Source organism: Amycolatopsis sp. NPDC049159 (assembly GCF_040648295.1).
Taxonomy (GTDB): domain Bacteria; phylum Actinomycetota; class Actinomycetes; order Mycobacteriales; family Pseudonocardiaceae; genus Amycolatopsis; species Amycolatopsis pretoriensis_A.
Map to the genome: position 1 here is coordinate 39,849 of NZ_JBEZDL010000020.1, position 56,001 is coordinate 95,849.

Annotated in this window: 54 protein-coding genes and 2 pseudogenes (1 of these 56 cut by a window edge); 27 read left to right on the forward strand and 29 right to left on the reverse strand. The window is 73.5% G+C overall.

Going from position 1 to position 56,001, the window contains the following annotated elements; all coding sequences use genetic code 11:
- Positions 1–294: 294 nt before the first annotated feature.
- From AB0B33_RS32725 to AB0B33_RS32760, 8 genes are all read right to left on the reverse strand, one after another.
- Entirely contained in the window at positions 295–1,248 is a 954-nt protein-coding gene (locus AB0B33_RS32725; protein ID WP_360778834.1) for a helix-turn-helix domain-containing protein, read from the reverse strand.
- A gap of 22 nt (positions 1,249–1,270) precedes the next feature.
- Positions 1,271–1,837: a TetR/AcrR family transcriptional regulator gene (locus AB0B33_RS32730; RefSeq protein WP_360778837.1), complete on the reverse strand. Its 567-nt coding sequence runs from the start codon at positions 1,835–1,837 to the stop codon at positions 1,271–1,273.
- A gap of 60 nt (positions 1,838–1,897) precedes the next feature.
- Positions 1,898–3,211 carry an ABC transporter substrate-binding protein gene (locus AB0B33_RS32735; protein WP_360778840.1) on the reverse strand — a complete coding sequence of 438 codons (1,314 nt, stop codon included), beginning with the start codon at positions 3,209–3,211 and terminating at the stop codon, positions 1,898–1,900.
- Positions 3,198–4,274 (reverse strand): branched-chain amino acid ABC transporter permease, encoded by a 1,077-nt coding sequence (locus AB0B33_RS32740; protein WP_360778843.1) that lies wholly within the window; start codon positions 4,272–4,274, stop codon positions 3,198–3,200. Before AB0B33_RS32740 ends, AB0B33_RS32735 begins: the two co-directional genes overlap by 14 nt.
- Entirely contained in the window at positions 4,271–5,122 is an 852-nt protein-coding gene (locus AB0B33_RS32745) for a branched-chain amino acid ABC transporter permease (RefSeq protein ID WP_247014088.1), read from the reverse strand. Before AB0B33_RS32745 ends, AB0B33_RS32740 begins: the two co-directional genes overlap by 4 nt.
- 29 nt (positions 5,123–5,151) lie before the next feature.
- Positions 5,152–5,859 carry an ABC transporter ATP-binding protein gene (locus AB0B33_RS32750; RefSeq protein ID WP_360778847.1) on the reverse strand — a complete coding sequence of 236 codons (708 nt, stop codon included), beginning with the start codon at positions 5,857–5,859 and terminating at the stop codon, positions 5,152–5,154.
- A complete protein-coding gene (locus tag AB0B33_RS32755) occupies positions 5,852–6,673 on the reverse strand; it encodes an ABC transporter ATP-binding protein (RefSeq protein WP_360778850.1) in 822 nt (273 codons plus the stop codon). The genes AB0B33_RS32750 and AB0B33_RS32755 overlap by 8 nt, the downstream gene beginning before the upstream one ends.
- 577 nt (positions 6,674–7,250) lie before the next feature.
- Positions 7,251–8,231, reverse strand: a complete 981-nt coding sequence (locus tag AB0B33_RS32760; protein WP_360779249.1) for an ABC transporter substrate-binding protein — start codon at positions 8,229–8,231, stop codon at positions 7,251–7,253.
- A gap of 300 nt (positions 8,232–8,531) precedes the next feature.
- On the opposite strand from AB0B33_RS32760, the gene AB0B33_RS32765 reads away from it, so the two are divergent.
- Complete coding sequence (locus AB0B33_RS32765; protein WP_360778853.1) at positions 8,532–9,446, forward strand: hypothetical protein; 915 nt, start codon at positions 8,532–8,534, stop codon at positions 9,444–9,446.
- On the opposite strand, the gene AB0B33_RS32770 is transcribed toward AB0B33_RS32765, so the two are convergent.
- Positions 9,409–10,659, reverse strand: a complete 1,251-nt coding sequence (locus tag AB0B33_RS32770) for an MFS transporter (protein ID WP_360778856.1) — start codon at positions 10,657–10,659, stop codon at positions 9,409–9,411. The two genes, AB0B33_RS32765 and AB0B33_RS32770, sit on opposite strands and share 38 nt — an antisense overlap.
- A 109-nt stretch (positions 10,660–10,768) precedes the next feature.
- Between AB0B33_RS32770 and AB0B33_RS32775 the strand changes: the two genes are divergently transcribed.
- On the forward strand, positions 10,769–11,197 hold the full coding sequence (locus tag AB0B33_RS32775) for a hypothetical protein (protein WP_360778859.1): 429 nt from the start codon (positions 10,769–10,771) through the stop codon (positions 11,195–11,197).
- Here the strand turns inward: AB0B33_RS32775 and AB0B33_RS32780 are convergent.
- On the reverse strand, positions 11,134–11,760 hold the full coding sequence (locus tag AB0B33_RS32780; protein ID WP_360778862.1) for a thioesterase domain-containing protein: 627 nt from the start codon (positions 11,758–11,760) through the stop codon (positions 11,134–11,136). The genes AB0B33_RS32775 and AB0B33_RS32780 overlap by 64 nt on opposite strands.
- Positions 11,761–11,947: 187 nt before the next feature.
- Here AB0B33_RS32780 and AB0B33_RS32785 point away from each other — a divergent pair, with 187 nt between their 5' ends.
- Complete coding sequence (locus AB0B33_RS32785) at positions 11,948–15,037, forward strand: BTAD domain-containing putative transcriptional regulator (RefSeq protein ID WP_360778865.1); 3,090 nt, start codon at positions 11,948–11,950, stop codon at positions 15,035–15,037.
- 48 nt (positions 15,038–15,085) lie between these two features.
- Positions 15,086–15,856 (forward strand): GntR family transcriptional regulator, encoded by a 771-nt coding sequence (locus AB0B33_RS32790; protein WP_360778868.1) that lies wholly within the window; start codon positions 15,086–15,088, stop codon positions 15,854–15,856.
- 9 nt (positions 15,857–15,865) lie between these two features.
- Here the strand turns inward: AB0B33_RS32790 and AB0B33_RS32795 are convergent, their stop codons facing one another.
- The 4 genes from AB0B33_RS32795 to AB0B33_RS32810 are packed head-to-tail and all read right to left on the reverse strand — an operon-like array spanning position 15,866 to position 19,666.
- The gene (locus tag AB0B33_RS32795; protein WP_360778871.1) at positions 15,866–17,173 is read right to left on the reverse strand and encodes a hypothetical protein; all 1,308 of its coding nucleotides are present in this window, start codon (positions 17,171–17,173) and stop codon (positions 15,866–15,868) included.
- On the reverse strand, positions 17,170–17,559 hold the full coding sequence (locus AB0B33_RS32800) for a PTS mannose transporter subunit IIAB (protein ID WP_360778873.1): 390 nt from the start codon (positions 17,557–17,559) through the stop codon (positions 17,170–17,172). Before AB0B33_RS32800 ends, AB0B33_RS32795 begins: the two co-directional genes overlap by 4 nt.
- A 10-nt stretch (positions 17,560–17,569) precedes the next feature.
- Positions 17,570–19,186 carry a PTS system mannose/fructose/sorbose family transporter subunit IID gene (locus AB0B33_RS32805; RefSeq protein WP_360778876.1) on the reverse strand — a complete coding sequence of 539 codons (1,617 nt, stop codon included), beginning with the start codon at positions 19,184–19,186 and terminating at the stop codon, positions 17,570–17,572.
- Positions 19,187–19,192: 6 nt separating this feature from the next.
- Positions 19,193–19,666: a PTS sugar transporter subunit IIB gene (locus AB0B33_RS32810; protein WP_247014116.1), complete on the reverse strand. Its 474-nt coding sequence runs from the start codon at positions 19,664–19,666 to the stop codon at positions 19,193–19,195.
- A gap of 374 nt (positions 19,667–20,040) precedes the next feature.
- On the opposite strand from AB0B33_RS32810, the gene AB0B33_RS32815 reads away from it, so the two are divergent.
- Positions 20,041–21,297, forward strand: coding sequence for a ricin-type beta-trefoil lectin domain protein (locus tag AB0B33_RS32815; RefSeq protein WP_360778879.1), 1,257 nt, complete (start codon positions 20,041–20,043; stop codon positions 21,295–21,297).
- Positions 21,298–21,371: 74 nt separating this feature from the next.
- Positions 21,372–22,316 carry an MBL fold metallo-hydrolase gene (locus tag AB0B33_RS32820; protein ID WP_360778882.1) on the forward strand — a complete coding sequence of 315 codons (945 nt, stop codon included), beginning with the start codon at positions 21,372–21,374 and terminating at the stop codon, positions 22,314–22,316.
- A gap of 100 nt (positions 22,317–22,416) precedes the next feature.
- Here the strand turns inward: AB0B33_RS32820 and AB0B33_RS32825 are convergent, their stop codons facing one another.
- A complete protein-coding gene (locus AB0B33_RS32825; protein ID WP_360778885.1) occupies positions 22,417–22,914 on the reverse strand; it encodes a MarR family transcriptional regulator in 498 nt (165 codons plus the stop codon).
- 75 nt (positions 22,915–22,989) lie between these two features.
- On the opposite strand from AB0B33_RS32825, the gene AB0B33_RS32830 reads away from it, so the two are divergent.
- Positions 22,990–23,871, forward strand: a complete 882-nt coding sequence (locus tag AB0B33_RS32830; protein WP_360778888.1) for an EamA family transporter — start codon at positions 22,990–22,992, stop codon at positions 23,869–23,871.
- Between the two features lie 64 nt (positions 23,872–23,935).
- The gene (locus AB0B33_RS32835) at positions 23,936–24,208 is read left to right on the forward strand and encodes a hypothetical protein (protein WP_360778891.1); all 273 of its coding nucleotides are present in this window, start codon (positions 23,936–23,938) and stop codon (positions 24,206–24,208) included.
- Here AB0B33_RS32835 and AB0B33_RS32840 read toward each other — a convergent pair.
- Entirely contained in the window at positions 24,178–24,393 is a 216-nt protein-coding gene (locus AB0B33_RS32840; protein ID WP_360778894.1) for a hypothetical protein, read from the reverse strand. The genes AB0B33_RS32835 and AB0B33_RS32840 overlap by 31 nt on opposite strands.
- Positions 24,394–24,556: 163 nt before the next feature.
- Between AB0B33_RS32840 and AB0B33_RS32845 the strand changes: the two genes are divergently transcribed.
- Both AB0B33_RS32845 and AB0B33_RS32850 read left to right on the forward strand, forming a co-directional pair.
- The gene (locus AB0B33_RS32845; protein ID WP_360778896.1) at positions 24,557–25,117 is read left to right on the forward strand and encodes a sigma-70 family RNA polymerase sigma factor; all 561 of its coding nucleotides are present in this window, start codon (positions 24,557–24,559) and stop codon (positions 25,115–25,117) included.
- A complete protein-coding gene (locus tag AB0B33_RS32850) occupies positions 25,114–25,557 on the forward strand; it encodes a hypothetical protein (protein ID WP_360778899.1) in 444 nt (147 codons plus the stop codon). The genes AB0B33_RS32845 and AB0B33_RS32850 overlap by 4 nt, the downstream gene beginning before the upstream one ends.
- Here AB0B33_RS32850 and AB0B33_RS32855 read toward each other — a convergent pair.
- Positions 25,554–26,588 (reverse strand): S8/S53 family peptidase, encoded by a 1,035-nt coding sequence (locus AB0B33_RS32855; protein WP_360778902.1) that lies wholly within the window; start codon positions 26,586–26,588, stop codon positions 25,554–25,556. The genes AB0B33_RS32850 and AB0B33_RS32855 overlap by 4 nt on opposite strands.
- A gap of 72 nt (positions 26,589–26,660) precedes the next feature.
- On the opposite strand from AB0B33_RS32855, the gene AB0B33_RS32860 reads away from it, so the two are divergent.
- From AB0B33_RS32860 to AB0B33_RS32870, 3 genes are read left to right on the forward strand one after another with little or no spacing between them, the layout of a single operon-like run.
- Positions 26,661–26,798: a hypothetical protein gene (locus AB0B33_RS32860; protein WP_247014139.1), complete on the forward strand. Its 138-nt coding sequence runs from the start codon at positions 26,661–26,663 to the stop codon at positions 26,796–26,798.
- The gene (locus AB0B33_RS32865; RefSeq protein ID WP_360778905.1) at positions 26,795–29,374 is read left to right on the forward strand and encodes a CHAT domain-containing protein; all 2,580 of its coding nucleotides are present in this window, start codon (positions 26,795–26,797) and stop codon (positions 29,372–29,374) included. The genes AB0B33_RS32860 and AB0B33_RS32865 overlap by 4 nt, the downstream gene beginning before the upstream one ends.
- Before the next feature lie 18 nt (positions 29,375–29,392).
- Positions 29,393–30,199 (forward strand): lipase, encoded by an 807-nt coding sequence (locus AB0B33_RS32870; protein WP_360778908.1) that lies wholly within the window; start codon positions 29,393–29,395, stop codon positions 30,197–30,199.
- Here the strand turns inward: AB0B33_RS32870 and AB0B33_RS32875 are convergent.
- From AB0B33_RS32875 to AB0B33_RS32885, 3 genes are read right to left on the reverse strand one after another with little or no spacing between them, the layout of a single operon-like run.
- Entirely contained in the window at positions 30,189–31,031 is an 843-nt protein-coding gene (locus tag AB0B33_RS32875) for an ABC transporter permease (protein ID WP_247014145.1), read from the reverse strand. The genes AB0B33_RS32870 and AB0B33_RS32875 overlap by 11 nt on opposite strands.
- Entirely contained in the window at positions 31,028–31,939 is a 912-nt protein-coding gene (locus AB0B33_RS32880) for an ABC transporter ATP-binding protein (RefSeq protein ID WP_360778912.1), read from the reverse strand. The genes AB0B33_RS32875 and AB0B33_RS32880 overlap by 4 nt, the downstream gene beginning before the upstream one ends.
- Entirely contained in the window at positions 31,936–33,063 is a 1,128-nt protein-coding gene (locus tag AB0B33_RS32885) for a hypothetical protein (protein WP_360778915.1), read from the reverse strand. The genes AB0B33_RS32880 and AB0B33_RS32885 overlap by 4 nt, the downstream gene beginning before the upstream one ends.
- 166 nt (positions 33,064–33,229) lie before the next feature.
- Between AB0B33_RS32885 and AB0B33_RS32890 the strand changes: the two genes are divergently transcribed.
- Entirely contained in the window at positions 33,230–34,315 is a 1,086-nt protein-coding gene (locus AB0B33_RS32890; protein WP_360778918.1) for a class I SAM-dependent methyltransferase, read from the forward strand.
- Here the strand turns inward: AB0B33_RS32890 and folP are convergent.
- Entirely contained in the window at positions 34,302–35,177 is an 876-nt protein-coding gene (folP, locus tag AB0B33_RS32895) for a dihydropteroate synthase (protein ID WP_360778921.1), read from the reverse strand. The two genes, AB0B33_RS32890 and folP, sit on opposite strands and share 14 nt — an antisense overlap.
- Positions 35,178–35,270: 93 nt before the next feature.
- Here folP and AB0B33_RS32900 point away from each other — a divergent pair, with 93 nt between their 5' ends.
- Positions 35,271–35,927: a rhomboid family intramembrane serine protease gene (locus AB0B33_RS32900; RefSeq protein WP_247014154.1), complete on the forward strand. Its 657-nt coding sequence runs from the start codon at positions 35,271–35,273 to the stop codon at positions 35,925–35,927.
- Here the strand turns inward: AB0B33_RS32900 and AB0B33_RS32905 are convergent.
- Positions 35,920–36,414 carry a YceI family protein gene (locus AB0B33_RS32905; protein ID WP_360778924.1) on the reverse strand — a complete coding sequence of 165 codons (495 nt, stop codon included), beginning with the start codon at positions 36,412–36,414 and terminating at the stop codon, positions 35,920–35,922. The two genes, AB0B33_RS32900 and AB0B33_RS32905, sit on opposite strands and share 8 nt — an antisense overlap.
- Positions 36,411–36,968, reverse strand: a complete 558-nt coding sequence (locus tag AB0B33_RS32910) for a hypothetical protein (protein WP_360778928.1) — start codon at positions 36,966–36,968, stop codon at positions 36,411–36,413. Before AB0B33_RS32910 ends, AB0B33_RS32905 begins: the two co-directional genes overlap by 4 nt.
- Positions 36,969–37,088: 120 nt before the next feature.
- Here AB0B33_RS32910 and AB0B33_RS32915 point away from each other — a divergent pair, with 120 nt between their 5' ends.
- Both AB0B33_RS32915 and AB0B33_RS32920 read left to right on the forward strand, forming a co-directional pair.
- Entirely contained in the window at positions 37,089–39,827 is a 2,739-nt protein-coding gene (locus tag AB0B33_RS32915; protein ID WP_360778931.1) for an AAA family ATPase, read from the forward strand.
- 467 nt (positions 39,828–40,294) lie between these two features.
- Positions 40,295–41,038: a serine protease gene (locus AB0B33_RS32920; protein ID WP_360778932.1), complete on the forward strand. Its 744-nt coding sequence runs from the start codon at positions 40,295–40,297 to the stop codon at positions 41,036–41,038.
- Positions 41,039–41,101: 63 nt separating this feature from the next.
- On the opposite strand, the gene AB0B33_RS32925 is transcribed toward AB0B33_RS32920, so the two are convergent.
- Positions 41,102–41,929: a hypothetical protein gene (locus AB0B33_RS32925; RefSeq protein ID WP_360779251.1), complete on the reverse strand. Its 828-nt coding sequence runs from the start codon at positions 41,927–41,929 to the stop codon at positions 41,102–41,104.
- A gap of 197 nt (positions 41,930–42,126) precedes the next feature.
- Positions 42,127–42,753, reverse strand: a complete 627-nt coding sequence (locus tag AB0B33_RS32930) for a TetR/AcrR family transcriptional regulator (RefSeq protein WP_247014163.1) — start codon at positions 42,751–42,753, stop codon at positions 42,127–42,129.
- An 87-nt stretch (positions 42,754–42,840) separates the two neighbouring features.
- On the opposite strand from AB0B33_RS32930, the gene AB0B33_RS32935 reads away from it, so the two are divergent.
- The 3 genes and pseudogenes from AB0B33_RS32935 to AB0B33_RS32945 form a co-directional block, all read left to right on the forward strand.
- Positions 42,841–44,538, forward strand: coding sequence for an alpha/beta fold hydrolase (locus AB0B33_RS32935; protein WP_360778936.1), 1,698 nt, complete (start codon positions 42,841–42,843; stop codon positions 44,536–44,538).
- 979 nt (positions 44,539–45,517) lie between these two features.
- Complete coding sequence (locus tag AB0B33_RS32940; RefSeq protein ID WP_360778938.1) at positions 45,518–46,102, forward strand: TetR/AcrR family transcriptional regulator; 585 nt, start codon at positions 45,518–45,520, stop codon at positions 46,100–46,102.
- A gap of 70 nt (positions 46,103–46,172) precedes the next feature.
- Positions 46,173–46,304, forward strand: a pseudogene (locus AB0B33_RS32945) (glutamate dehydrogenase); the annotation flags it as partial.
- Between the two features lie 65 nt (positions 46,305–46,369).
- Here AB0B33_RS32945 and AB0B33_RS32950 read toward each other — a convergent pair.
- Positions 46,370–46,609 carry a hypothetical protein gene (locus AB0B33_RS32950; protein WP_360779279.1) on the reverse strand — a complete coding sequence of 80 codons (240 nt, stop codon included), beginning with the start codon at positions 46,607–46,609 and terminating at the stop codon, positions 46,370–46,372.
- Here AB0B33_RS32950 and AB0B33_RS32955 point away from each other — a divergent pair.
- A pseudogene (locus AB0B33_RS32955) lies at positions 46,598–46,963 on the forward strand (glutamate dehydrogenase); the annotation flags it as partial. The gene AB0B33_RS32950 and the pseudogene AB0B33_RS32955 overlap by 12 nt on opposite strands.
- A gap of 228 nt (positions 46,964–47,191) precedes the next feature.
- Positions 47,192–48,220 (forward strand): LLM class flavin-dependent oxidoreductase, encoded by a 1,029-nt coding sequence (locus AB0B33_RS32960; protein WP_360779254.1) that lies wholly within the window; start codon positions 47,192–47,194, stop codon positions 48,218–48,220.
- Here the strand turns inward: AB0B33_RS32960 and kstD are convergent.
- On the reverse strand, positions 48,217–49,947 hold the full coding sequence (gene kstD / locus AB0B33_RS32965) for a 3-oxosteroid 1-dehydrogenase (RefSeq protein WP_360778942.1): 1,731 nt from the start codon (positions 49,945–49,947) through the stop codon (positions 48,217–48,219). The two genes, AB0B33_RS32960 and kstD, sit on opposite strands and share 4 nt — an antisense overlap.
- 223 nt (positions 49,948–50,170) lie before the next feature.
- On the opposite strand from kstD, the gene AB0B33_RS32970 reads away from it, so the two are divergent.
- Positions 50,171–50,875 carry an SDR family NAD(P)-dependent oxidoreductase gene (locus tag AB0B33_RS32970; RefSeq protein WP_360779257.1) on the forward strand — a complete coding sequence of 235 codons (705 nt, stop codon included), beginning with the start codon at positions 50,171–50,173 and terminating at the stop codon, positions 50,873–50,875.
- Here the strand turns inward: AB0B33_RS32970 and AB0B33_RS32975 are convergent.
- Complete coding sequence (locus AB0B33_RS32975) at positions 50,872–52,152, reverse strand: 6-phospho-beta-glucosidase (protein WP_360778944.1); 1,281 nt, start codon at positions 52,150–52,152, stop codon at positions 50,872–50,874. The genes AB0B33_RS32970 and AB0B33_RS32975 overlap by 4 nt on opposite strands.
- Positions 52,149–52,895, reverse strand: coding sequence for a DeoR/GlpR family DNA-binding transcription regulator (locus AB0B33_RS32980; RefSeq protein WP_360778946.1), 747 nt, complete (start codon positions 52,893–52,895; stop codon positions 52,149–52,151). The genes AB0B33_RS32975 and AB0B33_RS32980 overlap by 4 nt, the downstream gene beginning before the upstream one ends.
- 119 nt (positions 52,896–53,014) lie before the next feature.
- On the opposite strand from AB0B33_RS32980, the gene AB0B33_RS32985 reads away from it, so the two are divergent.
- The 4 genes from AB0B33_RS32985 to AB0B33_RS33000 all read left to right on the forward strand — a co-directional run.
- Positions 53,015–54,040 carry a PfkB family carbohydrate kinase gene (locus AB0B33_RS32985; protein WP_360778949.1) on the forward strand — a complete coding sequence of 342 codons (1,026 nt, stop codon included), beginning with the start codon at positions 53,015–53,017 and terminating at the stop codon, positions 54,038–54,040.
- A 91-nt stretch (positions 54,041–54,131) separates the two neighbouring features.
- Positions 54,132–54,932, forward strand: coding sequence for a heavy metal-binding domain-containing protein (locus tag AB0B33_RS32990; RefSeq protein ID WP_247014180.1), 801 nt, complete (start codon positions 54,132–54,134; stop codon positions 54,930–54,932).
- Positions 54,933–54,942: 10 nt separating this feature from the next.
- Positions 54,943–55,761, forward strand: a complete 819-nt coding sequence (locus AB0B33_RS32995; protein ID WP_360778952.1) for a heavy metal-binding domain-containing protein — start codon at positions 54,943–54,945, stop codon at positions 55,759–55,761.
- Positions 55,761–56,001, forward strand: partial view of a hypothetical protein gene (locus tag AB0B33_RS33000; protein ID WP_247014182.1) — the 5' portion only. The gene runs 161 nt beyond the window's last position; only the first 241 of its 402 coding nucleotides appear in the window; the start codon lies at positions 55,761–55,763; its stop codon lies off the right edge, out of view. The genes AB0B33_RS32995 and AB0B33_RS33000 overlap by 1 nt, the downstream gene beginning before the upstream one ends.

Below are 56,001 nucleotides of genomic sequence, written 5' to 3' on the forward strand. Positions count from 1 at the left end.
CCCCACCGGCCGCAGCCGGCACGCCACCACCCGAAGTCACCCGCCGCCGCCCGAAAACTCACCCCGAACACCTACGGACTCCACCCCACCGGCCGCAGCCGGCACGCCACCACCCGAAGTCACCCACCGCCGCCCGAAAACTCACCCCGAACACCTACGGACTCCACCCCACCGGCCGCTCGAACCGCAGCCGGCACGCCGCCACCCGAAGTCAGCCGCCGCCCGAACGCCCGTCCCCGAACGCCTGCGGACTCCACCCGCCTGACCGCAGCCGGAACCCGCCGCCACCCGAAATCAGCCGCCCGCCCCCGCCGCGCGGAAACTCGCCCGGTACGCCTGCGGGCTCCTCCCCACCACCCGCTTGAACCGCTCCCGGAACGCCGTCGGCGACCCGAACCCCACTTGCCCCGCGATCCGGTCCACCGGCTCGCCCGTCGCCTCCAGCAGGTGCTGTGCCCGCCGCACCCGGGCGCGCAGCAGCCACTGCAGCGGGGTCGTGCCCGTCTGCTCGCGGAACCGGCGGTTGAGCGTGCGCGTGCTCATCCCCGCGTGCCCCGCGATGCCCGGCAGCGTCAGCTCCGCCGCGCAGTTCTCCTCCAGCCACGCCAGCAGCGGCTCCAGCTCGGACCCGCGCGGGGCCGGCGGGGTGTCGTGGACGATGAACTGGGCCTGCCCGCCCTCCCGTTCCAGCGGCATCACCGACATCCGGGCCGCGGCGGCCGCCACCGCCGAACCGTGGTCGCGGCGGACCAGGTGGAGGCACAGGTCGAGGCCCGCCGCCGCGCCCGCCGAGCTCAGGATCCGGCCGTTGTCCACGTACAGCACGTCCGGGTCGACCTCGACCGCCGGGTGCAGGCGGGCCAGCTCGGGGGCCGCCGCCCAGTGGGTCGTCGCGCGCAGGCCGTCCAGCAGGCCCGTCTCCGCCAGGATGAACGCGCCCGAGCAGATCGACGCGATCCGCGCGCCCCGCTCGGCCGCCGCGCGCAGCGCCGCTACCACCGGGGCCGGGACCGGCGGGTTCGCCGAGCGGCCCGGGACGATGATCGTGTCCGCGTTCGCCAGCCCGGTCAGGTCCCACGGCGGCCGCAGCGTGAACGCGCCCGCGTCCACCTCCGGTGCCGGGGCGCAGATCCGGACCTCGTAGGCGGGCGAGCCGTCGAGGAGCCGGGTTCGCGAGAAGGTCTCGATGGGGGTCGCCAGGTCGAACGGGACGACCTGGTCCAGCGCGAGGACCGCCACGATGTGCATGGTCCCCACGATAGATCGTCCACTAAGGACGAAGGCTGCCCAGCATCAGGTTCGCGAAGTGCTCGCCCACCTGCTCCCCCGACAGCTCGCCGTCGGCGTGGTACCACATGCCGAGCCGGTGGATGGCGCCGAAGTGGTAGTTGATCACCAGGTCGGCCGGGACGTCGGCGCGGAAGGTACCGGTCCGCTGCCCTTCGGCGACCAGGTCGCGCACGCGCTCGTGGTAGGTGCGCCGCTCGGCGCGCACCTGGACCTGCTTGGACTTCTCCAGCAGGGGGAACGACTGGAAGAACACGGTCGCCGCGTCCAGGTCGGCGATGCTCGTCACGACGACGTCGACGATGATGGCGTGCAGTCGCTCCGGCAGCGGCAGGTCCGACTCCGCGATCGTCACCATCCGCCGCGTCTGCATCCGCAGCATCGCCACGTAGATCTCGAAGAGCAGGTCGTCCTTGGACTCGAAGTAGTGGTAGAGACCACCCTTGGTGACGCCGGCGGCTTCGACGATCTCGCGGACCGTCGTCGCCTCGAAGCCCTTCTCGGCGAACAGCCGGACCGCCGCCCGCACGACCTTCTCCCTGACCGTCATGTCGCCACCCTATGTGAGCGGGGGGCCGGCCCGCGGCACCGCCGCGAACCGGCCCGTTCCTCACTTGCTCAGCAGGTTCACCTGCTCCGGGGTGGCGCGTTCACCGGTGTACGCCGTGATGGCCCCGGTACCCCGGTCGGTGACGGAGGGTGGCTGGATGATCGCCGTCGTGGTGTCCGGGTTGATCTTGAAGACGTACGCGCCGGTGTACCCCGCGTGCGATTCCTTCGAGAACCCGAACGGCGTCAGGCCCGGGCCCTTGAGCGACCCGGAGCTCATCGCGTCGACGAGCTTCTGCCGCGTCGGGTCCGGCCCGGCGGCCTTGAGCGCCTGCCCGAACGTGTAAGCCTGCACCATGCCGAACAGCACGGTGTTCGTGAACGGCTCCTTCGGGATGTACTTGTCGTGGAGGCCCTTGAAGTAGGCGACCCACGGGTCCGACGTCTGGGCGACGTCCGGCAGGTAGCCGGTGCCGATCAGGCCGGCCAGCAGCTGCCCGCTGGAGACGCTGGCGCCGCCGCGCTTGGCGAAGTCCTGCAGCAGCCCGGAAAGCGTCGCCGGGTCCGCGCCGATGCTGCTGACCACGAACTGCGGCCGGTAGCCGATCTTCGCCGCGGCCAGGATCGACAGCGCGGTGAACGCCGGGATGCACGCGCAGACGACGACCTCGGCGCCCGCCGCCTTCAACGCGGAAAGCTGCGGCGTGACATCGGTGTTCGCGCTGTCGTAGCCCTGGCGGACGACGGTCTGCTCCTTGACGAACTGGTCCAGCCCGGCCTGCGTGTCGCGGCCGACGTCGTCGTTCTGCGTGAAGTAGCCGACCTTCTTGCCCGCGAAGGTGTTCTTGATGTACTGGCCCTGGATCTTGCCCTCGCGCGTGTAGTCCACCTGGTACCCGAAGGTCATCGGCGCCTTCTGCGGGTTGTCCCAGGCCAGCGCGCCCGACGACACGAGCAGGTCCGGCACGCCCTCGGCGTTGAGGTAGTCGACGACCTTGGAGTGCGTCGGCGTGCCCAGCCCGCCGACGATCGCGAACACCTTGTCCTGCAGGACGAGCTTCTTCACCACCTCGACGGTCTTCGTCGGGTTGTAGCCGTCGTCCTCGACCTTGTAGTCGATCTTCCGGCCGTTGATCCCGCCGCCGTCGTTGATCGCCTGGTAGACCGCGCGGGCGCCGACGGAGATCTTGCTGTACCCCGGCGCGGCCGGCCCGGTCAGCGGCTGGTGCGTGCCGATCACGACGCTGTCCTTGGTGACGCCGACGGCCGAGTCCGCGGCCTGCTGGCCGCCGCCGTCGCTCTCCCCCGCGCCGCCGCACGCGGTCAGCGCCAAGGCGAGGGCGAGGAAACCCGCGCCGTACCTAGTGGTTCTCATGGTTCTCCTTCTTTTCGGCGGGCTTGCGGAGGAGTGTGCGGAGCCGCTGGAAACCGCCCTGGATGCCGCGCGGGAAGGCGAGCACGACGACGATGAGGATCACGCCGTACACCGCGAGCGGGAGGTTGTTGGCGACGTCGGTGTTCAGGTGCAGCACGTCGGCGAGGTCCTCGGACCAGGCCTGGAAGTACACGAGCGCGACCGCGCCCCACAGCGCGCCCCACAGGGACCCGAGCCCGCCCAGCACCACGGCCGCCAGCAGGCTCAGCGACAACGCGGGCGTGAACGACCCCGGCGCGGCGGTGCCGAGCAGGAACGCCTGCAGGCCACCGGCGAGGCCGCCGCACACCGCGCTGACCAGGAACGCGAGGATCTTGGTGCGCCCGACGGCGATCCCGCTCAGCGACGCGGCGACCTCGTCGTCGCGGACCGCGCGGAAGTCGCGCCCGAGCCGGCCGCGGACGATGTTGACCACCAGCACCAGCGCGATGAGCACGCTGAGCCAGACGATCCAGGTCTGCCAGCGCAGTTCCGGCACCAGACCGACCACTCCGGACGGTCTGCTGTGGACGGTGAAGCTCAACCCGTTGCTGCCGCCCAGGAAGTCCGGGAACTTGCGGGTCAGCGCGGGCAGGCCGACGGCCAGCGCGAGCGTCGCGCCGGCGAGGTACGGCCCGCGCAGCCGGGCCGCGGCGGCCCCGGCCAGCAGCCCGGCGAGCCCGCCGGCCGCGCTGGCCAGCAGCAGGTCGGCCCACAGCGGGAACGACGGCACCTTGTTCACCAGCAGCGCCACCGTGTACGCGCCGATGAACATGAACGCGCCGTGCCCCAGCGAAACCTGGCCGGTGAGGCCGGTCAGCAGCGTCAGCCCGGCCACCGCGATCAGGTAGTAGCCGATCGTCGCGATCCGCAGGTTGGTGAACTCGTCGGTCACCAGCGTCAGCACGACGACGACGGCGAAGGCCGCCAGCGCGAAGAGGACGTGGCGGACCAGCGGCGGCAGCGTGCGCTTCTTCCGCACGGCGGGCGCGGTGGTCCGGGGAAGACTGGTGCGCACGCTCATACCCGCCTCGCCTTCGCCCGGCCGAACAACCCGCTCGGGCGCACGGAAAGCACGATCACCAGGATCGCCAGCGCGGCGATGGTCACCATCTCCGGTCCCAGGTAGCCGGACACATAGGACAGTCCGACGCCGAGGACGAACCCGCCCGCGATGGTGCCCAGCGGATTGTCGAGACCGCCGAGCACCGCCGCGGTGAGCGCGTAGACGAAGACGCCGTCCAGCACGTTCGGGAAGAGGAACGGTGGCGTGGCGAGCAATCCGGCCAGCGAGCCGACCGCCGCCGCCATGCCCCAGCCGACGGTGAGCATCAGCCCGACCCGCACGCCGAGGGTGCGGGCGACGTCCGGCGCGAACGCGGCCGCCCGCATCCGCAACCCCAGCGGCGTGTACTTGAACACGACGAGCACGAGCGCGGCGATGGCGAGCACGATCAGCACGACGAACAGGTCGTTGGCGGAGAACCGGCCGCGGAAGTCGAAGGCGTAGGGGAACGCCAGCGGCTCGTTGGACCAGATCATGCCCGCGATCGCCTGCAGCACCAGCAAAAGCCCGAGCGTGACGATGATCGAGCTCAGCTCGGAGCGGTGCCGCAGCGGCCGGATCAGCAGCCGTTCGGTGGCGACGCCGAGCACGGTCCCGGCGACGATCGCGACGGCGAAGCCGAGCCAGTAGCTGCCCGTCGCCTTGGTCACCGAGTACGCGAGGTACGTCGAAATCAGGGCGAGGGCGGGTTGCGCGAAGTTCACCACCCGGGTGGCCCGGTAGATGATGACCAGTGCGAGCCCGAGCGCCGCGTACACCGCGCCGGCCGAGATCCCGCCGAGGGTCAGATCGAAGAAGTCCTGCATACCGGACCGTTCACCTCCATTGTGGACGCTCAGAAGCCGAGGTAGGCGTGGCGGAGGCCGTCGTCGGCCAGGAGTTCCGCCGCGGTGTCGACGGCCACGACCCGGCCGAGCGCGAGGACGTACCCGCGGTCGGCGATGGACAGCGCGCTGTGCGCGTTCTGCTCGACGAGCACGACGGTCAGCCCGGTCGAGGCCCGCAGGTCCCGCAGGATCCCCATGATCCGCGCGGTGATCAGCGGCGCGAGCCCCAGCGACGGCTCGTCCAGCAGCAGGAGCCCGGGCCTGCTCATCAGCGCGCGGCCGATGGCGAGCATCTGCCGTTCGCCGCCGGACAGCGTCGAGGCGGGTTTCGCCGAACGTTCCCGCAGCGGCGGGAAGAGCTCGTAGACCTCGTCGCGCGCGGCCGCGCGATCGGCGCGGTCCCGCCGCCACAGCGCACCCAGCCGGAGGTTCTCGTCGACGGTCAGCTCGGTGATCACGCCGCCGCCTTCGGGCACGTGCGCGACCCCGCCGCGGGCGATCCGGTCCGGCGCCCGGCCGGTGAGTTCCTCGCCGTTCCAGGAGATCCGGCCGGCGCGGGCGGGCTGCAGTCCGCTGATCGTGCGCAGCAACGTGGTCTTGCCGGCGCCGTTCGCCCCGAGCACGGCGGTGATCCCGCCCCGCTCGACGGTGAGGCCGACGCCGTCGAGCGCGTCGACGGCGCCGTAGGCCACGGAAAGGCCGTCGATCTCAAGCACCGGGCGCCTCCTCGGCGGGGTCGCCGAGGTAGGCCTCGGCCACGCGGGGGTCGGCCTGGATCTCGGCCGGGGTGCCCGCCGCGATCACTTCGCCGAAGTTCAGCACCACGACGCGGTCGCAGACCTGCATGACCAGGTCCATGTGGTGTTCGACGAGCACGACGGCCATGTGCCGCCGCAGCGAGAGGATCAGCGTGGAAAGCTCGACGAGTTCGGCGGCCGAGAGCCCGCTCGCGGGTTCGTCGAGCAGGAGCAGGTCGGGTTCGGCGACGAGCGCCCTGGCGAGTGCGACGCGTTTTCGCACCCCGTAGGGCAGAACGCCGGGAAGCCGGTCGGCGAGGTCGGCGATGCCCAGTTCCCCGAGGGTCGCCCGCGCCCGCCCGGCGAGGCCGGCTTCGTCGCGCGCGGACCGCCCGGCCCCGACGAGCGCGGGGAGCACCCCGGTGCGAGCGTGCCGGCCCGCGCCGGCCATCACGTTCTCCAGCACCGTCAGCCCCGGGAAGAGCCCGAGCCCCTGCAGGGTCCGCACGATCCCGAGGCCCGCCAGGTGTTCCGGGCGGTGCCGGACCAGCGGCTGCCCGCGCCACAGCACGCGCCCCGCCTGCGGCCGCACGAACCCGCAGACGACGTTGAAGAGCGTCGTCTTGCCCGCGCCGTTCGGCCCGATGACCCCGACGACGGTCCCGGCGTCGACACTCAGCCGGACGTCGCGCAACGCGGTGAGCCCGCCGAAGCGCACGGTGAGGCCGTCGACCACGAGGAGGTCCTCGCCGGGCAGCGCCTCGCCGGAACCCGCCTCGCCAAGAAGTGTCATCGATGACTCTCCCGTCTCACCATGTGGACCAGGCCGTACCGCGCGGTCGGTATGAAGAGGGTGGAGGGCAGCGGCGGTGAAGTCAAGGTGCGAATCACCGAAACCGGGCGCTCCGGAAATTTTCACAAAGCGCGCGCTTAGTGGTATTCGGTACCGGGGAGTAACGGGAGCACGGGTGAAGTCGGGGCGGCGCGCGGGTTCGGTCTGAGGTGCCGGGTCGCCGGGGGGCGCGAATGACTCATTCGGGATCACTGAGGCCGCGAATGAGTCACTCGCAGCACCTGTGGCCGCTCCCGCTGGTTCTCCACCACCGGCCGCCCGGCGCCGGAGACTCGCGGCCCCGCCCCGGCCGCCTGAGCGGCCGGGGCCGGTCAGGCGGCCCGCCGCCGGGGCGGTGGCTGGCAGGCGGCTGTCCGCAGGGCACCAGCTGGCAGGCAGGCGGGCGGGCGGGGGCGAGCGCGAAAACTGGCAGGCAGGCAGGCAGGACAGCTAGCGGCGGGCGGCAGCTCGCGGCGGGCGGCGGCACGACGAAGGGCGGGCACGCCTCAGCGCACCCGCCCTCCCAAGCTCGCCGGCCTCAGCCGGTACTGGCCTGCGGAGCGATCATCGAAGAAGCGTCGATCTTCGTCTGCACCACACCCAGCTGCTGCAACAGGTCCGGCACCCGCTGGATGCGCCGGGCGTCCAACGTGGACCCGAACGCCGGCATCACCATCAGGCTCGCGATGTCCTGGTCCACCCGCGCGTTCCGCACCACCAACGGCTCCACCCGCGCCCGGTCCACCGCCGCACGCGTGGCGTTGAGCATCGCCCGCTGGAACGCCGCCAAGGTCTTCGGGTGATCCCTGGCCCACTTGGCCGTAGCGCCGTAACCAGTGAGAGGGAACGCCTGCGTACTTCCGCTCGCCGCGTCGATCACCGGGTATGCGCCGGCCGTCTTGGCGGCCTGCGTCAGGAACGGTTCCGGCTGGTAGGCGGCGTCGACGCGGCCCTGGGCCAGTGCCGCGCCCATCTCCGGCAGGGGCATCGGGACCCACGTCACCTTGTCCGCGTCGATGCCGTGGTCGCGCATCACCGAGCGGGTCAGGACGTCGGAAGCCGCGTTCTTCGAGCTGATCGCGATCCGCTTGCCGCTCAGGTCGTTGACCGTCTTCACCGGGGAGTTCGGGACCGTGACGACTTCGTTGCTGCGCGGGCTCGCCGAGGTGGCGTCGGAGATCAGCTTCAGGTCCGCCGTGCCGCTGCTCTTGGCCAGGAAGAACAGGGTGTACGTCGAGAGTGCGAGGTCGTCCTTGCCATCCACCATGCGGGTCAGCGTGTCCTGGCCGCTGGCGCCGATGTCGGTCTGCACCTCGAGGCCTTCGGCCTTGAAGTAGCCGCCTTCCTGCGCCAGCCACAGCGTGGCGAGGTCGACGGTGGTGAGGATCGCGACCCGGATGGACGGTTTTTCGACGCCGCCGCCGGTCTTCGTCCCGCCGAGCTGGCTGCACCCGCTCAGCAGCAGGGCGGCGGCGACGGCGAGCACGGCGAACCGGCGGGTCGAGGCGCGTCTGGGCATGGCACTCCTCGGGAATGAATCCTCGTGCGTGGGGAATCCGGCTCGTAAAGCCGTGGTCCGCGGACTGTAGATGACGATTTCCGCGCCCGCAATCACGTTGCCGAGAATTGCGACCGCGGTGATCACGTGCGGAAACAAACCAACGAGGAGCTCGCACACAGCGTGATCGTCGTCCGCCATCCGGCCGAGCGCACTGGGACGGATGATCGTCACCGGTACTGCTCCGAAGGCGTAAATCGCGGACGCCGTAACGAAGCGGATCACCGCGGAGACTCTGGGCGGCAAAAGAGGGTGGAAACGATGAACGAATGGAAGTACCGGCCGCCGCTGCTCTCACCCCGGTTCGGCCACGAGGTGGCGGTCGTCGGGGACGACCTCTTCGTCCTCGGCGGCACCGACGGCGAAGTCGGCTACAGCTCGGTCGAGACCCGCCACGCCCGCGGCGACGGGGAGTGGCACTACGTCAGCCCGATGCCCGTCGCACGGGGGACCTTCGCGGCCGGGGTCGTGGCCGGGATCGTCTACGCCGCAGGCGGAACCGGCCCCGGCGGCAGCGCGCTGGACGCCGTCGACCGCTACGACCCCGAACGCGACGAGTGGGGTCCGGCGCCCGCGCTGCCCGTCCCGCTGGCCGCCGCTTCGGCCGCCGGGCTGGACGGCCGGCTGTACGTCGCGGGCGGCGTGGTCGGGGACGCCGATCCGGCGGAGCACGCCACCGACGCCGTCCACGTGCTGGACCCGGCCTGCCCCCGCCCGCACTGGGTGCCGGTGGCGCCGATGCCGACCCCGCGGGCGCGGTTCCGGCTCGTGGCCACCGCGACGCACCTGTACGCGATCGGCGGCCTGCCGAGCCGGAACCAGGACGCGCTCGCCTCGATCGAGCGCTATTGCCCGGAAGCCGACCGCTGGGAAGCCGTGGCCCCGATGCACAAGCGCCGCGGCGCGCCCGGCGCAGCCGTGGTGGGCAACCGGATCGTGGTCACCGGCGGCGGTCCCGCCCCCGTCGGGGACCCGACGGCCCGCGACCGCACGGCCGAGGTCTTCGACGCCGGCACGGGTTACTGGCTGCTGCTGGGCACGCTGCTCCCCCACGGCCGGGCGTCGCTGGTGTGCGCGGCGGCGTCGGCGCACCGGATCCTGGCGATCGGCGGGAGCGCGAACACCTACGGCAGCGTGGTCACGATCCCGGACGTGCTGTCGCTGAAGCTGCCTTGACCGCGAACCGGCGCAGCCCCGGCGTGCCGGCGCCGACGGCCACCACCGCCGCCACGCACAGCAGGCCGCCGCTGACCAGTGCGAACGTCCCCGACGTCGCGCCGGCCACCAGGCCGCCGCGCAGGTTGCCGACGTCCGGACCCGCCTGCCCGACGATCTGCTCCGCCGCCGCCACCCGGCCGAGCAGCGCGTCGGGGGTGTTGAGCTGGACCAGCGCGCCGCGGGAGACCACCGAAACCGTGTCCGCCGCGCCCGCCAGCACCAGGCACGCCAGTCCGAGCCACGGACCCGGCGCCAGCCCGAACGCCGTCAGCGCGACGCCCCACGCGGCGGAGCCCGCGAGCATCACCCAGCCCGGCCGCGGGAGCCGGGTGAACGCCCCCGAGAACACCGACGCCACCACGCCGCCGACCGCGATGGCCGACAGGAACAAACCGAGCGTGCGCGGGTTGCCGCCGAAGTGCTCCTCGTTGACCAGCGGGAACAGGCTGATCGGCATGGACAGGACGGTCGCGGCGAGGTCGGTGAGCAGCGCCCCGCGCACGACCGGGGTCCGCACCAGGAACGCCAGCCCGTCGAGCACGCCGCGCAGGCCCGGGCGCGACAGCTCGCCGTCGGGCCGCATCGCCGGGAGGCCGAAGAGGCCGTAGAACGCCAGGCCGAACGTGAGGGCGTCGACGACGTAGCAGCCGCCGACGCCGAGCCAGCCGAGCAGGAGGCCGCCGAGCGCCGGGCCGAGCAGCATCGAGCCCTGGAAGGCGATCCGGTTCAGCGCGAGCCCCGCGGGTAGTTGCTCCGGCGGCAGCAGCCGGGGGATGAACGTGCGCCCGGCCGGGCCGCCGCCGGCGACGAAGCAGGACTGGACGGCCACCAGCCCCAGCACCCCGAGCACCGGCACCCCGCCCACGAACCCCTGCACGGCCAGCAGCACCGAGCAGCCGGCCTGCCCCGCCGTCATGACGATGGCGAACTTCCGGCGGTCGACGCGGTCCACGAGCGTCCCGGCGAACAGGCCGAACACGATGACGGGCAGGGCCTGCGCGAGCCCGACCGCGCCGGTCCAGACGGTGCTCCCGGTCTGCTCCCAGACCTGGAACATCACGGCGACCAGCGTCATCTGGGCGCCGAAGCCGGAGAACACCCGGCCCAGCCAGAGCCGGCGGAACGCGGGCGACGCGCGCAGCGGGGTGACGTCGACCAAGGAGCGAAGCACGGGCCGAATCGTAACAGCGCTTATACGTCTGCCGGGCGCGATCCGGGGAAGTGGTTTGAAAGTCGCGTCGGGCAGCATCGGCCGCACCCCGAACGCAAGAGGAGTCACCATGAAAGCCGGTGCAATCCACGCCGTCATCGGCACGGCCGTCCTGGGGGCGGTCGTCCTCGCACCCCCCGCCGAAGCGGCCGGAACCGGCGCCCAGGTGGTGGCGGCGAGCTGCACCGCGGGCCCGTTCCGCGGCACCGTCTCGGTCACGTACCAGCCGGTCGGCACGACCGAGTACCACCCGGGCGTCGCCACCATCGGCGGCGGCCCGTACATCGGCGACTCGGCGACGTTCACCCTCGACGTCTCCTACGCCAGCGCGGGCACCACCACGTCCGTCTACACCGGGACGTTCACCGGCACGGCGGGCACGAAGCTCAGCGTCCACCTGCCCGACGACGTCAAGGTCCCGCAGGACGTCCCGAGCTACGCCTCCGTCGCGTTCGACGGCGGCGCGAGCCCCTGCACGGCCAGGGCGGAGATCAGGTAGGCCGAGCGCAGGACGGCGTCACGCAGCAGCGCGGCGCTGTCCTGGGCCCGCGCCGGGGTCAGCACGAACCCGGCGCTCGTGTGCTCGCCCCAGCCGGTCATCACGTGCGGTTCGCCGAACCCGCGGATCGGGCACGGCAGCGGGGGCGCCGCCGGCACGTGCGCGTCGCTGACCAGCAGGCTCACGTCGGCGCGGGCCGCCTGCTCGGGCACCGCCCGCGCGGCCCGGTCCGGCGGCGCCTGGTGCGCGACGACGAGTGCCCGCGGGACCCCCAGTCCCGCGGCCACCCGCCGCTGCGCCAGCCGGTAGGCGACCAGCGCGCCGAGCCCGGCCCCGAACAGCACGTGCGCCCCGGCGAGCACCCCGGCCAGCTCCGCGGACAGCGACTCGACGAGCAGCCACATGTCCCGGTACGGGTGCTCGTCGTGGCGCTCGCCCCGCCCGGGCAGCTCGACGACCTGCACCGCGATCCGCGGGTCGCGCCAGGCCCGGTAGCGCCCGGCGGCTTCGCCGGCGTCCGGGAAACAGACGAACAGCAAGCGTTCCGGATCATCGGTGTCCACCCGTGGCCTCCCTTCCGGCGTGTCCGGTTTCCCAGCCGGCCAAAAGCAGGCCGGCCCCAGTGCGGTACGCAACCGTCGTGACGAAAGCCATCCGGCCGTGACTGTGGTCGGAGGGGAAACGATCGGCACAGTTAGGGTCGGCGACGGCACTTCCGTTCCGCTTCGGTCCGCCTTCTGGGGGCAACACGTGCGCTATCGCCTGCTCGGGCCGGTCACGGTCCTCGGCGCCACGGGCGCGTTCCGGCCCGGTGGCCAGAAACAGACGTCCGTGCTGGCCGCGCTGCTGCTCAACCCGAACCGCGTGGTCACCGAAGACCGCCTGATCGACCTGACCTGGGGCGAGAACGCGCCACCGAGCGTCCGCGGGCGGCTGCAGGTGCACATCTCGGAGCTGCGGAAGCTCCTCGGCCGCGACGTCATCGTGCGGCGCGCGCCCGGCTACGTCATCGAGGTCGGTCCCGGCGAGCGCGACCTCGACGTGTTCGACGACGAGGTCGCCCGGGCCAGGGCCACGGCCGGGCCCGAGGCCGTCACGCACCTGCGGGCGGCGCTCGCGCTGTGGGAGGGCACCCCGCTCGGCGGCGTCAGCGAAGCGCTGACCGAGCACGAAGGCCCGGCGCTGGCCGAGCGCCGGCTCGTCGTGCTGGAGGAGCTGTACGAGCAGGAACTGGCCTCCGGGCGGCACGCCGAAGTCGTCGGCGAGCTGCGGCAGCTCGTCGAAGAGCACCCCTTCCGCGAACGGCTGCGCGCCGCGCTGATGCTCGCGCTGCACCGCTGCGGCCGCACCCCCGAAGCGCTCGAGACGTACACGCGGGCGCACGACCTGCTCGTCGACGAACTGGGCATCGAGCCCGGCCAGGCCCTGCAGGACCTGCGCATGCGGATCCTGCAGGGCGAAGGCGAGCCCGCGCCGCCGCCCGCCGCGGCCCCGGTCGCGCCGCGGCCGGCCGAGCTGCCGCTGGACGTCCGCGGGTTCGCCGGCCGCGCGCCCGAACTGGCCACGCTCGACGAACCCGGCGACGTCTGGGTGCTCACCGGCACGGCGGGCGTCGGCAAGACCGCGCTGGCCGTGCACTGGGCCCACACCGCGCGGGCGCGCTACCCCGACGGCCAGCTGTACGTGAACCTGCGCGGCTTCGACGCCGACGACGAGCCGCTCACCCCCGCTGCCGCGCTCGCGCAGCTGCTGCGCACCCTCGGCGTCGACCTGCGGGACGTGCCCCCGGGCCTCGATGACCAGAGCAAGCTCTACCGCTCGCTGCTGGCCGACCGGCAGGCGCTCGTGGTGCTGGACAACGCCCGTGACGCCGCCCAGGTGCTGCCGCTGCTGCCGTCGTCGGGCCGGGTGCTGGTGACCAGCCGCCACCGGCTCGACGAGCTGGTCGCCCGCACCGGCGCGCGGTCGCTGGGCCTGGCGCAGCTGCGCGAGGACGACTCGCAGGCGCTGCTGACCGCTCTGCTCGGTGACCGGACCAGCGCCGAGCCGGAGGCCGCGGCCGAGCTGGCCCGGCTCTGCGGGCACCACCCGCTGGCCCTGCGGATCGCCGCGGCGAACACCGGGGTCGCCAGCATCGGCGAGCTGGTCGAGGAGCTGCGCGGCGACCCGCTGGCCCAGCTCGGCTTCGACGGCGCCGAGGAAAGCGCCGTCGCCAAGGCGTTTTCGGTGTCCTACCAGGCCCTGCCGACCGGGCTGCGGCAGGCGTTCCGGCTGCTCGCGCTGGTTCCGGGCGCCGACTTCACGCCGATCGCCGCGGCGGCGCTGCTGGCCGTGCCGCCCGACGAGGCCGCGCGCCGCCTGCGCGGGCTGGCCGCGGCGAACCTCCTGGAGGCGCACGCGCCCCGCCGCTTCCGCTTCCACGACCTCGCCCGCCGCTACGCCGAGCAGTGCGTCCGGGCCGAAGAGGACGAAGCCGCGCGCGAAGGGGCGTGGGAGCGGCTGTTCACCGGCTACTGCGCGGCCGCCGACGCCGCGGTCGCGCTGCTCGGCGCCCGGATCGTTTCGCTGCCCCGCGAAGACGCCCCGGCGGCGCCGAGCCCGATCGCGTTCGCCGACGCCGCGGCCGCCGTGGCCTGGCTCGACGTGGAAGTCCCGAACCTCTCGGCGGCGCTGCGGCAGGCCGCGACGCGCGGGCCGTACCCCGGCGCCTGGTACCTGGCCGACGCCCTGCGGCGGTTCTTCCACGACCACGGCCGCCGCGCGGAGTGGCTCGAACTGGCCCCGATCGTCCTGCGCGCGGCCCGCGACCACGGCGCCCGGCCGGCCGAGGCGCTGGTCCACCTGTCCATCGGCGGCGCGTACTTCCGCGAGGGCCAGCACGAAGCCGGCATCCGGCATTCGGAGAAGGCGGTGCTCGCCAGCCGGGAGTGCGGCTGGCGCGAGTGCGAGGCGACGGCCGTCGCGAACCTGGGCTCGATGCTGGAGTGGACCGGCCGGCTGTCGGAGGCCGTCGAGCACAGCCGCCGCGCGATCCAGCTGTTCCGCGAACTGGCCAACCGGTCCGGCGAAGCGCTCGCGCTGAACTCGCTGAGCTGCCACTACCGCCAGCTCGGCCGGCTGGAGCAGGCGGAGGACTGCCTGGTCGAGGCGATCGCGCTGGCCCGCAAGGAGGACCTGGCGTTCTGGGCGGCGGCGAACCTCGCCGACCTGGGCTGGGTGCTGCTGGCCACCGGACGGCTGGCCGAGGCGGGCGAGGTCCTCGACCAGGCCCTGGCGGCGTTCCGCGACCTCGGCACGAGCTTCGGCGAAGCGACGGCGTTGAACGCGGTGAGCGCCCTGCAGATCGCCCGCGGCGACCACGACGAAGCGGCCCGCACCGCCCGGGCCGCGCTCGACTGCGTCCGCCGCGACGGCGACCGGCAGGTCGAAGCGGCCGCGTTGATCGCGCTGGGCCGCGCGGAGGAAGGCCGCGGCGACCTGTCCGCGGCGGAGCGCGTCCTGCGGGAGGCCCGGGACCTGACGGCGGAGTCCGGGCTGCGCGGCCAGCTGGCGGAAGCGGCGGCGACGCTGTCCCGGGTGCTGGCCGCGGGCGGCCGCGCGAGCGAGGCGGGCGAACACGCGCGGGCGGCCCTCGACGCGGCGCGCGCGGGCGGGTTCCGCGTGGTGGAGGCGGAGGCGCTGCTGGGGCTGGCCGCGGTCGAGGTCGCGGCGGGCCGGTCGACGCTCGCCGACGGCACGGCGCGGGAGTCGCGGTCGCTCTACCGCGCGGTCGGGCACGTCACCGGCGAGGCCGTGGCCGCGGAATTCCTGGCCGGACTGCCCGGGCGCGCCACCGGCTGAGTCGCGGTCGATGCTGTGCCGGGTGCCGCGGCGCGACATACTGAAGGCATGCCCCGTCCGAAACACGTCCCCGCGAGCGATCTCCGCCTCCCGGACGCGCTGCAGCCGGGGCGGCCGAAGGGCGATCAGCTCCGCGAAATCCTCGAAGCCGTCGCGACGGAGGCGGGCCCCGGCCGGCTGATGCCGTCGGAGCGGTTCCTCGCCGAGCACTTCCAGGTCGCCCGCGGCACCGTGCGCCAGGAGATCAACCGCCTGGTCGCCGACGGCGTCCTGTACCGCCAGCACGGCACCGCGACCTTCACCGCGGATCGCCAGGCGGCGCACATCGACATGCTGACGTCGTTCACCGAGGACATGAAGGCCCGCGGCGTCGTCCCCAAGACGAAGGTGCTGCACGCCGAGGTGGAGAGCGCGAACCAGCGCATCGCCGGCCGCCTGAACGTGCCACCGGGCGCGCGGGTCTTCCGGCTGGAGCGGCTCCGGTTCGTCGAAGACGAGCCGTTCGCCGTCGAGCGCACCAACCTCTCGGTCGACCGCTTCCCCGGCATCGAGCTGTTCGACTGGGAAACCGAATCACTGCACCGCACGATCGAGGAGCGCTGGGACGTCCGCGCCGAGTGGAACGACACGGCGATCTCGGCGGTCCTCCCGAACGCCGGCGACGCGACCCTCCTCGGCATCGAAGCCACCCAGCCGTGCCTGATCATCGAGGGCACGCTGCACGACCAGAGCGGCGGTGTCATCGAGGCGGGGCGGTCGCTGTACCGGGCCGACCGCTACACGGTGTTCACCCAGGCCCGGCGCAGCCACGCTTCCTGACCGGCCGGCCTAAGCGGGGCTGAGCCGGTGCGCTCGCAGCACCTTCAGGCAGTGCTCCACCAGCACGTCCGCGGCGTCCGGGCCGAACAGCGTCACGTAAGACTCGTAAATCCCGTTCCGGTGCCCTTCGGCGTCCGGCAGGTACCCCAGGTATCCGTCCGTGTAGCCGATCACCCGCGTGTGCCGGAACGGGCTCCCCCGCCGGATCCGCAGCCCCAGTGACGCGAACAGCTCGAACGGCGTGTGCAGCCACGCGATGTCCCCCAGCGACACCACGCTGACCGGGACCTCGGCGCACCCCGTCGGCCGGTCGCTCGCCGCCATCGCCGCGAGCATCGCGCAGCCCTCGTAGCGGGTCTGGGCGATCCGGACCGCCGGGTGGTCCTCGCCGTGGTGGGCCAGCTCGCGCTGCCACTCGGCCTCGGCCGACTCGCGCAGTTCGACGCTGTCCTCGATGGACGGCACGTCGCGGTAGGGCAGGTGCAGCGACGAGCGGGTCAGCCGGACCGGGCCGCTCGCGCCGATCGCCGACGCCGCCGCCAGCGTGCGGGCGATCGACGTCGCCAGGTGGCCGCCGAGGGTGCGGACCTCGGCGTGGTCGCGGCCGCGCCGGACGAAACGGGAGCTCGCGTCCCCCGCCGCGCCCTGCAGGAACGCCGCCACCGGGCGGCCGATCAGCGCGGCCAGCTCTCTTCGGGTCGCGCCCGGCCAGTCCGCCGACCAGGCCAGGTTGTCCGGGCCGAGCACGGTCGGGTGGCTGGCGTAGTCGAACAGCAGCGCCGCCGGCGTGCCGTCGTCGCGGCTCAGTTCGAGCACGCCGAACGACGTGTCGTGCGGCCCGTCCGGCCGGTAGCGGTTGCCGCCGACGGCCTCGGTCGCCCCGTCGTGCCAGCGCGCCCGGACCCGCGAACGGCAGGCGTGCAGCCGCAGCGCGGCGCCGGTGACCTTCTCCGCCATCCGGCCGACCAGCCCGGGATCGCGCTCGCCCGGCAGGCCGGGGTGCAGCGGGCCGGTCCAGCCCTCGGGCCCGGAATGCGTGTGCGACGCGCAGACGAGCACCCGCTCCGGCGCGATGCCGACCGCCGCGCCGACCGCGTCGGCCAGGGTGCGGGTGAGGCCGGCGTCGACCGCGAGCGCGTCCAGCGCCACCCACACCACGCCCGGGTCGTCCTCGGTGGACAGCCAGATCAGCGACGCTTCGAGCTCGTCGTGCGTGCCGGTCGCGACGCCGTGCCGGGCCAGGTAGCCGCCGAGCGGGTGCCCGGGCCCCGGGGTGATCCGGACGTCTTGCGCGGCGAGCAGGAGTGCGGCGGTCACCAGGTCGATTCCAGGACGTCGACGACGCCGTCGCGGCCGGCGGCGCGGGCCACCCCGGCGAGCTCGGTGACGTCGTCGGTCGTGTGCAGCAGGACCTCCAGCAGCATCGGCAGGTTCAGCCCGGACACCAGCTGGATGCGCGGGTGCCCGGCGGCGAGCGCGCGGACGGCGTTGAACGGCGAGCCGCCGTGCAGGTCGGCCAGCACGAGCGCGCCTTCGGCGGCGCCGGCCAGCGCCAGCACCCGGGCGCCGAACTCCTCCGGGCTGTCGCGCGGGCTCAGCTCGCAGACCTTCAGCCGCGCCTGCGGGCCGAGGATCATTTCGGCGGCCTCGCCGACGCCGGACGGCAGCCGCCCGTGGCCGGCCAGGATGATCGGGACGGACATGGCATTCCCCCTAACTCTTCGCCGGGGCCGACGGCGCGAACCAGCCGAGCCACCCCAGTGCGACCCCGGCGACGACGACGATGCCGATGACCCAGACCGGCCGCAGCCGCATTTTGGCCGTCACCAGGTACACCCCGGCGGTCACCAGCACCGGCAGCAGGAACGGCAGCAGCTCGTCGAGCCGGTCCTGGATCGCCACCGACTGGGTCACCGGCTGCCCCTGGACCGTGGTGGTCTGCCGGTAGGTCAGCGTGGTGACGACCTTGACGATCGACGGGATGAACCCGCCGAGCACGACGAACCCGAGCACGGTCGCCCCCTGCGCGACGCGCGCGAGTGCGCCCGCGGCGAGGTGCCCGGCCAGCCGCTTCCCCTCGCGGTAGGCGAACCCGAACTGCCAGCGCCGCACCAGCGCGTACGGCACGAGCACCATCACGGCGGCGAACGCGGGGCCGAGCCAGTTGCCCTGCAGCGCCCACGACGCGCCCATGGTGAAGACGATGCTGTTGTACAGCGCGAAGACGACGGTGTCGCCGATGCCGGCCAGCGGCCCCATCAGCGCGACCTTGGTGCTCGCCGCCGACTTCGGCGTCCCGGCTTCTTCCAGCGCGACGCTGGAGCCGAGGATCAGCGGGCCGCCGATGAGCACGGAGGTGTTGAAGAACTGCAGGTGCCGCTGCAGGCCGGCGACGTAGTCGGCCTTCTCCGGGTAGAGGCGGCGCAGCACCGGTTCCATCGCGTACGCGAACCCTAGCGCCTGCATCCGCTCGTAGTTCCAGGAGATCTGGCTCGACCAGAAGTAGCGGCGGAACACCCGCCGCAGGTCCTGTTTGGTCAGCCGTGGGTCCACCTCGGCCTCTTCGGCGGGCTCGGGCACGGCGATGGCCGGCTCGTCGCGCTTGAGCGTCACGAACAGCATCGCGACCGCGACGCCGACGAGCGCGATCCCCAGCACCGGCAGCTTCAGGTAGGCGAACCCGACGAAGCCGATCAGCAGCAGGTACCAGTACCGCGACAGCTCCATCATGCCGAGCAGCAGCGCGAAGCCGACCGCCGGCAGCAGCGACCCGGCGAGCGTCATGCCCTGCACGAACCCGGCCGGGATGCTCGCGGTGATGTCCTTGACCAGGCCGCCGGACGCGGCGAGCGCGGCGAGGAACGTCGGGATCGCGCGCACCGCGACCCACGGGACCAGGCTGACCCAGTGGATCGTCGCCAGGCCGCGGGCGTTGCCTTCGGCGGCGTACCCGTCGGCCCGGTGCACCAGCGCGGTGGTGACCATCTTGCCGACCGGGTCGAGCGCCGAGAGCAGGATCGCGGCCGGCAGCCCGACGCCGATCCCGACGGCGACCTGGGCGGACGTCCCGCCGGCGGCGCCCGCGGCCAGCGCGGTGCCGACGATCGCGCCGGTCTGGTAGTCCGGGATGGTCGCGCCGCCGTAGGTGTAGACGCCGAGCGCGGCGAGCTCGAGCGTGGCGCCGATCATCAGGCCGAGCAGCGGGTTCCCGGTGATCAGCCCGGCCACCGAGCCGGCGATCAGCGGGCGCTGCGCGTAGATCAGGAACGGGCCGAGCCCGTCGTAGGTGCAGTAGATCGCCCAGATGGTCAGGGCCAACGCGACGAGCATGCGGGGCTAGAGCCCTTTCCGGTCGAGCAGCGGGACGAATTCGGCCGGCTTGTCCTGCGGCATCAGCTGCGTGACCAGCGGAACCCCGGCGGCGAGCCGGCGGTAGCCGCCCGCCTCGTCCGCGGTGACCGCGATCGAGCGGGTGACCATGGTGTACGCGGTGCCCGGCCGGGGCGCGACGTTGCCGACGTTGACGACCCCGGGCCGCAGCCCGCCTTCGACGAGGCGGAAGGCGTCTTCGGGGTCCTTCGCGATGATCATGACATCCCCGTCGAGCGGCACGGTGAGCGCCGCGGCCACCGACAGCACAGCGGTGGGCAGGCCGCGCGCGGCTTGCGGGAGCAGCACCTGCTGCAGGTCGTCGGCGGCGACGTCGTCGTTGCAGACGAGCAGGCGGCGCACGCCCAGGCGGCGGGTCCACGCGACGGTGACCTGCCCGTGGATCAGCCGGTTGTCGATCCGGACGTGTGCCCCCGCCATGTTTCTCCTCCCGGACGGCAGGAGACATACTGGTTCGTACCAGTATCTGTGTCAACTGCCGGTGACCGGCCTTCGCGCGGCCGACGGAAGGACCCCTCAGACCTTCCGTCGGCCCACGAGCGCGAAGCCTCCCCGTGCGTTACCCGGACCCTCCCATAAAGGTATATACCAGTATGGACGTCCGTGATCGACTGTCAAGAGCGAAAACGCGAAAATTATTCGACCAGTCGACCGATCGAAATAGGCGCGGGTGAGTGGTTCACCCGGAGCTGTCCGTTCTTGTCAGTGACACCCCACCGAGCTCCTCCTATCATTCCCATTGGTCTAGACCGCACTTCCTCGTCCCCTGCCGCACCGGGAAAGGCGGAACCCCCGTGACCGCGAGAACCCTGCGCCTCGCCGCGCTCAGCACCGCGCTCCTGTTCGCCACCGCGCTGCCCTCGGCCGCCGCGACCGACGGCACCGAGCAGCTGCCCGGCCACCTCCGCACGCCGTCGGCTCCGGTCGCGGCGCCGCGCTCGGCCGTCTGCGACGGCGACGGCGTCAGCGGCAAGCGCGTCCAAGCCCTCTACGTCCGCGGGAACGGCCAGGCCGACCGGTACGCCCAGTTCGCCGGCCAGTTCCAGACCTTCGCGAGCCAGATCGACGACGCCTTCGCCGAGGCCGCGTCCCGGCTCGGCGGCGGCGTCCGGCACGTCCGGTACGTGACCGACGCGAGCTGCCGGGCGGCCGTCGGGAACGTCGTGATCGCCCAGGGCGACATGGCGACCGTCGACACGATCACCAACGCCATCAAGGCCCAGGGCTACAACCGCGCGGACCGCAAGTACGTCGTCTGGTACGACAAGGACGGCTGCGGCCTGGCCTTCGGCAACGGCGGCAACGACAGCCCCAGCTCGGGCAACCCGTACAACGCGGGCCCGCACTACGCGACGGTCGGCACCGGCTGCTGGTCCTGGCAGGCGACCGGGCACGAGCTCCTGCACACCCTCGGCGCCGTCCAGGGCAGCGCGCCGCACTCGAGCGCCTACGGTCACTGCTGGGACGACGAAGACATCATGTGCTACGACGACGGCGGCCTGCCGAACCCGCCGGGCGGCCTGGTGAAGGTCTGCCCCGGCGCGCCGGAGAACCAGCTCGACTGCCTCGGCGACGACTACTTCAACACCAACCCGGCGGCCGGCACGTACCTGGCGACGCACTGGAACGTCGCGAACAGCGCGTACCTGATCGCGAGCGGCAGCCCCTACCCCGCCGGGAAGATCACCGGCCTCGGCGGCAAGTGCGTCGACGTCAGCGCGTCGAACACCGGCAACGGCACGGCGGTCCAGCTGTGGACGTGCAACTCCACGGCGGCCCAGCGCTGGACGAAGCAGAACGGCACGCTCCGCGCGTTCGGCAAGTGCCTCGACGTTTCGAACAGCGGGACGGCCGACGGCACCCTCGTGCAGCTGTGGGACTGCAACGCCACCGGCGCGCAGACGTGGCAGGCGCGGACCGACGGAACCCTGCTGAACCCACAGTCGGGCAAGTGCCTCGACGCGGCCGGCAGCTCCTCGGCCGACGGCACCCGCTTGCAGATCCGGACCTGCGCGGCCACCGCGAACCAGCGCTGGCAGGGACCCGCCTGAACAATTCGGGAGAACCGCGCAACCTGGCCGGGTCACCGTCGTTAACGCATCGTCTGCATGAGGGAGGGGAAGGCATGCCGGCCGTCACATCGAACATCGTCCCGCTCCGGCACGCCCGGCCGGGCGTGGTGGCGTACGTGAAGACGCCGGCCGAGTGGTTCGTCGCGAACAGCGGCTGGATCCAGGGCCGCGACGGCGTCGTGCTGATCGACACCTGCGGAACGGAGCAGGCGACCCTGGAACTGGTCCGCGACGTGCGCAAGTACGCGGGCGAGCGCGAGCTCACGGTCGCCATCACGCACGCGCACGGCGAGCACCACAACGGTCTCGGCGTCGCCCTGCGCGACGGCGGGACGGCGCTGGCCGCGCCGGGCGCGCTCGACCTGGTCAAGGCCGGGCCGCAGACGTACGGCAACGTCTTCACCTACACCGGCTGGGGCAGCCTCGAGCCCCCGGAGCCGGAGTCGGTCCACCCGGTCACCGGCTGGCACCACGTCGACCTCGGCGACGCGGCGGCGGACGTGGTCGCGGTCCCGGGCGTCGCGCACACGGCGGGCGACCTGGTGGTCCACGAGCCCCGCTCGGGCACGCTGTTCACCGGCGACCTGGTGGTCATCGGCGACACCCCGGTGGCGGTCCACGGCTCGATCCCGGGCTGGCTCGACGCGCTCGACTGGCTCCAGGACACGTTCCGCCCCCGCACCCTGGTCCCGGGCCACGGCCCGGTGGCCAACCCGGGCCACACGGCGTTCCACGCGATGCGCGTGTACCTGGAGTGGCTGCTGGAGGTGACGGAGCGCCAGACGGACTTCACGAGACTGGCGCGGCAGGCGTCGTTGCGCTGGCCGTCGTGGCGCAACCCGGAACGCCACATCGGCAACCTGATGCGCGCGTACGCGGATCAGCACGGCCGCAAACTGGACGTGGACCTGGCGATCGACGCGATCCTGGCGGCAGCGGGCGGGCGGATCGACCTGGACTACCTGCTGGACCGGGAACCGGTCCGCCAGATCTCCTGACCCGCTCCGCTCCGCCCGCCCCGATGTGGCGTTGGGTGCGCTGCCGAGGCATCCATCGCGACACGGCCGACCCGGCGGGCGTCGCCAAGGCGCCGGCCCGTTAGGACCCGGCGCCGCCCAGGCTCTCCAGCAGGGTTCGCAACGTGCCGGCCAGCTCCTCCCGCTGGTCGGCACCCAGGGCGTCCAGGATCCGGTGCTCGGTCTCCACGTGCTCCGGCAGCGCCCGGTCGATCAGCTCGCCGCCCGCGTCCGTCAGCGCGACGCGGACTCCGCGGCCGTCGGTCTCGTTCGGCGTGCGCTCGACCAGGCCGCGCGCCTCCATCTTGTCGAGGCGCTGGGTGATCGCGCCGGACGTCACCATCGCCGAACGCATCAGCTCCGTCGGCGTCAGCCGGTACGGCGGGCCGCTGCGGCGCAGGGTCGCGAGGACGTCGAACGTCGCGCGGTCGATCCCGTGGCGGGCGAACGTGCGCCGCAGCTCCGCGTCGACCAGCGCGTTCAGCCGGGAGAGCCGGCCGATCACGCCCATCGGGGAGACGTCGAGGTCGGGGCGCTCGGCGTGCCACTGCTCCAGGACGCGGTCCACGTGGTCGGCCATCGGCCCAGCGTAACCGATGCCTTAGCGGTAAGTGAGTAGTAGCCATTTAGCTTAGCGCTGAGGTAATCTACCTTAGTGCTAAACAAACTGCTCCTCACGACCGCGCTGGCCCCGGCGATCTGGGGCTCCACCTACCTCGTCACGACCGAGTTCCTGCCACCCGACCGCCCGCTGCTCGCCGCGGTCGTGCGGGCGCTACCCGCCGGGCTGCTGCTCGTCGCGCTCACCCGCCGGCTGCCGAAGGGCGACTGGTGGTGGCGCTCGCTCGTGCTCGGCACGCTCAACATCGGCGCCTTCCTCGCGCTGCTGTTCATCGCCGCCTACCGGCTGCCCGGCGGGGTCGCCGCCACGCTCGGCGCACTGCAGCCGCTGATCGTCGCCGGCCTGTCGACCGGCCTGCTCGGCGAACGCCTGACCCCACGGACTGTGCTCGCCGGCATCGCCGGGGTCGTCGGCGTCAGCCTCCTGGTGCTGCAGTCCGACGCCCGCCTCGACGCACTCGGGGTAGCCGCCGCGGCCGGCGGCGCGATCGTGATGGCCACCGGCGTCGTCCTCAGCAAGCGCTGGACGTCCCCGGCGCCCTTGCTGGCAACGACCGGCTGGCAGCTCGTCGCGGGCGGGCTGGTCCTCGTGCCGGTCGCACTGGCCGTCGAAGGCCCGCCACCGGCATCGCTGTCCGGCGCGAACCTCGCGGGCTACGCCTACCTCTCACTGATCGGCGCGGCGTTCGCGTACGCCTTGTGGTTCCGCGGAATCCGCGCGCTGACGGCCACGCACGTGACGTTCCTCGGCCTGCTGAGCCCGGTCGTCGCCACCCTGCTCGGCTGGCTGGTCCTCGGCCAGCGCCTGACCCCGTGGCAGCTCCTGGGCGCGGCGATCGTGCTCGCCGCCGTGGTGACCGCCCAGCGCCGGGCTCAGCCGTCGCCGATCACCCAGCGCGTTTCCGAGAAGGTCTGATCTTCACCCGGATATCCTCCGTGGCGGTCGTCGGTTCACAGCCCACCGGACTGGTGATGAACTCGTGGATCACGATCGAATCGGCGATGGGCAATTTGCACGAAAAGGTGTTGGCGCCGCCCGCGACCGCAAGCCCACCACTGCGCAACGTCAGATCAACCAGCTGATCCCGTACTTGCCGGAGGATGCCGTCGACAGCATCCGGCGCATGCGGAAGATGCGCGACGAAGTAGCCCACGCCCAGGTCGAAGTGGGTGAAGCCATCGCCTACGCCGAAACCGCCGCCACTCTCGTGAACCTCATCGACTACATCGAACGCTCCACACCGAGCCCGTAGGCGAACCGCAACCCGGCTTCCGGCACCACCGGCGTGTCCCCGAGCAACGCACACCCCGGAACACCAGCCCCCGCCGGAACCGGCACCGCCCGGCCGTCCACCGGCGGCCCGCACGCCGTCAGTCCCCACACGAGCAGCACGCACACCATCACCCGCACGATCGGCTCACCCCGATCCGTCTCCACCACTCCCACCGCGCACACGGCGCCCGGCGCGCGCGGGTTCAGGTATTTCCCGCGCTCCCACCGGATCGGAGGAACGGGGGGAAAGACACGAAGGAGTCCCCCGATGGCGTACCGGTCCGAAGGGCCGCTCTTGGCTAGGCTGAGCGGGTCAAGGGGAGGCGAAGTGGACACCACGACCCTGCTCTCAGCGGCCGCGCGCGGTGATCAGGCGGCTTGGGACGCGCTCGTCGCGCGGTACTCGAGCCTGCTCTGGTCGATCGCCCGCGCGCACCGGCTTTCCGACGCCGACGCGGCCGACGTCGTCCAGACCGTGTGGCTGAAACTGGTCGAAAACCTCGGCCGCATCAAGGATCCCGAGCGGCTGCCCGGCTGGCTGGGCACCACCACCCGGCACGAGTGCCTGCGCCAGCTCCGCCGCGGCGAGCGCGAACGCCCGGCCGACGACCACGTCTGGCAGAACGAACCCGCGCCCGGCGAGGCGGTCGACGCGGCCGTGCTGCTGGCCGAGCGCGACGCCACGCTCTGGCGCGCGCTGGCCACGTTGTCCGAGCAGTGCCGACGGCTGCTGCGCGTGCTCATGGCCACGCCACCGCCGTCGTACGCGGAAGTGGCGGCCGCCCTCGAAATGCCGGTCGGCAGCATCGGCCCGACGCGGCAGCGGTGCCTCGGCAAGCTGCGCGAACGGGCGGACGCGGCCGGGCTCGGAACGGCGGACCGGACATGACCGACGACGAACTCATGGACGTCCTGCGAGCGGCCGCGACCCAGGCCGATCCCGTCCCCGACCTCGTGCTGCGCCAGGCCCGGGCGGCGCTGTCCACCCGCGACCTCGACGCCGAGCTGGCGGAGCTGGCCTTCGATTCGGACCTGGTGGAAGCCGGCGCGGTCCGCGCGGACGGCGAAGACGTCCGGCTGCTGTCGTTCGAGTCGGCCCGGGTGACAGTCGAACTGCAGGTGGAGTACGGAAGCGGCCGGGTGTCGCTGCGCGGCCTGATCACCGGCGCGACGGGCGACGCGGTGATCGAGGTGGCCGGCGAAACGCACACCCGGCCGATCGGCCCGGAGGGCTGGTTCACGGCGGCGGGTCTCCCCCGCGGCGCGACCCGGGTGTCGGTGACCGCCGCGGACGGCACGACGGTCACCACCGGCTGGGCGAGCCTCTAGGCGCCCGGCTCCGGCACCCCCGCCACGTACGGGACGGGCGCTTCCCCGTTCAGGTCCTGCACGCGGACGACGACCGGCTCCCCGGCGCCCTCCGGGTGGAGCACCGCGTGGGCGGCCTCGAACGCCGAGGCGCCCTTCGCCATGATCGCCGCGAGCTGCCCCGTGACGATCGCGGCCGAGAACGAGGTGCCGCTCCAGACCGCGAACCCGTTGTACCCGGCGGGATCCGTCGGGTAGCCGGACCGGAAGTACGGGCCGAGCACGTCGACTCCGTCGGCGTAGGCCGAAACCCACGGCCCGTAGTTGCTGAAGTCGGCGACGAACGGCCGGCCGGAGTCCCGGGACGCGTCGGCCGAGCCGACCGCGATCACCTGGACGTGGCTGCGGTCGACGCTGCCGGGCACCACGGCCTCGAACTTGGTCCCGGCCGGGAAGACCCGGCCCCGGCTCGCCCGGTTCCCGGCGGACGCGACGACGACCGAATCCGGGGGCAGCCTGCGCAGGGCGGCCTCGATCGCCTTCGGCGGTTCGTCCTCCCAGGTCGCGCCGGAGAAGGAGAGGTTGATCAGGGTGATGCCCTCCTCCCGCAGCTCGTCGATGGCGTTGGCGACCGCGAGGTCTTCGAGCTCACCGCTCTGTTCGTCGATCACACCCTTCATCCGGACGCGGACCTCGGGCGGCACCTGCTTCAGCAGCACTCCGGCGACGAACGTCCCGTGCGCGGCCGAACCGACCGGGTTCTCGTCTTCGCCGCGCACCACCCGGACGGTGTCCTCCGGGTCGAACACCACCCGGTTGCCGAGGTAGGGGTGCGGACGGCCCTCGTGCAGCACGACGCCGGTGTCGATCACCCCGGCCAGCGGGGGAACGTCCGGCGCGAGAACCGGGTCCAGCGTGTGGTTCGTGGGTTTCGGCCGCAGTTCGCCCCAGATGATGCGGTCCAGGTCGAACAAGTGGTTCGGGCTCGCTCCGCGGTTTCCCAGCGCGGCCAGCACTTCCGGTACCGGCCGGGTGCCCGCGAACCGGCGCACGGCCCCCGGTGCCCCGGCCGGGTGATAACCGACCCCTGCCAGTTCGGCTCGGATCGCGGCACAATCGTCCGCATGGACCAGCAGCTCGCCTGCTCGATGGCGGTATCGCGGCATGTGTCCCCCTCGATCATGGGTGAACGGGTCGGCAACTCGATCCGCGAGCCCTTCCATCTGATACACACCGGCGGGGGCCGGCACAAGCCGTCATGAGCGACGCGCTCGGCAAGGCCGTCGCCGCCGCGGATCTCGCCTTCACCGCGCCCGCCAAGGCGCGGGTGCTCGCCGAAGCCGCGCTCGCCGAGGCGGACGGGCGGGCCGAGGCCGCCGCGGTGGCCGAGCACGCGCTCGGGCTCGCCGGGGTGTCCGTGGGCCGGCTGGCCGACGCCGAGACGCGGTTGCGCGCCGCGCTCCGGCTGGCCGACGGGGCCGGGCTGCGGGAGCGGGCCGCGCAGACGCGCGGCGTGCTCGGCTACGTCCTCACGCTCACCGGCCGCACCGCCGAAGCCCTGCGCGAACTCGACCGCGCGATGCCGGAACTGACCGGGCAGGCGTCCGCGCGGCTGCGCATGCAACGGGCCGTCGTGCTCACCGAAATCAGCCGGTTCGGCGACGCCGCCGCGGGGTTCGCGGACGCGCTCGAGACGCTCCGGGCCGCCGGGGGCGACGACCTGATCGAGGCGACGATCCGCACCAACCGCAGCATCGTGCTGGCGCGCCTCGGCGACTGGCGGGGCGCCGAAGACGACCTGCGCCACGCCGAACGCGGGTTCGCCGCGACCGGCCACATCGGACGGACGGCGATGGTGTGGCAGAACCGCGGGCTGGCCGCCACGGTGCGCGGCGACGTCCCCGCCGCGCTGACCGCCTACGACGAAGCCGCCGCCCGCTACCGCGAAGCGGGCACCGATCCCGGGCTGCTGCCCATCGAACGCGCCGAAGCCCTGCTCTCGGTGCGCCTGATCGCCGAAGCGCGCGAAGCGGCGACGGCCGCCGTCGCCGACTACGGACGCCGGCGCAACGCCGTCGACCTCGTGCAGGCGCGGCTGCTGCTGGCGAAAGTCGCGTTGCTCGACGGCGATCCCGGGACGGCGTTGCGCGAAGCTTCGCTGGCGCGGCGGTCCGCGGTGCGGCAGGACCGGCCCGGCTGGGCCGCGCTCGGCGGTTACCTCGCGCTGCGCGCCCGCCGCGACAGCGGCCTGCGGACCGCGGCGATGCTCCGGTCGGGGCAGCGGACGGCGGCGGCGCTGACCGACGCGGGCTGGGTGGTGCCCGCCTTGGACGCGCGGCTGATCGTCGCGGCGCTCGCGCTGGAGCTGGGCCGCGTGGAGATCGCGCGGACCGAGCTGTCCTTCGTCGGCCGCGCCGGGCGCGGCGGGCCGGCCGAGATGCGCGCCCGAGCTTGGCACGCGACGGCGTTGCTGCGGCTGGTGCACGGCGACCGCCGGGGCGCGGACGCCGCGTTGCGCGCCGGGGTCCGGGTGGTCGACCGGTTCCGCGCCGGGCTCGGCGCGAGCGAGCTGCGCGCCCACGCGTCCGGGCACGCGAGCGAGCTGACCGGGCTTGGGTTGCGGCTCGCCGCCGAAGCGGGCCACCCGGAAGCCGTGCTGCGCTGGGCGGAGTGGCGGCACGCCGGTGCGTTGCGGCTGCGGCCCGCCCGGCCGCCGGACGACGAGGGCCTGGCCGCCGACCTCGCGGCGCTGCGCCAGCTCGCCGTCGACCTCGCCACCGGGACCGGCGACCCGCGGACCCTGCTGCGCCGCCAAGCCGAGCTGGAGAAGGCGGTGCGCGACCGCGCCCGGCACGCCGCCGGAGTGTCCACTTCGGACATCCGGGTCCCGTCCCGCGCAGAGCTCGCCGAAGCGCTCGGCCCGGCGACGCTCGTGGAGTACGTGGAGCTGGACGGGCGGCTGAGCGCGCTCGCCGTCACCGGTGGCCGGCTGCGGCGGTACGCGCTGGGCCCGGCGGCCGAAGCCGCGGAACGCCTGGACGAGCTGAGGTTCGCGGTGCGGCGGGCCGCGTTCGGCCTCGGCTCGCCCGGCGGCCTCGTCGAGCGGACCGCCCGCCGGCTCGACGAGCTGCTGCTCGCCCCGCTCCCGCTCGGCGACGGCCCGCTGGTCATCGTGCCGACCGGGCGGCTGCACGAACTGCCGTGGCCGGTGCTGCCGGGCTGCCGCGGCCGTCCGGTGTCGCTCGCTCCGTCGGCGGCGCTGTGGCACCGCGCGGCGACCGCACCGCGGGCCGAGGGCGGCGACCACGTCGTCGTGGCGGGTCCCGGGCTGCCGCACGCCGCGGCCGAGGTGGCCGCGCTGGCCCGCCGCTACCCGGGGGCCCGGCGGTTCACCGGCCGCACCGCGCGGGCCGAGCCGGTGCTCGCCGCGCTCGACGGCGCCGCGCTCGGCCACATCGCGGCGCACGGCCGGTTCCGCACCGACAACCCGCTGTTCTCGTCGCTGCGCCTGGCCGACGGGCCGCTCACGGTGTACGACCTGGAACGGCTGGCCCGCCCGCCCCGCCACGTCGTGCTCTCGGGCTGCGACTCGGGCCGTTCGGCGATCCACGCGGGCGACGAGCTGCTGGGCCTGGCCTCGGCGCTGCTGGCGCTGGGCACGACGAGCCTGGTGGCGACGGTCCTCCCGATCCCCGACGACGCCGGCCGCGCCCTGATGGTCCGCCACCACCGCCACCTCGCGGCCGGCCTGCCCCCCGCCGCGGCCCTCGCCCGCGCCCAGTCGGAGCTGCCCGACTCCCCCGCCGCCACGAGTTACGTCTGCTACGGCGCGGGCTGAGCCAGGCATCATGGAGTCGTGCGGATCACGGCTTGGTGGCGCGGCATCAGCCCGCGGCGACGTCTGATGCTCAGCAGCGTCGCCGTCGTCGTGGTGGCCGTCGTCGCCGCGACCGCCATCGCCACCTCCGGCACCAGGACCGCGCCGGAGGCCGGCACCCCCGACCAGGCCAAGCCCGGCCCGGTGCTGCTCGTCCCCGGCTACGGCGGCGGCCAGGGCGCGCTGGACGAGCTCGCCGCGCGGATCCGGCAGACGACCGGCCGCAGCACCGAGGTGCTCACCCTGGCCGGCGACGGCACCGGTGACCTGGCCGAGCAAGCCGGCGTCCTGGCCGAAGCCGTCGAACGGGCGTACGCGCAGGGAGCGCCTTCGGTCGACGTCGTCGGGTACTCCGCGGGCGGGGTCGTGGCCCGGCTGTGGGTCAGCCGCGAAGGCGGCGACCACCAGGCCCGCCGGGTCGTCACGCTCGGCGCGCCGATGCACGGCACCGGTCTCGCCGCGGCGGGCGGCGCGCTCGTCCCCGGCGGCTGCCCCACGGCGTGCGTCCAGCTGGCGCCGGGCAGCGCCCTGCTGCAGGAGCTCGCGAAGGAGCCGATCCCGGCGACCCTGCCGTGGCTTTCGCTCTGGACCGAGCAGGACGAGACGGTCACCCCGCCGGAGTCCGCCCGGGTCGACGGCGCCGTCAACGTCGCCCTCCAGCAGGTCTGCCCGGGCAACGGCGCCACGCACGGCGACCTGCCCACCGACCCCGCCGTCACCGAAATCGTCCTGCAGGCCCTCGGCACCACGCCGCTCGAAGCGCCCACGGACTGCCTCAGCTCGTGACGTCCTTCGTCGCGAAGTTCGCCCACGCCGCCCCGAAGAACACCACGATGTAGCCGGCCTGCAGCAGCATCCCGTGGTCGATGTTGCGCCACAGCACCGGATCGCGGAAGAAGTCGATCCAGGACAGCCAGTAGTGCGTCGGCAGGTAGGGCTTCACCGACGCCGCCGCGTCCAGCGTCTCCAGCACCGAGCTGGTGATCAGCACGGCCAGCCCGCACAGCGCGGCTCCCAGCGCCGAGTCGCTCACCGTGGACAGGAACATCGTGATCGCGGCGAACCCGAGCATCGACACGACGATGTAGGTCACCGCGCCGAGCAGCCGCAGGCCGAGCCCGGACGAGCTGAGCGACTGCCCCGACAACGACGTCACGCCGGCCGGCTGCCCGCCCGGGCCGGCGACGCCGGGGTTGCCGCCGGTGCCGAACAGGATCACGCCGAGCACCAGCGACGTCAGCACGACGATGACGATCGCCGCGGTCACGTAGACCGCGATCGCGATCATCTTCGCGCTCAGCAACCGGGTCCGGCCGGCCGGGCGCGCCAGCAGGTAGCGCAGCGTGCCACCGGCCGCCTCGCCCGCGATCGAGTCGCCCGCGACCACCGCGACCGCGATCGGCAGGAACAGCGGCAGCACCAGCGCGAGCGCCGCGGCCGGGAACAGCGCGCCGTCGCTGACCACCGCCGACAGGAACGCCCCGCCCTGCCCGGGCGGCGGCGCGAAGTCGGCCGTGGCCAGGAAGACGCCGACGACCGCGGGCAGCAGGCACAGGAGCAGCACGCTGACCCACACGCGCGGGCGCAACGCGAGCTTCCGCAGTTCGACGCCGATCACCCGGCCGCCCCGAACCGGTCCGAGCCCGGACCCGTCACCTCGAGGACCACCTGTTCCAGGGTCCGCTGCTCGGCGTGGATCGACGTCACGCGCACCCCCGCTTCGACGAGCAGCGCGTTCAGCGCCGCCGGGTCGGCGTGCCGGATGACCAGCCGGTCGCCGTCGCGGGCTTCGAGCTGCCCGTCGAGGACCGCGGCCGCCGCGGCGGGGTCCGGCGTCCCGACCAGCACCCGGCCGGTCTCGGCCCGCAGCGCGACCAGGTCCTCCTCCAGCACCAGCCGGCCGCGGTCGACGACGCCGACGCGCGTGCACAGCTGCTCCACCTCGGCCAGCAGGTGACTGGAGAGGAACACCGTGGTGCCGCCCGCGTTCAGCTCGGTCAGCAGCTCGCGGATCTCCTTGATGCCCTGGGGATCGAGGCCGTTCGTCGGCTCGTCCAGGATCAGCAGCCGCGGCTTGCGCAGCAGCGCGCCGGCCAGCCCGAGCCGCTGCCGCATGCCCAGCGAGTACGCCTTGACCGGCCGCTGGTCGACCCCGCCGAGCCCGACCCGCTCGAGTGCTTCGTCGACGCGACGCCGTCGCGTGCGCCGCCCGCCGCCGCGCCCGGCCGCGTCGAGCAGGGCCAGGTTCCGGCGCCCGGACAGGTGCGGGTACGCGGCCGGGCCTTCGACGAGCGCGCCGACCTCGGGCAGCACCTCGGCGACCCGCTTCGGCACCGGCTTGCCGAGCACCTCGATCTCGCCGCTGGTCGCGTAGACCAGGCCGAGCAGCATCCGGACGAGGGTGGTCTTGCCCGAGCCGTTCGGGCCGAGGAAGCCGTAGCGGTCGCCCTCGCGGACGTCGAGGTCGACCGCGTTCACGGCGACCGTGCGCCCGTAGGCCTTGGTGAGCGCGTGCGTGACGATCATCGGCCGCCCCGCCGCAGCCGGGACAGCTCGTCCGCGACGGACTTCAGCACGTCGGCCGTCACCGTCCCGGCCAGCAGGTAGGAGCGGCGGGAGACGGCCGAGCGGACGATCGCCAGCGACAACGGCGTGATCGACAGCTGCACCACGGTCCCGCCGGCCAGCTTGACCTGCACCCCGCCCGCCTTCCCGGCGGCGTCGCCCGCCGCGTTCGCCACCGCGCGCGGCACGGCGATCACCGCGAAGGACGCGAGCCCCTTGCCGTAGAGCGCGGCGCCCTGGACACCCCCGAAGTCCGACGACGTCACCGGCCGCCCGGCGAGCGCCGGGGGCAGCGGCACCTGGTTGAAGGCGCCGAGCGTGTCCGAGACGTCCGGGGCGCTCGCCACGGTGAACCCGGACCCGAGCACCGGCCGCGGCGCCTCGACGACCGGCGTCGTCTGCGCCAGCTCGTGGAACTCGGTGACGAGGATCGGGGCCCGCTGCCCGCGCGCGGTCACCTCGACCCGCACCGGGAGCCCGGTCGCCGGGTCCGCCCAGAGGTCGACCTGGCCGATGGTCGTGTCGGGGTCGGCGGGGACGAGCCGCAGCCCGGACGCGGCGACGCCGGCGACGTTGCGGCCCGGCAGCGCGCTCACCGGGTCGCCCGGCGCGGCGCGCAGGATCCGCCGCGCCAGCTCGGGCGGCAGCAGGTCCCCGGCCCGCGGGAGCCGGACGGCGGGTTCGCCGATCAGCTCGGTCAGCGTGTTGTCGCCGTAGTCCCAGGTGTATTCGCCGTCGGGCTGCCGGTAGAGGTCGTGCTCGCCGGCGGTGCCGAGGATGTCGACGCGGTAGCGGTCGGGCCCGGCGTACCAGACGCGCATCGGCGTCCGCATCGAGAAGAGCGCGGTGACGGCGGCGAGGTTCGGTAGCTCCGGCAGGGCCAGCGAGCCCGCGCTTTCGGCGTACCCCTGGTACGGCCGCCCGGCGGAATCGAGCACCAGTGTGCGCAGCCGGGCCGGGTCCACCGCGGCCCCGGCCGGCGAGAGCGCGGAGACGACCGAGGGCACCGAGACCAGGACGGCGGCCACGGCGGCGACGACGGCCCACCGGCGCCGCTTTTCCCACCGCACCACCGAGGGCGTCATCCGGCATCACCTCTGCGTCCTTTGTACGCCATGGCGGCTAGGGTCGAGGGGTGACGAACCCCGTTCATGCCGCCGTCCTGAGCTAGTCCCGCCCCGGACTTCGCGCCCGCCCGCCCGCTTCGCGGGCTGCTAGACGTGCCCGCGGCAATGAACGGAACCCCTTTCGATGGCTCATCTCGTCATGCCCGGCGAACCCGATCGCCGGTTGTTCTCCCCACCCTCGCGCCCGGCGGTCCCCGCCGGCGACGGCCTGTCCGCCGACGCGGCCCTGCACGCGATGGCCGCCGGCACCGCGCTGCTCTGGCGCGGCACCTACCCGGCCGCGCGGCAGCTGCTCGACGCCGTGCGGCGCAGGCTCCCGGCGCCCCCGCCGGACGACTTCGCCCGCTACCGCGCCGGCCGCGCCCACCGGGCGAAGCTGCTTTCCCTGCTCCACGTCCCCCTCGAGCCGGGCCACGTCGTGCCGCTGCGCCGCGCCCCGGACGTCCGCGCGGCGTGCACCGCCGTCTACGGGCCCCTCGACGTCCCCGCGGCGGTGCCGTTGCGGGAGCTGCTCGGGGTCCTGGGTGCCGCCGAATGGCGCCGGACGGGCATCGCCGTCCCGGCGCTGGACGCGCGGATCCACCCGCACCACGGCGTTTTCGCGCCCCTGCGCCCGGAGTACGTCGACCTGGTGGGAGAAGCGCCGTTGCCGGGCACGGAGCTGGCGTTCGACATCGGCACCGGCACCGGGGTGCTGGCCGCCGTCCTCGCCCACCGCGGCGTCGAGCGGGTGGTGGCCACGGACACCTCGGCGCTCGCGGTCGCCTGCGCCCGGGAGAACCTGACCCGCCTGGGCTTCGGCGCCCGCGCGGAAGTCGTCCGGACGGACCTGTTCCCGCCCGGCCGCGCCCCGCTGGTCGTGGCGAACCCGCCGTGGCTGCCGGGCCGCCCCCGCACCCCGCTCGACCACGCGGTCTACGACCCGGGCCACCGCATGCTGCGCGGCTTCCTCGACCGCGCCCGCCGCCACCTGACCCCGGACGGCGAGGCGTGGCTGGTGCTGTCCGACCTGGCCGAGCACCTGGGCCTGCGAACGCGCGAGGAGCTGCTCGGCTGGATCGAGGCGGCGGGCCTGCATGTGGTGGCACGGACGGGGACGCCGGCCCGGCACCCGCGCGCGCTCGACCCGGCGGACCCCCTGCACCGGGCCCGGGCCGCGGAGATCACGTCCCTCTGGCGGCTCGGCACCGAGCAAATCAGTCCACAGTAGACAAGCCCGCGACCGCCGCCACGGCTTCCCGCGTCTCGCGGACGTTGTGGGCGCGGAACACCGCCGCCCCCGCGTGGGCCGCGATCGCCGTCGCCGCCAGGGTGCCCGCCAGGCGGTCGCGGGCCTCCACGTCGAGGGTCTCCCCGATCAGGTCCTTGTTCGACAGCGCCACCAGCACCGGCCAGCCGGTCGCCACCAGGCGGTCGAAGTGGCGGAGCAGCGAAAGGCCGTGGCGGGTGCTCTTGCCGAAGTCGAACGTCGGGTCGACGAGCACCCCGCCGCGCGGGACGCCCGCGGCGACCGTCCGCTCGGCCGCCGTCGTCAGCTCGGCGACGACGTCCGCGACGACGTCGTCGTAACGCGGCCAGAACGGGCGGTCCGGGGTCGGCGCGGGGTACGGGTCGGTCCGCAGCGGCATGCCGCCGACGTGGGAGCAGACGTAGCCCGCGCCGAACTCGGCGGCGATCTCGACCAGTTTCGGGTCGGCGCCGGCCCAGGTGTCGTTGAGCAGGTCGGCGCCGGCCTCGCAGACCTGGCGGCCGACCTCGTGCCGCCACGTGTCGACGCTGATCACCAGCCCCGGGTGGCGCTCGCGCACCTCGGCGACGAACGGGACCACGCGCCTGCTCTCTTCGTCGACGTCGATCTCGGGGCCCTCGCCCGCCTTGACGCCGCCGATGTCCACGATGTCGGCACCGGCCGCGACCGCGCGGTCCACGGCTTCGCGGGCCGCGTCCTCGGCGAAGGTCGCGCCCTTGTCGTAGAACGAGTCGGGCGTGCGGTTCACGATGGCCATGACCAGCGCGCGGTCGCCGGGCATGCGGCGGCCCCGGAAGACCACCTCCGGCCGGTGTGACGTCATGCTCTTCACCTTGCCAGGTCACGGCTGGGTCCGAAACGCCGCTCCCGGGGTCCCGCGCCGGTTATCCTCGGCGCAAACCGAGCAGGGGGAACCATGAGCACGACCAGCGAGGGCCCGGCCCGCAGCGAAGCCGAGGCGATGATCGCCGAAGCCAAGAAAGCCCTGTGGGTGATGGTGGGCCTGCTCGCCGTGCTGTGGGCGGTGCAGATCTTCAACTCGCTCGGCGACTACGACCTGAGCCAGGAGTTCGGCATCGAGGCGCGCGACCCGGCGTCGCTGCCGGAGATCTTCAGCGCGCCGTTCATGCACTCCAGCTGGGGCCACATCGAAGGCAATTCGGGCCCGCTGTTCGTGTTCGGCTTCCTCGCCGCCTACCGCGGGGTGAAGAAGTGGCTCGGCGTGAGCGTGCTGATCATCGTCGCGAGCGGCCTCGGCGTCTGGTTCACCTCGCCGTCGGACTCGATCACGGTCGGCGCCAGCGGCCTGGTGTTCGGCTACTTCGGCTACATCATCGTGCGCGGCCTGTTCGACCGGCACCCGATCGACATCGTGATCGGGCTCGTGATGGCGTTGTGCTTCGCCTACCAGTTCACGTCGCTGCTGCCCACCGACGAGCGGGTCAGCTGGCAGGGCCACCTGTTCGGGTTCGCCGGCGGCATCATCGGCGGCTGGCTGTTCCGCGACAAGCGGCCCAAGGCGGTCGCCGCCCCCGACCCGGCGACCGCCCTGCTCCCCAAGGACCTCAGCTAGGCGGTTCGAGCTCCGCCTCGACGACGATCGCGACGTACCGGCCGATCATCGCGCGCGGCGCCTTCACGCCGAGCGGCGCGCGGTCGAGCGTCCCCGTCGCGCGCACCCGCGTCCCGTCGGCCTCGACGGCGAGCGTCAGCGGGCACGACGTCCCGCGCAGCCGCAGCTCGCCGGTCACTTCCCAGCCCTCGCCGTCGCGCCGGACGCCGGCGGCCGTGAACGTCAGCTCCGGGTGGGCACCGCTGTCGAGCAGGTGCGGCTTCCGCAGGTCGGCGTCGCGGCGGGCGTTCTTCGTGTCGACCGCGCCGAGGTCGAGGTCCGCGCGGACGGCGGTGACCCCGCCGCCGGTCACCTCGACGGCACCCGCGCGGACCGGGATGGTGCCGCGCACGCGGTTGAACCCGAAGTTGCGGACCTCGAACGACGCCGTCGCCGTGCGGACGGTCCACGTCCCGGCACGCAGCGCGGGGGCCGTGCGCGGGCTCATCGCGCACCCGCCGGGGCCGGCAGGGCGGCGTGCAGCACGCGGTGGACGTCGACGCGGTCCGGGCCGGGCAGCAGCGCGGGGTCCTCGCCGGGCAGCAGTTCGGTGGCCATGATCGCGTCCTGGACGGTCTCGATCGTCGCCATCGACGCGGAGAGGGCCACGACGACCAGCGACCGGTCTTCGCCGAGCAGGGTGTAGGTCGTCCCGACGCCTTCGATGTCGCGGACGGCGGGCCAGATCCGCTCCCGGCCCGCGCGCAGCTCGGCGGCCGACTGCTCGGCGCCGCGGGGCCCGTCGAACCAGGTGAGCTGGGCGTAGGCGGCCGCGGCGGACGCCGAATGCGCGTCGGTGACCCGGTAGACGCCGGAGTCGAGCCAGGTCGTCCCGGCGGGCCGCCGGGATGCGGCTTCGGTCGCGGCGGCGGCGTCGGGCCAGAAGGTGACGACGGCGCCGGCGAGGCCGCCGAGCTGGGTGAGCGTGCAGGTGCCGAGGGCGTCCGGGCCCGGCTCCTCGGTCCCGAGTGGACCCCGGAACTGGTGGATGGCGGCGTGCATGGGGTGCTCCTTCCGCTGGTCGACGTGGTGTCAGCGACTCTCGCCCCGCGCCGCGTCCGGGACATCAGTGCCAGTACGGAGACGGGCACTGAAACCGGGTGCGCGGGGGATACTGCTCGGGTGACGCGCAGCGAGCCGTTCGTCGGGCGGGCCGGTGCCGCGGCCGACCTGCGCGCCTGGCTCGCGGCGGCGGCCGCGGGCACCGGCGCGCTGGTGCTCGTCGGCGGCCCGGCGGGGATCGGCAAGTCCCGCTTGGTCGAAGCGGTCACGGACCGCGAAGCCGTCTGGGGCCGGTGCGTCGACGACCCGGGCGCGCCGCCGCTGTGGCCGTGGCGCCGGGTCCTCCAGGCGCTGCCGGAGGTGGACGCGGAAGTCTCCCGCGCGCTGGCCGACCTGGACGACCGCGACGGCGCCGACCTGGTCGCGGCCCGGTTCCGGTTCGTCGCGGTGGCCGTCGACGCGCTGGTCGCCGCGGCCGGGCCGGGCGGTCTGGTCGTCGTCCTCGAAGACGTCCACTGGGCCGACGAAGCTTCGCTGCGGCTGCTGCGGCACCTCGCGGGCGAGATCCGGCGCTCGCGCCTCGCCGTCGTCGCGACCTACCGGGACACCGGCTCGCTCGCCGACGTCCTGCCGGACCTGCTCGGGCGGCCCGGGACGGAAAGCCTGCGCCTGGACCCGCTGACCGAACCCGACGTCCGGGCCTACCTCGCCGAGGTCGGCCGGGCCGCCGTCGACGCCGCCGACGCGCTGCGGCGCTCGGGCGGGAACCCGCTCTACCTCAAGGCGGTCGCCCGCTCCTCGGCGACCGGCGGCGGCGAGGCGGAACTGCGGCACCTCGTCCGCACCACCGTCGCCGGGCTCGACGCTCGCGCGCGTGAACTGCTGGCGATCGCGTCCGTGCTCGGCGAAGAGGTCGACGCGCACGTCGTCGCCGAGGTCGCCGGGCAGCCGCCGGACGACGTCGTCCCGGCGCTCGACCGCGCGGTGCGCGCCGGGGTGCTGCTGCCCGCCGACGCCGGGTCGCGGCGGTTCGCCCACGCCGTCGTGCGCGACGGGATCTACGCCGACCTCGACCAGGGCGTCCGCGAGCAGCTGCACGCCCGGACGGCGGCCGCGCTGGAGCACCGCGCCGACCCCGGGGTCGTGGCCGGGCACTGGCTGCGTTCGGCGGCGACACCGGACGCGCTGACCCGGGCGGCCGGCTGGGCGGAAGCGGCGGCGCGGGACGCCACCCGGGCGCTCGCCTTCACCGAAGCCGCGCGTTTCCTTTCCGTCGCGCTCGGCTGCCGTCGTCGCGCGGGCCTGCGCGACGGGCTCGCCGCCCTGCTCGTCGACCTCGCGACCGCCGAATACCGCGCGGGCCGGTTCGGCCGCGCCTTCGGGCACGCGCGCGAGGCCGCCGGGCTGACGTCGGACCCGGCGCTGATCGCCGCCGCGGCGCTCGTCGTCCGGGACACGTCGGCACCCGACCTGCTGCCCGGGATGGCGGAGCTCACGGCGTCCGCGCTGGCGGCGCTCGGCCCCGGCGCGGACCCGGCGGTCCGGGCGAAACTGCTCGCCCAGTCCGCGGCCGTGGCGGCCGACTACGGGCGGGCGACCGAAGCCGTCGAGACCGCCGACGAGGCCATGGCACTGGCGGAACTCTCCGGCGACCAGGAGGCGCGGCTCGACGCCGTCCGCGCCCGGCTGAAGATCCGCCCGACGGAGCTGCCGCTGGCCGAACGGCTGCGGCTCGGCGCGCTCGCGGTGGCGCTGGGCGGCACCGGACGGCCACTGGTGGCGCTGTGGGGCCACAAGTGGCGGCTGGACGCGGCGTTCGAGGTCGGCACCGTGCCCGTCGTCGACGCCGAGCTGACCGCGATCTCCGCGCTCGCCGCGACCACCCGGCTGCCGCTGATCCGCTGGCACGAGCTGCGGCTGCGGGCATCGGTCGCGGCCTACCGCGGCGCGTTCGCCGAGGCCCGCGCGCAGAACCGGCTCGCGAGCGAGCTCGCGGCGGCGGAACTGGCCGAAGACCGCTCCGCGGCCGGGATGTCCTTCGCGTTCGCGCAGCAGTTCGCCGACGTGGTGGGCGACCCGGCCGAGCTGCCCGCCGGGTACGGGGAGCTGCTGGCGATCGCGCCGCCGTTGCCGATCACGATCGTCTCCCGCCCGCTCTGCGCCCTGCTCGACGGCCGCCGCGACGAAGCGCGGGCCGCGTACGACGCCCTGCGCCCGCGCCTGCGCGACCCCGACTTCATCGGCCAGTCACCGGGCATCGGGCCCAACCTGCTGCCGCTGCTCGAAGAGTTCGAAGACGTCGAGACCGCGGAGTGGCTCGCCAAGCAGCTGGCCGACGCGCCCCCGGTCGGCTCCGCCGGCGCGGGCACGTTCTGCTCCGACTGCTCCAGCAGCTGGTCCGCCCGCCTGGCCGCGCTGCTCGGGCGGCCCGACGAAGCCGTGCCGCTGTTCGAGGAAGCGATCGCGTGGGACGCGCGGCTCGGCGCCCGGCCCTACGTCGTGCACAACCGCGTCCGCCTGGCGGCCGAGCTCGTCGTCCTCGGCGACTTCCCGCGCGCGGGAAGTCGCGCCCGCCAGGCGGCGGAGGAAGCCCGGCGGCTCGGGATGCCGGGCTGGCTGCGGCGCGCCACGGAGCTGCTCGACCGGGCGCGAACCGGTGGCGACCCGCTGACCGGGCGCGAGCGGGAGATCGCGGTCCTCGTCGCCGGCGCGCTGAGCAACCGGCAGATCGCCGGCCGGCTGGTGCTGTCCGAGCGCACGGTGGAGAGCCACGTCCGCAGCGTCCTGGCCAAGCTGGGCCTGGCCAACCGGACCGAGGTGGCGGCCTGGGCGCACCGCCGGGGGCTCACCGCGGGCTGACGGCGAACCGGCCCGGATCGAAGTCGGGCCTCGCGCGTGGCCGGGCCGCGGCCCGACGTCCGTGCCACGGGTCCGGTCGGCGACCGCTCGGGCGGCCTCCCCTGGGATCGCGGGCGCGCCGGACCGGCACGAACGGCGTCGACGTCCGCGGGAGCCGGCTGGAGGTCCTCGGGCAGGAAGATCTCCAGGACTTCCCCGGAGTCCTCCGCGGCGCGCATGCGGCTGCGCCGGCGTCCGTGCCACCCGGCGGGGCCCGCGATGTCCGCGCCTCACGCCGGATCTCGCACCCGGCGGCTCCGGCACGGCGAGCCCGCGGCCGCGGGGGTCGACCCGGTACCGCCGGGCAAGCCGTCCCGTCGCGAACGGCACGGCGCCGAGGCTGACCGCGTCCGGGCACCCGCTGTGAGGTCGCTGTGCATCCGGCTCCGCGCGCTGCCGATCCGGCCGCGGTGTGGTGATCTGGAGAGGTGGCGATCAAGGTTCTCCGGCTGGCCGCGCTGGCCGCGGCGGCGGTGCTGGTGCTGGGCACCGGCCTGGCCGTCGGCGCGGACACGACCGCCGACGACGCCTACGCCGCGGGCTCGCCCGCGCCCGCCGGAACCACCGTTTCGGCGGTACCGGCGAAAACCGTTTCCCCGGTCGGCGCATTGTTCGCGAACGGCAGCCATTTCTGCTCGGCGAGCGTCGTCCACTCCGATTCCGGGGATCTGGTGCTGACGGCCGCGCACTGCGTCCAGGACGGAATGTCGTTCGCCCCCGGTTACGCCGGTGGTGCGGCGCCGCTGGGAATGTGGCCGGTCACGAAGGTCACCGTCGCGGACGGCTGGACTTCGTCGGCCGACCCGGATCTCGATTTCGCGTTTCTCACCGTTGCGCAGCCCGGGAACCCGGCTTCCCTGGAAAGCCTCACCGGCGCGAACGCACTCGGCGTGAATCGCGGGTTCGACCACCGGATCACCCTCACGGGCTACCCCGACACGGCCGATTCCGCGGTCGTTTGCGACGGCACGAGCACCCGCTCGGACACCTACCAGCTGCGGATCGCCTGCCCCGGTTTCCCCGACGGGACCAGCGGCGGCCCGTGGGTGACCGGCGGCGAGGTCGTCGGCGTCATCGGCGGTTACCAGCTGGGCGGCGACACCCCGGACGTCTCCTACAGCGCGTACTTCGACGACGACATCGCGAAGCTCTACGCCACGGCCACGGGCTGAAAACGCGGACCGGGCCCGTGTCCCTGGCGGAGGACACGAGCCCGGTTCACCTCTCGCGAACCCTCAGCAGGTCACGATGAGCCCGGTGAGCGCCGAGCACGTCTTCGACGCGCTGTCGTTGGCGGGGTTGGGATCGGTCGGCGAGCTCGCCGTCCGCTGCGCCGTCGTGGTGTACGAGCCGAGCGCGAGCAGGCCGCCGTTCGTCGAGAACTTCGCCGTCGCCGAGGCGCCGCTGGCCAGGGTCGCGACGTCGCAGTTCACGTTCCGGGTGGTGCCGACGTGGACGCAGCCGGTGCCGCCGGCGTAGGACAGGGCCGAGGCGTACGTGGCCCCGACGCGGATCCCGGTCGCGGTGGCCGGGCCGTTGTTCGTCACGGTCACGGTGTAGTCGATGCGCGCGTTCAGCCCGCCGTGCCCGGTCGCGGCGAGCGCGACCTTGACGTCGGCCTGGGTCGACGGCTGGCCGACGGTGATGACCGGCCCGTCCAGGGTCTCGAAGGAGTAGTTGTCCCCGACGAACTGGTGCTGCAGCGTGAACTGCCCGGGCGCCGCGGTGTCCTTGACGCGCAAGGTCCACACCGTGGTCTTCGTGCCGCCCGCCTCGAGGTCGCCGAACGCGGCGCGGTAGCTGCTGCCGGCCTGGAAGCAGCCGACCGCCGTAGTGTTGGTGCAGGAGACGACGTCGACGACGTCGGTGATCGCGGTCGGGTTTCCGTAAATGGCACCCTTCGCGAAAGTCACCGTGAAATCGCGGTCGTTGTGAATGGTTTGCGTGATGGTGAACGTCTGCCCCGGCAGCACCGTGGTGGCGCTCACGGAGACGGCGCTCGTCGGCGTGTCCGCCTGCGCGGCGGGTGCGATTGCGAAAAACGCCGTGGCCAGTGCGGCCACCGCGGACAGGATCGTGGTCCGTCGCCAGCTTCGTTGCATAGTCGTGTTCTCACTGTTCGGGTCCGGGAATACCGCTCTGACGGGTGGCGCGTGGTCTTTTCGGGGACGTCCGACGCTGATCAGTCGCCCCGATCCCGGAATTCGTTACCGCCCCCTGTCCGCCTTTACCACCGTCCGGCCGCGGCGCGGCACCGCCATCAGGAGGGACGCCAGCGGCCGTTCATCTCACCCGGACGGGGTGGCGGGCCCGGCAGATCCGGGCCGCCGGCCGCCAGCCCCTCGACGAGCATCGCGAGGTAGCGCCGCCGCAGCTGCGTGGTGCGCTCGTGGTCGTCGACGCGGATGGCCGCGCAGCACTCGAGGACCATGCCGAGGTCTTCGGCGACGGCGTCGTGGCGCAGGCGCCCGCTCTCGCGCGCCCGCTCGACCAGATCCCTCGTCAGCTGGTTCGCGCGCTGGGCGTCCGCGCCCATGTCGGGCGTGGGGGTGAAGGTGCCGGCGAGGTGCACGGTCAGCGAGTGCACGTCGGCGTCCACGACCCGGCCGAGGAAACCGGTCAGCGCCGCCCAGCCGTCGGGCTCCCCGGCGGCGGCTTCGGCTTCGCGGATGTAGGTGCGGAGGCCGTCGTGGCAGAGCCGGCAGAGCAGCACCTCCTTGCTCGGGTACCGCCGGTAGAGCGCGCTGATGCCGACGCCGGCGCGCTCGGCCACGTGCGAGATCGGCGCCTTCGGGTCGACGAGGAAGACCTGGCGGGCGGCATCGAGGATGACGACGTCGTTGCGGGCGGCCTGGCCGCGGCGGCCGGGCAGGGCTGTCTCGGGCATGGGCCGAGATTACCACTGGAACGGATCGTTCCGCTCTGCTACAGTTCGGAACGAAGCATTCCGTTCCAACCTTTCGAGGAGCCAGCCATGACCGTCCGCCCCTTCCGCGCCGAGATCCCCCAGCACCGGCTGGACGACCTGGAGAGCCGCCTGCGCGGAGCGCTGTGGCCGGACGACCTGCCCGCCGAGTACGGCGTCACGAACGAGCGGGTCCGCGCGCTGGCCGAGCACTGGCTGAGCGGCTTCGACTGGCGGGCGTTCGAGGCGCGGCTGAACGCGTACCCGCAGTTCCTGACGGAGATCGACGGCGAGACCATCCACTTCCTGCACGTCCGCTCGTCGCGGGCGGACGCGACGCCGCTGGTGCTGACGCACGGCTGGCCGGGCTCGATCGCGGAGTACCTGGACGTGATCGGCCCGCTGACCGAGCCGGAGTCGGCCGACCAGCCGGCGTTCCACCTGGTGATCCCGTCCCTGCCGGGCTTCGGCTTCTCGGGCCCGACGAAGTCCGCGGGCTGGGGCACCCACCGCACCGCGGCGGCGTGGGCCGAGCTGATGAGCCGCCTCGGCTACGAGTCGTACGGCGCGGCGGGCAACGACGCGGGATCGATGATCTCGCCGGAGATCGGCAGGCTGGCGCCGGAGAAGGTCGTGGGCGTGCACGTCACGCAGCTGTTCTCGTTCCCGTCCGGCGACCCGGCCGAGATGGCGGACCTGAGCGAAGCCGACCAGGCCGCGCTGGCGCACTTGCAGTGGTTCTACGACACCATGTTCTCGTTCAACTCGCTGCACAGCCAGCAGCCGCACACGCTGGCGTTCGCGCTGGCGGACTCCCCGCTCGGCCTGCTGGCGTGGAACGCCCAGCTGTTCGGCGAGCACCTGGACGCGGACTTCGTCCTGGCGAACGTGGCCCTGTACTGGCTGACCGGCACGGCCGGTTCGTCGATCCGGTTCTACTACGAGGACGCGCACTCGACGGCCCACCCGGAGGGCCCCACGACGGTCCCGACGGCCCTGGCGATGTTCGCGGGCGACTTCCAGTCGATCCGCCGGTTCGCCGACCGCGACCACGCGAACATCGTGAGCTGGAACGCCTACGACACCACGGAAAAAGCAGGCGGCCCCCGAGACGCGGCCGGCCACTACTCGGCCCACGAAGCCCCGGAGGTCCTGGTGGCGGACATCCGCCAGTTCTTCGCGAGCCTCCGCCCCCAGACGTCGTGGCCGATCCTGACCCAGTCCCACGACGCCCTCCGCACGGCGATCGAGGGCGTCACGGACTGGACGGCCCCGACCCCGTGCGCGGCCTGGAACACGACCCAGGTCCTCCAGCACGCAGCCGGCGACCAGCTCGGCTACGCGGCGTTCATCACGGGTTCGGGCGGCCCGGACTTCGACCCGTTCTCCCCGTCGGGTGCTCTGGCGGGAAAGCCGTCGGACTTCTTGGAGCCCACGCTGACCGCAGCCGCGGCGGCCTTCGCGACGGTGAGCCCGGAGGCAACCGCGGTCCCGACCCCGCTCCCCCAAGGCGCCCTGCCTGCCGCCGTCGCGGCAGGCGCCGCAGCCCTGGACGCGGCGGTCCACGCCTGGGACATCGCGAAGGCGTCGGGCCAGAAGTCCCCGCTGACCCCGGAGCTGGCGGAGTCGCTGCTCCCGGTGGCGAAGCAGCTGGCCGAGCCCCTGCGCGGCTTCGCCTACGCGGCAGCGTTGGAGGGCCGGCCCACCGACGACGCGGTTTCGACCCTGCTGCGCTACCTGGGCCGCAACCCGGAGTGGACCGCCTGACGGCAACGCGGGGGCCCGCCACCACTGACGGGCCCACATGCCCCTCCCGCCTCCCAGCCGCCCAACCCGGCCGAGGCGCCGGCCGCAGAGAGTCAGCCGGCCCCGTTCCCCGACCGGCCGGCCCGCCCCACCACTCCAGCTGCCCAGCCCGGCCCAGGCACCCACCGCAGAGACTCGGCCCGCCCATTCCCCAACCGGCCGCCCCCCGCTCCGGCATCCCCGCCCCGCCACGGCACCAACCGCACAAGCTCAGCCAGCCCGTCCCCGACCGGTCGAGCCACTGCCTCCACCAACACAGGCTCAGGCCACCCCGCCCCCAACCGGTCGAGCCACTGCCTCCACCGCATCCCCACCCCGCCGGGACGCCGGCCCCAAGTTCAGCCAGCACTATCCCCCGGACCGACCGACCGACCGGCCCACCGCCCCGTCACTCCCGCATCCCACCCCACCGAGGTACCAGCCACACAAGCTCAGCCCGCCCTATCCCCGACCAGCCGACCCACCGCCCAGAAGCCCAACCCAGCCGAGACGGCGGCCGGCCCCAAACCGGCCGGCCCGCGTCCCCACCAGCCAGCCCACCGCCCCGATAGCCCCGACCACCGGGCGCCCCTTCCCGCCACCCAACCCACCGCCCAAGCCCGCCAGGACGCCGGCACCATCCGCCCAACCCCGTTCCGCAGCCCACCCAGCGACCACCCCAGCGCGAGACCGAGCCCGCCGGCAGACCACCGCCGTGGCCCGCCGGCGGACTCACGCACGCGAAGCCCCCACCCCGCGCCAGAGTCCACCCCCGCAACCCCCAGTCCCTGAAGCCAGCCCCCAGCTCCCACACCAGGTCCACCCCCGGAAACCCAGCCACACCAACCCACCCCGGCAGCCGAACCCCCGCCGTCCCGCCATCCACCGACAAAACCGGGAACCCGCAAACCCGTCCTTCGTCGCCTCCCCACACCGGCACCCCCTCGGTACCGTGAGCCGCATGATGCGCAAGGCGGTTGCTGTCCGGCGAGAGGAGATCGTCAAAGCCGCGCTCCAGCAGATCCGCGAGCGAGGGATCGCCGGCGTCCGAGCCGCCGACGTGGCCAAAGCTCTCGACGTCAGCACCGCGCTGGTCTTCTACCACTTCGGCACCCTCGAAGCCCTCATCATCGAAGCCTTCCGCCAAGCCACCGAAACCGCCCTCGCCACTCTCCGCGACGAACTGAACCGGGGCGGCAGAGTCGAAACCCGCCTCAACGCCGTCCTCACCCTCTACGGCCCCACCAACCCCGCCCACAACTGGCAGCTCTGGATCGAAGCGCAAGCCGCCGCCATGCGGGACCGAGAACTACGAGCCGTCCTGCAACGGCTCGACAAAAGATGGCGGGACGCCGTCGTCGCGCTGATCACCGAAGGCGTTGCCGCCGGGGTCTTCACATGCGAAGACCCGCACGGCGCCGCGTGGCGGCTCACGAGTTTGCTCGACGGGCTGGCTGTCCAGGTAGTCGCCCGGACCGGGACCGTCACCGAGGCAGACTGCGCCCGCTGGGTCGGACAAGCCGTCGCACGGGAACTCGGCTCGTGACCGCCCTGCTCGAAGTCGCCTGGACCGATCCGTCACCGGTTGCCGCGGGTACCTCGTGATCGACCGGCTCGTGCGGGGCGTCGCCAGCGGGGGCCTCCGGATGCGCCGCGGCTGCAGCCTCTTCGAAGTCCGCGGCCTGGCCCGCGGCATGACGCTCAAAGAGGGCCTCAACTACGACCCGGCCGGCCGGTACGTCCCCCTCGGCGGCGCCAAGGGCGGCATCGACTTCGACCCGTACGACGAGCGCGCCCGCGACGTCGTCGCGCGCTACCTGCACGCCATGAAGACCTGGGCCTGCGCCAGGACGTCATCGACGGCGTCATCGCCGAGATCGGGCTGCTCAGCCCCGTCCAGGCCGTCTACCCGCTGCTCGAAGACCGCGAAGCGGCGACGGCCCGGCTCGCCGACGCCTTCCGGATCGAAGTCGGCGGGCTGGGGCTCGACGAGCTGGTCGGCGGCCTCGGCGTCGCGCAAGCCACGCTGATCGGGCTCGAACTGCTCGGCCACACCGGGCCGCGCCGGGCCGTCGTGCAGGGGTTCGGGTCGATGGGCGGGGCCACCGCCCGGTTCCTCGCCGAGGCCGGGCTGCCGGTCGTCGGGGTCTCGGACGTCCGCGGGGTCATCGCCAACCCCGCCGGGCTCGACGTCGAACACCTGCTGCGGCACCGCGACCGCTTCGGCGGGATCGACCGCGACCACCTCGAGCCCGGCGACGAGCTCCTGCCGCCGGAAGCGTGGCTGGACGTACCGGCCGAAGTGCTGGTGCCGGCCGCGATCTCCTACTGCGTCGACAGCGACAACCAGGCCCGGATCGGCGCGGAACTCGTCGTCGAGGCCGCGAACATGCCCGTCACCGCGGACGCCGAAGCCCGCCTCGACGCCCGCGGCATCCCGGTGGTCCCGGACTTCGTGGCCAACTCGGCGACCAACTCCTGGTGGTGGTGGACGCTCTTCGGCGATGTCGGCGCGGACGCCGGTGAGGCGTTCGACAAGGTCCGCGGCCCTGCGGCTGTCCGAACGGAACCTGGAGGCCATCCAGGTCCGGTACGGCGCGGGAACGAATCCGCCCGCAAAGTAGTTGAGCGTTGCATGAAACTCGGCATCTACAGCTTCGGCGACCGCACGCCGGACCCGCACACCGGCGACCAGCCGTCCGTCGCGCGGACGCTGGCCAACACCCTCGAGCGGATCAAGCTCGCCGACGAGCTGGGCCTCGGCTTCTACGGCCTCGGCGAACACCACCTCGACCAGTACGCGATCTCGAACCCGGGCACCGTCCTGGCCGCCGCGGCGAGCGTCACGAACCAGATCACGCTGAGCTCCGCCGTGACCGTCCTCAGCACCGAGGACCCGGTCCGGGTCTACCAGCAGTTCACCACGCTCGACCAGCTCAGCCACGGCCGCGCCGAGCTGCTCGCCGGGCGCGGGTCGTTCACCGAGTCGTTCCCGCTGTTCGGCAACGACCTCGGCGACTACGACGACCTGTTCGAAGAGAAGCTCGCACTGCTGCTGCGCATCGACCGCGAAGACCCGCTGACCTGGTCGGGCAAGTTCCGCCCGCCGCTGGACAACGCGCGGATCCTGCCGCGCCCGTACAACAGAAGGCTGCGCATCTCGATCGGCACCGGCGGCAACCCCGAGTCGTCGATCCGCGCCGGGCTGCTCGGCCTGCCCGTCGTGTACGCGGTGATCGGCGGTCGTCCCGAGCGCTTCGCCCCGCTCGTCGACCTCTACCGCCAGGCCGGTGAGGCCGGTGAGCACGAGCGCGAAGACCTGCACGTCACCATGGGCGCGATCGGTTTCCTCGCGCCGAACTCGCAGGACGCCAAGGAAACGTTCTACCCGTACTGGCTCGAGACCATGAAGTACGGCGCCCGCGCCCGCGGCTGGGCCGTCCCGACCCGCGCCGAGTACGACCAGTACACCCACGAAGCCCAGGCCTTGTTCGTCGGCAGCCCGCAGGAGATCGCCGAGCGGCTGATCGAGGTCGGCAAGCTGACCGGCGCCGACCGCTACGCGATGCAGATGGACTGGTCCGGCGTCCCGCACGCCGAAGTCATGAAGGCCGTCGAACTGCTGGGCACCGAGGTGCTTCCCCTGGTGGAAAAGGAGTTCTAGACGTCGTTCGCGGCGATGTAGCCGAAGGTCATCGCCGGGCCGATGGTCGACCCCGCGCCGGCGTAGCTGTGGCCCATCACCGCCGCGCTCGCGTTGCCGGCCGCGTACAGGCCGGGGATCACCGTGCCGTCCGGGCGCAGCACGCGCGCCCGGGCGTCCGTGCGCATGCCGCCCTTCGTGCCGAGGTCGCCGGGAACGATCCGCAGCGCGTAGTACGGCGGCGCCCACAGCGGCGCGAGGCAGGAGTTGGGCAGCACCAGCGGATCCGTGTAGTAGTGGTCGTACGCGCTCGCGCCGCGGTGGAAGTCGGTGTCCACGCCGGACCGGGCGAGCCCGTTGAACCGGTCCACAGTGGACTTCAACGCGGCGGGCGGCACGCCGATCTGCGTGCCGAGACCCTGGATCGTCGACGCCTTGAACACCGCGCCCGCCGCGTACCACGAGTCCGGGAACGGCAGCAGCGGCAGGAGGTCGCGGAACAGGTACCGGTTCCGGTAGTTCTGGTCGACGATCAGCCACGCGGGGATGTCCGGCGCGGCCGGGTTCTTGTCGTACATGGTGTGCACGACGTCGCTGTAGGGCCCGGCTTCGTTGACGAACCGCTGCCCCGCCTGGTTGACCAGCAGCCCGCCGGGCAGGGTCCGCTCGGCCAGGCAGAAGTACGGGTCGCCGGGCACCGGGATGGCCGGGCCCCACCACGCGTCCTCCATCAGGTCGAGCGCGGCGCCGGCGCGCTGGCCGGCGCGGATGCCGTCGCCGGTGTTCTCCTTCGCGCCGACCGTCCAATCCGTACTGATCGGCTGACGCTGGTACTGCGCGCGCATGCCGGCGTTGTGCTCGAACCCGCCCGTGCCGACGATCACGCCGCGCCGCGCCCGGACCAGCCCCTGCGGCACCAGAACCCCGGTGACCGCGCCAGCTTCGATGTTCAGGTCGACGAGCGGGGTGTTCAGCCACACCGGCACGTTCGCCGCGAGCAGCCCGGCCCGCAGCCCGGCGGCGAGGGACTGCCCCATGGTGAGCGGCTTCTGCCCGGCGATCGCGGCAGCCGTGCCGCGGGCCAGGCAGGCGGCGGCGACCGCGGCACCCTTGGCGTTGACCGCGGCGAGGTTGAGCCACTTGTAGTCCGCGCTGAACACGACCATCCCGGCGGGCGTGGCCAGGTAGGGCGGGTTCAGGTGCGCCAGTTCCGCGCCGAGGAGGTTGCCGTCGAACTGGTCCGGCTCGATCGAGCGCCCGTTCGGCAGCCCGCCGGGGAGCTCCGGGTAGTAGTCGCTGTAGCCGTCCATGAACCGGAACCGCAGCGGGCTGTTCGCCAGCACGAACGAGATCATCGCGGGACCGTTGCGCAGGAACGCTTCCTGGCGCGCAACCGGCACATCGGGCCCGACGACGGCGGCGAGGTACTGCGCGGCCTTCGCCGGCGTGTCCGGAACACCGGCGGCGAGCAGCACGGGGTTGTTCGGGATCCAGATGCCGGCGCCGGAGCGGGCCGCGGAACCGCCGAACGTCGGCGCCTTCTCGAGCACGACGACGCTCAGCCCGCGCTTGGCGGCCGTCAGCGCGGCGGTCATGCCCGCCGCGCCGGAGCCGACCACGACGACGTCGTACTCGCCCACCTGCGCCGCGTTCGCGGGTGAAGGCGCGGCGAGCGCGGACGTCGTCGCGAGGCCGACGCCGGCCGCGGTGCCGCGCAGGATCTGGCGGCGGGTCAGGTCGGCATCCATGGCGCACTCCTCGCTCGCGGAACGGCGAAGGTCATCGTGTCGGCACCGCCTCGAAACTGGAACATGTTCTACCCGCTTGGAGCAGCCGCGGCCGTCGCCGTTCGACCGGTGGCCCCAACCCGTGACGACATTCGCCGCAAGCGAAGTTGACGACTGTCTCAACTTACGGCTAACTTGAGGACAGTATCAAGTTCCGCTCACCTGGAGGTTCCCCTTGACCAAAGTGATCGCCGTCCTGGGCGTCGGCCCCGGGCTCGGCCTGTCGATCGCCCGCCGCTTCGGCCGCGAAGGCTTTACGACGGCGCTGGTTTCCCGCACCGCCACGCGGCACGACACCTACCGCGAGGCACTGGCCGGGATCCCCACGCACACCTACACCGCCGACGTCACCGACGAAGCGCAGCTCCGGGACGTACTGGTCCGGATCACCGCCGACGCCGGCGAGATCGACACGGTGTACTTCGGCCCGGCCGACGCGACCGCCGGCCCGGGCATCAAGCCGCTCACCGAAGCCGGCCCCGAGGACCTGCGCACGCCGTTCGAGAACTTCATGCTCCCGGCCGCGAACCTGGTGCGAGCGGCGCTGCCGCCGATGCTGGAACGCGGCTCGGGCGCCCTGCTCTTCGCCGGCGGCCTGAGCGGCAAGCACCCGATGCCGATGCTGGGCACCCTCGCCCCGGCGTCGGCGGCGCTGCGCATGTACGTCCTGACGCTGCACGCGGCCCTGCGCGAAAAGGGCATCTACGCCGGCACCCTCACGATCGGCGGCCTCATCGAGCGCGGCGACATCCACCGCGTGTTCACTTCGCAGGACCACGGCTTCACCGCCGGGACGCTGAACCCGGACGACATCGCCGACAAGGCGTGGTCGCTGTACACCGAGCGGACCGAAGCCGAAGCGGAGTTCAACGCGATGGCCGCGGTCTAAGCCAGGTAACCGAGTTCCGGGTGGGCGGCGGTGTACGCGTCGAGCAGCCGCCGCGCCACCGAGACCGAGTCGATCAGCGGGTGCAGCGCGAACGCCCGCAGCGCCGCCTCCCGCGAACCGGTCGTCGCCGCCTCCAGCACCGCGCGCTCGACGGCCTTGATCGCCGTCACCAGGCCCAGTGCGTGGCCGGGCAGCGGCGAGACGGCGAGCGGGTGCGCGCCGTTCGCGTCGACGACGCACGGTACCTCGACGACCGCGTCTTCCGGCACGCCCGGGAGCGCGGTTCCGTTGCGCACGTTGAGGATCAGGTTCGCGCGTTCGCCGAACGCGATGGCGCGCATCAGCGCCAAGGCGACGTTCTCGTAGCCGCCGCCCTCGAGGTCGTCGCGCTCGCCGTCTCGCGTTTCAGCCATATAGGTAGCTTCCCGCTCCAAGCGCGTGCGGTCCCACGACGCCAGCGAGGGTTCCGCGTAGAAATCCCGTTGCTGCTCGAGGAGAAGCGCGCCGCGGGACGCCGAGCCGGCCGCCTCCCGCGCGAAGTAGTAATAGTGCAGGTACTCGTTCGGCACGGCCCCGAGCGCGCGCAGCCAGGGCACGCCGAAGAGCTTCCCCTCCTCGAACGACTCCAGCGCCCGGGCGTCGGCGAGCAGCCGCGGCAGCACGTCCTCGCCGCCGACGCGGACCGCGCGCAGCCAGCCCAGGTGGTTGAGGCCCGCGTAGTCGAACCACGCCGTCGCCGGGTCGATGCCGAGCGCGCCGGCGACGCGGCGGCACAGCCCCACCGGCGAATCGCAGATGCCGATGACCCGGCCGCCGAGGTGCGCGGCCATCGCTTCGGTGACCAGGCCCGCCGGGTTCGTGAAGTTGATGACCCACGCGCGGGGCGCCAGCTCGCCGATCAGCCGCGCCAGCTCGACCGCGACCGGAACCGTCCGCAGGCCGTAGGCGATCCCGCCCGCGCCGACGGTTTCCTGGCCCAGTACGCCTTCCGCGTGCGCGAGCTGTTCGTCCAGCCGCCGGCCGCGCAGCCCGCCGACCCGGATGGCGGAGAACACGAAGTCCACATCGGACAGTGCGGTGGCGAGCTCGGTCGTCACCCGAACCCGCGGCGCGCCGGGCACCCCGGCGGCCTGTTCGGCGAGCACCCGTTCGATCGCGGCGAGCCGCCCGGCGTCGACGTCGTGCAGCACCAGGTCCGTGACGCCGCCGTCGCGCAGCAGCGCGCCGTGCACCAGCGGTACGCGGAACCCGCCGCCGCCGAGGATCGCGAGCCTCACCGCAGCACCTCGACCCCGGCGTCGGCCAGCCTGGCGCAGGTCGGTCCGTCGGCCCCGGCGCTGGTGACGACGACGTCGAGCGCGTCCGGCCCGCAGACCTTCGCCAGGCCGGTCCCGGGGAACTTGCCCGCGTCGGCGAGCAGCACCACCCGGTCCGCCGCGGCGACCATCGCGCGCTTCACCGGCACTTCGACGACCGTCGAGTCCATCACGTGGCCGTCGCCGCGGACACCGCTCGCGCCGAGGAACACGGTGCCGGCGCGCACCTGGCGCAGCGCGTCCTCGGTCAGGAACCCCACCATCGAGTGCTGCCCGCGCCGGACGACGCCGCCGAGCAGGACGAGTTCGACGTCGACGGCGTCCTTCAGCTCTTCGTAGACGGCGAGGCTGCTGGTGATCACGGTCAGCGCGCGGTCGCGCAGGTGCCGCGCCAGCCGGTGTGCGGTGGTGCCGACGTCGAGGAGCACGGTGTCGCCGTCGGCGACCAGCGCGGCCGCGCGCCGGGCGACGGCTTCCTTCTCGTCGGCGTGGTCGGCGGCGGGCGCGAACGGCTCGCCGTCGCCGGCCGCCGCCATCGCGCCGCCGTGGACCCGGGTCAGCCGGCCTTCGCGGTCGAGCCGCACCAGGTCGCGGCGCACGGTGGCGTGGCTGACGCCGAGCCGCTCGGCCAGCACGCCGACCGGCGCCGGGCCCTCCGCGCGGAGGGCCCGCAGGATCAGCTCGTGGCGCCGCTGGGGCAACATCCGGCGACCATAGCAGTCAAACTCGCGCACTTCCCGGTCAAGAATGCGCAGATCTTGCGAAAACTGCGTGGTTGACGCACTCTCGTGCGCACAGTTGCGCAAAACTCGTGGAGGCGCCCGTGCCGGCTGAGCCCGTACCCGAGACCGATGTCTTCCTCTCCGGCCCGCTGTTCTTCGACCTGGTGTTCACCGGCCTCGAACAACCACCGGCGCCGGGCACGGAGGTGTGGACGGGCGGGATGGGCTCCGGACCGGGCGGGATCGCGAACTTCGCCGTCGCGCTGAGCCGCCTCGGCCTGCGGACGTCGCTGGCGGCCGCGTTCGGCACCGACGTCTACGGGCGTTATTGCTGGGACGTCCTTTCGCGGCAGGAGCACATCGACCTGTCCCGCTCGCGGCAGTTCCCCGAGTGGCACTCCCCCGTGACGGTTTCCCTCGCCTACGCGGGCGACCGCGCGATGATCACCCACGGCCACGCGCCGCCCGTCCCGGTCGCGGAGCTGGCGGGCTCGCCGCCGCCGAGCCGCGCGACGGTCGTGCACATCGGCCTCGACACGGCGGAGTGGGTCCACGACGCGCACCAGGCCGGCAGCCTCGTCTTCGCCGACGTGGGCTGGGACCCGTCCGAGGCGTGGTCGGCGGCGCTGCTCGACCAGCTGGGGTGCTGCCACGCGTTCCTGCCGAACGACGTCGAAGCGATGGCCTACACCCGCACGGCTACGCCGGAAGCGGCGCTGGCGAAGCTGGCGGACCTGGTCCCGATCGCGGTGATCACCCGCGGCGGCGACGGCGTGCTGGCGGTCGACGGCACGACGGGCGAAACGGCGGCGGTCGGGGCCCTGCCGGTCGACGTCCTCGACGCGACGGGCGCGGGCGACGTCTTCGGGGCGGGGTTCGTCGCCGCGACGCTGACGGGCTGGCCCCTGGCCGAGCGGCTGCGCTTCGCGTGCTTGACGGCGAGCCTGTCGGTCCAGCACTTCGGGGGCGCGCTCGCCGCCCCCGGCTGGCACGAGATCGCGCAGTGGCACGCGCGGCACCGGCGGCCGGACTTCGGGTTCCTGGACGAGGTGCTGCCGTCTGAGACGGTGGCGGGGATCCGCCGCGGCCCGGTCACCCTCGGCTTCGGCGAAGACGGCTGGCGTTGACCGGACCTTCCGGACATACCCGTGCTCGGTCCGCGCGCTCCCGCGGATTCGTGCCACGATGGGAAAAGAGCCCGGTCGAAGGAGGTCCGCAGTGCCCGGTTGGGACGGTCGTGGCCTGCCGCCCGTGGCGCGGGAACGCGTCGAGCGCTTCGCCGCGTCCGGCTTGACGACGTCGCTGCTGAGCGTGCCCGGCGCGGTCGGCGCCGAAGTCGCGGGCTTCTCCCCCGTCGGCGAGGTCATGGGCTGCGTCGTGCAGCGCGCCGGCTGGCCGGGAGCCGCTTCCTGGGCCGCCGCCGACCAGGTCGAGCTGCTTTCCGGGGCGCTGCGCGAGGGCTACCGGATCGCGCTCGACCGGCTCGGGCAGGAAGCGGAAGCGATCGGGGCCGACGGGGTCCTCGGCATCACCCTCACGCTCACCTCGCTCGACGACGTCATGCGGGAGTTCACCGCGCTGGGCACGGCCGTGCGCGCCGACACCCGGCAGCGGCCGGGGCGGCTGTTCACCACCGAGCTGCCGGGCCAGGACGTCGGGAAGCTGATGCAGGCCGGCTGGGTGCCCGCACGCCTGGTGATCGGCGTCGCCGGGCGCGCGAAGTACGACTACAACATGCAGAACCAGACGTCGGTCTGGGCCGGCAACACCGAAGTCGACCTGCCCACCCACGTCGTCAACGAGGTCCGCGGCGCGGCTCGCGCGGAGTTCGCCCGCGGGATCCGCGAAAGCGGCGCCGACGGCGGCATCGTCTCGCGACTGACGCTGCGGACGTGGCCGGTGCAGGAGATCGCGGTGGCCGGCATCGCCACCGTGACCGGCACCGCGATCGCCCGCTTCCACCCCGGCCGCGCCGCACCGACGAGCGCGCTCAAGATCCTGCCGTTGAACCGTTCCTGAAGGAGGCTTCGTGACCACCGCGGACCCCGCCGCGCAGCACATCCCCGAGGATGCGATGCGCCGGCTCGCCGAAATGCGGCCCGGCGGGAAGGCCGGCCTGTTCACCTCCGACCTGAGCGTCAACGAGTTCCTCCTCGTGCGCGAAGCCGGTTTCCGGCCGCTCGGGCTGGTGCTCGGCTCGAGCGTCTACCACGTCGGGTTCCAGGTGGGGCGGTGGAACAAGAACCAGGAGCTGGACCGGCTTTCCCAGGCGATGTACCACGCCCGCGAGCTCGCGATGGCGCGGATGGAGGCGGAGGCGGACGTCCTCGGCGCCGACGGCATCGTCGCGGTCCGGCTGGAGATCGAGTTCAAGGAGTTCGGCAGCGACCTCGCCGAGTTCGTCGCCGTCGGCACGGCGGTCAAGGCCGACGAACCCGGCGAGTGGCGCAACAACACCGGGAAGCCGTTCACCTCGGACCTGTCCGGACAGGACTTCTGGACGCTGGTGCAGGCCGGGTACGCGCCGCTGGGCATGGTGATGGGGACGTGCGTCTACCACATCGCGCACCAGCGGTTCCGGCAGCTGGTGGGCAACATCGGCCAGAACGTCGAGATCCCGCAGTACACCGAGGCGTTGTACGACGCGCGCGAACTCGCGATGTCGCGCATGCAGGCGGAAGCGGAACAGCTGGCGGCGGAGGGCATCGTCGGCGTGCAGCTGCTTTCGCTGCCGCACCGCTGGGGCGGGCACACGACGGAGTTCTTCGCGATCGGCACGGCGGTCAAGCCGTTGCGCGCCGACCACCGCATCGCCAAACCGCAGCTCGTGCTGCCCCTCACCGACTGATGGGCGCCGAGCTGGACTTCCACCTGGTGGCGGCGGCCCTGCGCACGGACCGCGCGGACGTCGAGTCCTACCAACGGGTCCTGTCCGAGACGCTGGGCAGCGCACTGCCGCCGGGCATGGTGGAGATCGACCGGCGGCGCACGTTCGCCGACCGCGTCGCGGGCCGCACCGGCCAGGCGGTCGCGGTGCGCGTCACCACGCCGGACCGGGTCCTGGTCCTGACGGCGGCCCCACACGGCG

Coding starts and splice junctions, on each gene's coding strand:
- AB0B33_RS32725 (WP_360778834.1), bottom strand. CDS start 1,248: ATGCACATCGTGGCGGTCCTCGCGCTGGACCAGGTCGTCCCGTTCGAC.
- AB0B33_RS32730 (WP_360778837.1), bottom strand. CDS start 1,837: ATGACGGTCAGGGAGAAGGTCGTGCGGGCGGCGGTCCGGCTGTTCGCC.
- AB0B33_RS32735 (WP_360778840.1), bottom strand. CDS start 3,211: ATGAGAACCACTAGGTACGGCGCGGGTTTCCTCGCCCTCGCCTTGGCG.
- AB0B33_RS32740 (WP_360778843.1), bottom strand. CDS start 4,274: ATGAGCGTGCGCACCAGTCTTCCCCGGACCACCGCGCCCGCCGTGCGG.
- AB0B33_RS32745 (WP_247014088.1), bottom strand. CDS start 5,122: ATGCAGGACTTCTTCGATCTGACCCTCGGCGGGATCTCGGCCGGCGCG.
- AB0B33_RS32755 (WP_360778850.1), bottom strand. CDS start 6,673: ATGACACTTCTTGGCGAGGCGGGTTCCGGCGAGGCGCTGCCCGGCGAG.
- AB0B33_RS32760 (WP_360779249.1), bottom strand. CDS start 8,231: ATGCCCAGACGCGCCTCGACCCGCCGGTTCGCCGTGCTCGCCGTCGCC.
- AB0B33_RS32765 (WP_360778853.1), top strand. CDS start 8,532: ATGAACGAATGGAAGTACCGGCCGCCGCTGCTCTCACCCCGGTTCGGC.
- AB0B33_RS32775 (WP_360778859.1), top strand. CDS start 10,769: ATGAAAGCCGGTGCAATCCACGCCGTCATCGGCACGGCCGTCCTGGGG.
- AB0B33_RS32790 (WP_360778868.1), top strand. CDS start 15,086: ATGCCCCGTCCGAAACACGTCCCCGCGAGCGATCTCCGCCTCCCGGAC.
- AB0B33_RS32800 (WP_360778873.1), bottom strand. CDS start 17,559: ATGTCCGTCCCGATCATCCTGGCCGGCCACGGGCGGCTGCCGTCCGGC.
- AB0B33_RS32805 (WP_360778876.1), bottom strand. CDS start 19,186: ATGCTCGTCGCGTTGGCCCTGACCATCTGGGCGATCTACTGCACCTAC.
- AB0B33_RS32810 (WP_247014116.1), bottom strand. CDS start 19,666: ATGGCGGGGGCACACGTCCGGATCGACAACCGGCTGATCCACGGGCAG.
- AB0B33_RS32820 (WP_360778882.1), top strand. CDS start 21,372: ATGCCGGCCGTCACATCGAACATCGTCCCGCTCCGGCACGCCCGGCCG.
- AB0B33_RS32825 (WP_360778885.1), bottom strand. CDS start 22,914: ATGGCCGACCACGTGGACCGCGTCCTGGAGCAGTGGCACGCCGAGCGC.
- AB0B33_RS32850 (WP_360778899.1), top strand. CDS start 25,114: ATGACCGACGACGAACTCATGGACGTCCTGCGAGCGGCCGCGACCCAG.
- AB0B33_RS32860 (WP_247014139.1), top strand. CDS start 26,661: ATGGACCAGCAGCTCGCCTGCTCGATGGCGGTATCGCGGCATGTGTCC.
- AB0B33_RS32865 (WP_360778905.1), top strand. CDS start 26,795: ATGAGCGACGCGCTCGGCAAGGCCGTCGCCGCCGCGGATCTCGCCTTC.
- AB0B33_RS32880 (WP_360778912.1), bottom strand. CDS start 31,939: ATGATCGTCACGCACGCGCTCACCAAGGCCTACGGGCGCACGGTCGCC.
- AB0B33_RS32885 (WP_360778915.1), bottom strand. CDS start 33,063: ATGACGCCCTCGGTGGTGCGGTGGGAAAAGCGGCGCCGGTGGGCCGTC.
- AB0B33_RS32890 (WP_360778918.1), top strand. CDS start 33,230: ATGGCTCATCTCGTCATGCCCGGCGAACCCGATCGCCGGTTGTTCTCC.
- folP (WP_360778921.1), bottom strand. CDS start 35,177: ATGACGTCACACCGGCCGGAGGTGGTCTTCCGGGGCCGCCGCATGCCC.
- AB0B33_RS32900 (WP_247014154.1), top strand. CDS start 35,271: ATGAGCACGACCAGCGAGGGCCCGGCCCGCAGCGAAGCCGAGGCGATG.
- AB0B33_RS32905 (WP_360778924.1), bottom strand. CDS start 36,414: ATGAGCCCGCGCACGGCCCCCGCGCTGCGTGCCGGGACGTGGACCGTC.
- AB0B33_RS32910 (WP_360778928.1), bottom strand. CDS start 36,968: ATGCACGCCGCCATCCACCAGTTCCGGGGTCCACTCGGGACCGAGGAG.
- AB0B33_RS32930 (WP_247014163.1), bottom strand. CDS start 42,753: ATGCCCGAGACAGCCCTGCCCGGCCGCCGCGGCCAGGCCGCCCGCAAC.
- AB0B33_RS32935 (WP_360778936.1), top strand. CDS start 42,841: ATGACCGTCCGCCCCTTCCGCGCCGAGATCCCCCAGCACCGGCTGGAC.
- AB0B33_RS32940 (WP_360778938.1), top strand. CDS start 45,518: ATGATGCGCAAGGCGGTTGCTGTCCGGCGAGAGGAGATCGTCAAAGCC.
- AB0B33_RS32960 (WP_360779254.1), top strand. CDS start 47,192: ATGAAACTCGGCATCTACAGCTTCGGCGACCGCACGCCGGACCCGCAC.
- kstD (WP_360778942.1), bottom strand. CDS start 49,947: ATGGATGCCGACCTGACCCGCCGCCAGATCCTGCGCGGCACCGCGGCC.
- AB0B33_RS32980 (WP_360778946.1), bottom strand. CDS start 52,895: ATGTTGCCCCAGCGGCGCCACGAGCTGATCCTGCGGGCCCTCCGCGCG.